This window comes from Leisingera aquaemixtae (genome assembly GCF_001458395.1).
In the GTDB taxonomy this organism is placed as follows: Bacteria; Pseudomonadota; Alphaproteobacteria; order Rhodobacterales; family Rhodobacteraceae; genus Leisingera; species Leisingera aquaemixtae.
Map to the genome: position 1 here is coordinate 334,944 of NZ_CYSR01000030.1, position 56,646 is coordinate 391,589.

General features: G+C 64.7%; 52 protein-coding genes (2 of these 52 running past the window's edge). 26 read left to right on the plus strand and 26 right to left on the minus strand.

Annotated features, from left to right (window positions below):
• The 4 genes from trpC to lexA form a co-directional block, all read left to right on the plus strand.
• On the plus strand, positions 1-508 hold the 3' portion of the coding sequence (trpC, locus tag PHA8399_RS15205; protein WP_058286960.1) for an indole-3-glycerol phosphate synthase TrpC. Its footprint begins 305 nt before the window's first position; 508 of the gene's 813 nt are visible here — the last part of the coding sequence; its start codon lies off the left edge, out of view; its stop codon occupies positions 506-508.
• Positions 509-520: 12 nt separating this feature from the next.
• The gene (gene moaC / locus PHA8399_RS15210; RefSeq protein ID WP_058286961.1) at positions 521-991 is read left to right on the plus strand and encodes a cyclic pyranopterin monophosphate synthase MoaC; all 471 of its coding nucleotides are present in this window, start codon (positions 521-523) and stop codon (positions 989-991) included.
• Positions 992-2,164, plus strand: coding sequence for a molybdopterin molybdotransferase MoeA (locus tag PHA8399_RS15215; protein ID WP_058286962.1), 1,173 nt, complete (start codon positions 992-994; stop codon positions 2,162-2,164). It abuts the gene before it with no gap.
• Positions 2,165-2,317: 153 nt separating this feature from the next.
• Positions 2,318-3,022 (plus strand): transcriptional repressor LexA, encoded by a 705-nt coding sequence (gene lexA, locus PHA8399_RS15220; RefSeq protein WP_058286963.1) that lies wholly within the window; start codon positions 2,318-2,320, stop codon positions 3,020-3,022.
• Here the strand turns inward: lexA and PHA8399_RS15225 are convergent.
• Positions 3,016-5,088, minus strand: coding sequence for a ComEC/Rec2 family competence protein (locus PHA8399_RS15225; RefSeq protein WP_058286964.1), 2,073 nt, complete (start codon positions 5,086-5,088; stop codon positions 3,016-3,018). The two genes, lexA and PHA8399_RS15225, sit on opposite strands and share 7 nt — an antisense overlap.
• Positions 5,089-5,167: 79 nt before the next feature.
• On the opposite strand from PHA8399_RS15225, the gene gltX reads away from it, so the two are divergent.
• The 3 genes from gltX to PHA8399_RS15240 all read left to right on the plus strand — a co-directional run bounded on the left by gltX (position 5,168) and on the right by PHA8399_RS15240 (position 9,106).
• A complete protein-coding gene (gene gltX / locus PHA8399_RS15230; protein ID WP_058286965.1) occupies positions 5,168-6,568 on the plus strand; it encodes a glutamate--tRNA ligase in 1,401 nt (466 codons plus the stop codon).
• Positions 6,569-6,694: 126 nt separating this feature from the next.
• A complete protein-coding gene (locus tag PHA8399_RS15235; RefSeq protein ID WP_058286966.1) occupies positions 6,695-7,990 on the plus strand; it encodes a citrate synthase in 1,296 nt (431 codons plus the stop codon).
• A gap of 309 nt (positions 7,991-8,299) precedes the next feature.
• Positions 8,300-9,106, plus strand: coding sequence for a calcium-binding protein (locus tag PHA8399_RS15240; protein ID WP_058286967.1), 807 nt, complete (start codon positions 8,300-8,302; stop codon positions 9,104-9,106).
• A 44-nt stretch (positions 9,107-9,150) separates the two neighbouring features.
• Here the strand turns inward: PHA8399_RS15240 and PHA8399_RS15245 are convergent, their stop codons facing one another.
• The 11 genes from PHA8399_RS15245 to PHA8399_RS15295 all read right to left on the minus strand — a co-directional run bounded on the left by PHA8399_RS15245 (position 9,151) and on the right by PHA8399_RS15295 (position 21,646).
• Positions 9,151-9,927: an enoyl-CoA hydratase-related protein gene (locus tag PHA8399_RS15245; protein ID WP_058286968.1), complete on the minus strand. Its 777-nt coding sequence runs from the start codon at positions 9,925-9,927 to the stop codon at positions 9,151-9,153.
• A 104-nt stretch (positions 9,928-10,031) separates the two neighbouring features.
• Entirely contained in the window at positions 10,032-10,505 is a 474-nt protein-coding gene (locus tag PHA8399_RS15250) for a cytochrome c-type biogenesis protein (protein WP_058287281.1), read from the minus strand.
• 5 nt (positions 10,506-10,510) lie between these two features.
• Positions 10,511-12,475: a heme lyase CcmF/NrfE family subunit gene (locus PHA8399_RS15255; RefSeq protein WP_058286969.1), complete on the minus strand. Its 1,965-nt coding sequence runs from the start codon at positions 12,473-12,475 to the stop codon at positions 10,511-10,513.
• A gap of 78 nt (positions 12,476-12,553) precedes the next feature.
• Positions 12,554-13,129, minus strand: a complete 576-nt coding sequence (locus PHA8399_RS15260) for a holin family protein (protein ID WP_058286970.1) — start codon at positions 13,127-13,129, stop codon at positions 12,554-12,556.
• Entirely contained in the window at positions 13,120-13,731 is a 612-nt protein-coding gene (locus tag PHA8399_RS15265; protein ID WP_058286971.1) for a holin-associated N-acetylmuramidase, read from the minus strand. Before PHA8399_RS15265 ends, PHA8399_RS15260 begins: the two co-directional genes overlap by 10 nt.
• A gap of 195 nt (positions 13,732-13,926) precedes the next feature.
• Positions 13,927-14,370: a cytochrome c maturation protein CcmE gene (gene ccmE / locus PHA8399_RS15270; RefSeq protein WP_058286972.1), complete on the minus strand. Its 444-nt coding sequence runs from the start codon at positions 14,368-14,370 to the stop codon at positions 13,927-13,929.
• Between the two features lie 40 nt (positions 14,371-14,410).
• The gene (gene argC, locus PHA8399_RS15275; protein WP_058286973.1) at positions 14,411-15,439 is read right to left on the minus strand and encodes an N-acetyl-gamma-glutamyl-phosphate reductase; all 1,029 of its coding nucleotides are present in this window, start codon (positions 15,437-15,439) and stop codon (positions 14,411-14,413) included.
• Between the two features lie 114 nt (positions 15,440-15,553).
• Positions 15,554-16,363 carry a glutamate racemase gene (gene murI, locus PHA8399_RS15280; protein ID WP_058286974.1) on the minus strand — a complete coding sequence of 270 codons (810 nt, stop codon included), beginning with the start codon at positions 16,361-16,363 and terminating at the stop codon, positions 15,554-15,556.
• 9 nt (positions 16,364-16,372) lie between these two features.
• A complete protein-coding gene (locus PHA8399_RS15285; protein WP_058286975.1) occupies positions 16,373-17,251 on the minus strand; it encodes a lysophospholipid acyltransferase family protein in 879 nt (292 codons plus the stop codon).
• A 120-nt stretch (positions 17,252-17,371) separates the two neighbouring features.
• Positions 17,372-17,965, minus strand: a complete 594-nt coding sequence (locus PHA8399_RS15290; protein ID WP_058286976.1) for a dimethylsulfonioproprionate lyase family protein — start codon at positions 17,963-17,965, stop codon at positions 17,372-17,374.
• Positions 17,966-18,226: 261 nt separating this feature from the next.
• Positions 18,227-21,646 (minus strand): indolepyruvate ferredoxin oxidoreductase family protein, encoded by a 3,420-nt coding sequence (locus PHA8399_RS15295; RefSeq protein WP_058286977.1) that lies wholly within the window; start codon positions 21,644-21,646, stop codon positions 18,227-18,229.
• Between the two features lie 168 nt (positions 21,647-21,814).
• On the opposite strand from PHA8399_RS15295, the gene PHA8399_RS15300 reads away from it, so the two are divergent.
• From PHA8399_RS15300 to grxD, 6 genes are all read left to right on the plus strand, one after another.
• The gene (locus PHA8399_RS15300; RefSeq protein ID WP_058286978.1) at positions 21,815-22,720 is read left to right on the plus strand and encodes a LysR family transcriptional regulator; all 906 of its coding nucleotides are present in this window, start codon (positions 21,815-21,817) and stop codon (positions 22,718-22,720) included.
• Positions 22,721-23,362: 642 nt separating this feature from the next.
• Positions 23,363-25,528, plus strand: a complete 2,166-nt coding sequence (gene purL / locus PHA8399_RS15305) for a phosphoribosylformylglycinamidine synthase subunit PurL (protein WP_058286979.1) — start codon at positions 23,363-23,365, stop codon at positions 25,526-25,528.
• Between the two features lie 105 nt (positions 25,529-25,633).
• Complete coding sequence (locus tag PHA8399_RS15310) at positions 25,634-26,152, plus strand: hypothetical protein (RefSeq protein ID WP_244270236.1); 519 nt, start codon at positions 25,634-25,636, stop codon at positions 26,150-26,152.
• Positions 26,153-26,217: 65 nt separating this feature from the next.
• Positions 26,218-26,454 carry a BolA/IbaG family iron-sulfur metabolism protein gene (locus PHA8399_RS15315; protein ID WP_058286980.1) on the plus strand — a complete coding sequence of 79 codons (237 nt, stop codon included), beginning with the start codon at positions 26,218-26,220 and terminating at the stop codon, positions 26,452-26,454.
• 6 nt (positions 26,455-26,460) lie between these two features.
• On the plus strand, positions 26,461-26,694 hold the full coding sequence (locus PHA8399_RS15320; RefSeq protein WP_058286981.1) for a hypothetical protein: 234 nt from the start codon (positions 26,461-26,463) through the stop codon (positions 26,692-26,694).
• A gap of 107 nt (positions 26,695-26,801) precedes the next feature.
• Positions 26,802-27,164: a Grx4 family monothiol glutaredoxin gene (gene grxD, locus PHA8399_RS15325; protein WP_058286982.1), complete on the plus strand. Its 363-nt coding sequence runs from the start codon at positions 26,802-26,804 to the stop codon at positions 27,162-27,164.
• A gap of 79 nt (positions 27,165-27,243) precedes the next feature.
• Here the strand turns inward: grxD and PHA8399_RS15330 are convergent, their stop codons facing one another.
• On the minus strand, positions 27,244-27,639 hold the full coding sequence (locus PHA8399_RS15330) for a cell division protein ZapA (RefSeq protein WP_058286983.1): 396 nt from the start codon (positions 27,637-27,639) through the stop codon (positions 27,244-27,246).
• Positions 27,639-28,475, minus strand: a complete 837-nt coding sequence (locus PHA8399_RS15335) for a coiled-coil domain-containing protein (protein WP_058286984.1) — start codon at positions 28,473-28,475, stop codon at positions 27,639-27,641. The genes PHA8399_RS15330 and PHA8399_RS15335 overlap by 1 nt, the downstream gene beginning before the upstream one ends.
• Before the next feature lie 245 nt (positions 28,476-28,720).
• On the opposite strand from PHA8399_RS15335, the gene tkt reads away from it, so the two are divergent.
• On the plus strand, positions 28,721-30,742 hold the full coding sequence (gene tkt, locus PHA8399_RS15340) for a transketolase (protein WP_058286985.1): 2,022 nt from the start codon (positions 28,721-28,723) through the stop codon (positions 30,740-30,742).
• A gap of 186 nt (positions 30,743-30,928) precedes the next feature.
• Here the strand turns inward: tkt and PHA8399_RS15345 are convergent, their stop codons facing one another.
• Complete coding sequence (locus PHA8399_RS15345; protein WP_058286986.1) at positions 30,929-31,900, minus strand: DUF808 domain-containing protein; 972 nt, start codon at positions 31,898-31,900, stop codon at positions 30,929-30,931.
• Between the two features lie 244 nt (positions 31,901-32,144).
• Between PHA8399_RS15345 and gap the strand changes: the two genes are divergently transcribed.
• Together gap and PHA8399_RS22675 are read left to right on the plus strand one after the other, a co-directional pair.
• Positions 32,145-33,146, plus strand: coding sequence for a type I glyceraldehyde-3-phosphate dehydrogenase (gene gap / locus PHA8399_RS15350; RefSeq protein WP_058286987.1), 1,002 nt, complete (start codon positions 32,145-32,147; stop codon positions 33,144-33,146).
• Positions 33,147-33,222: 76 nt separating this feature from the next.
• Complete coding sequence (locus PHA8399_RS22675; protein WP_058286988.1) at positions 33,223-33,366, plus strand: hypothetical protein; 144 nt, start codon at positions 33,223-33,225, stop codon at positions 33,364-33,366.
• A 154-nt stretch (positions 33,367-33,520) separates the two neighbouring features.
• Here PHA8399_RS22675 and coaD read toward each other — a convergent pair whose 3' ends face one another.
• From coaD to PHA8399_RS15370, 3 genes are all read right to left on the minus strand, one after another.
• Positions 33,521-34,021 carry a pantetheine-phosphate adenylyltransferase gene (gene coaD, locus PHA8399_RS15360; RefSeq protein WP_058286989.1) on the minus strand — a complete coding sequence of 167 codons (501 nt, stop codon included), beginning with the start codon at positions 34,019-34,021 and terminating at the stop codon, positions 33,521-33,523.
• A gap of 120 nt (positions 34,022-34,141) precedes the next feature.
• Positions 34,142-34,576, minus strand: a complete 435-nt coding sequence (locus tag PHA8399_RS15365) for a CBS domain-containing protein (protein WP_058286990.1) — start codon at positions 34,574-34,576, stop codon at positions 34,142-34,144.
• A gap of 55 nt (positions 34,577-34,631) precedes the next feature.
• Positions 34,632-35,528, minus strand: coding sequence for a LysR family transcriptional regulator (locus PHA8399_RS15370; RefSeq protein ID WP_058286991.1), 897 nt, complete (start codon positions 35,526-35,528; stop codon positions 34,632-34,634).
• 136 nt (positions 35,529-35,664) lie between these two features.
• Here PHA8399_RS15370 and PHA8399_RS15375 point away from each other — a divergent pair, with 136 nt between their 5' ends.
• The 3 genes from PHA8399_RS15375 to PHA8399_RS15385 all read left to right on the plus strand — a co-directional run bounded on the left by PHA8399_RS15375 (position 35,665) and on the right by PHA8399_RS15385 (position 39,152).
• The gene (locus PHA8399_RS15375) at positions 35,665-37,164 is read left to right on the plus strand and encodes a CoA-acylating methylmalonate-semialdehyde dehydrogenase (protein ID WP_058286992.1); all 1,500 of its coding nucleotides are present in this window, start codon (positions 35,665-35,667) and stop codon (positions 37,162-37,164) included.
• A 202-nt stretch (positions 37,165-37,366) separates the two neighbouring features.
• Positions 37,367-38,401, plus strand: a complete 1,035-nt coding sequence (locus PHA8399_RS15380; protein WP_058286993.1) for a fatty acid desaturase — start codon at positions 37,367-37,369, stop codon at positions 38,399-38,401.
• 148 nt (positions 38,402-38,549) lie between these two features.
• A complete protein-coding gene (locus PHA8399_RS15385) occupies positions 38,550-39,152 on the plus strand; it encodes a L,D-transpeptidase (RefSeq protein WP_058286994.1) in 603 nt (200 codons plus the stop codon).
• Positions 39,153-39,230: 78 nt separating this feature from the next.
• Here PHA8399_RS15385 and PHA8399_RS15390 read toward each other — a convergent pair whose 3' ends face one another.
• The gene (locus PHA8399_RS15390; RefSeq protein WP_058286995.1) at positions 39,231-41,060 is read right to left on the minus strand and encodes an O-linked N-acetylglucosamine transferase, SPINDLY family protein; all 1,830 of its coding nucleotides are present in this window, start codon (positions 41,058-41,060) and stop codon (positions 39,231-39,233) included.
• Between the two features lie 232 nt (positions 41,061-41,292).
• Here PHA8399_RS15390 and PHA8399_RS15395 point away from each other — a divergent pair, with 232 nt between their 5' ends.
• The 5 genes from PHA8399_RS15395 (at position 41,293) to PHA8399_RS15415 (ending at position 46,642) form a co-directional block, all read left to right on the plus strand.
• On the plus strand, positions 41,293-42,432 hold the full coding sequence (locus PHA8399_RS15395) for an acyl-CoA dehydrogenase family protein (RefSeq protein WP_058286996.1): 1,140 nt from the start codon (positions 41,293-41,295) through the stop codon (positions 42,430-42,432).
• A 51-nt stretch (positions 42,433-42,483) separates the two neighbouring features.
• Entirely contained in the window at positions 42,484-43,530 is a 1,047-nt protein-coding gene (locus PHA8399_RS15400) for an enoyl-CoA hydratase/isomerase family protein (RefSeq protein ID WP_058286997.1), read from the plus strand.
• A complete protein-coding gene (gene mmsB, locus PHA8399_RS15405; protein WP_058286998.1) occupies positions 43,527-44,402 on the plus strand; it encodes a 3-hydroxyisobutyrate dehydrogenase in 876 nt (291 codons plus the stop codon). Before PHA8399_RS15400 ends, mmsB begins: the two co-directional genes overlap by 4 nt.
• A 219-nt stretch (positions 44,403-44,621) precedes the next feature.
• Positions 44,622-46,196 (plus strand): choice-of-anchor L domain-containing protein, encoded by a 1,575-nt coding sequence (locus PHA8399_RS15410; RefSeq protein WP_058286999.1) that lies wholly within the window; start codon positions 44,622-44,624, stop codon positions 46,194-46,196.
• A 98-nt stretch (positions 46,197-46,294) separates the two neighbouring features.
• A complete protein-coding gene (locus PHA8399_RS15415; protein ID WP_082649556.1) occupies positions 46,295-46,642 on the plus strand; it encodes a hypothetical protein in 348 nt (115 codons plus the stop codon).
• Here PHA8399_RS15415 and PHA8399_RS15420 read toward each other — a convergent pair.
• Positions 46,639-47,430 carry a helix-turn-helix domain-containing protein gene (locus PHA8399_RS15420; protein WP_058287000.1) on the minus strand — a complete coding sequence of 264 codons (792 nt, stop codon included), beginning with the start codon at positions 47,428-47,430 and terminating at the stop codon, positions 46,639-46,641. The genes PHA8399_RS15415 and PHA8399_RS15420 overlap by 4 nt on opposite strands.
• Before the next feature lie 125 nt (positions 47,431-47,555).
• Here PHA8399_RS15420 and PHA8399_RS15425 point away from each other — a divergent pair, with 125 nt between their 5' ends.
• Positions 47,556-47,990 (plus strand): hypothetical protein, encoded by a 435-nt coding sequence (locus PHA8399_RS15425; protein ID WP_058287001.1) that lies wholly within the window; start codon positions 47,556-47,558, stop codon positions 47,988-47,990.
• An 89-nt stretch (positions 47,991-48,079) separates the two neighbouring features.
• Here the strand turns inward: PHA8399_RS15425 and uvrA are convergent, their stop codons facing one another.
• The 3 genes from uvrA to lpdA all read right to left on the minus strand — a co-directional run bounded on the left by uvrA (position 48,080) and on the right by lpdA (position 53,868).
• The gene (gene uvrA, locus PHA8399_RS15430) at positions 48,080-50,938 is read right to left on the minus strand and encodes an excinuclease ABC subunit UvrA (protein WP_058287002.1); all 2,859 of its coding nucleotides are present in this window, start codon (positions 50,936-50,938) and stop codon (positions 48,080-48,082) included.
• Positions 50,939-51,198: 260 nt separating this feature from the next.
• Positions 51,199-52,368: an MFS transporter gene (locus PHA8399_RS15435; protein ID WP_058287003.1), complete on the minus strand. Its 1,170-nt coding sequence runs from the start codon at positions 52,366-52,368 to the stop codon at positions 51,199-51,201.
• A gap of 105 nt (positions 52,369-52,473) precedes the next feature.
• Positions 52,474-53,868, minus strand: coding sequence for a dihydrolipoyl dehydrogenase (lpdA, locus tag PHA8399_RS15440; protein ID WP_058287004.1), 1,395 nt, complete (start codon positions 53,866-53,868; stop codon positions 52,474-52,476).
• 194 nt (positions 53,869-54,062) lie between these two features.
• Here lpdA and PHA8399_RS15445 point away from each other — a divergent pair, with 194 nt between their 5' ends.
• Positions 54,063-54,527: a hypothetical protein gene (locus PHA8399_RS15445; protein ID WP_058287005.1), complete on the plus strand. Its 465-nt coding sequence runs from the start codon at positions 54,063-54,065 to the stop codon at positions 54,525-54,527.
• Positions 54,528-54,534: 7 nt separating this feature from the next.
• Here PHA8399_RS15445 and PHA8399_RS15450 read toward each other — a convergent pair whose 3' ends face one another.
• From PHA8399_RS15450 to PHA8399_RS15460, 3 genes are all read right to left on the minus strand, one after another.
• Positions 54,535-54,990, minus strand: coding sequence for a GFA family protein (locus PHA8399_RS15450; protein WP_058287006.1), 456 nt, complete (start codon positions 54,988-54,990; stop codon positions 54,535-54,537).
• Between the two features lie 138 nt (positions 54,991-55,128).
• Positions 55,129-55,707 carry a DUF924 family protein gene (locus tag PHA8399_RS15455; protein WP_058287007.1) on the minus strand — a complete coding sequence of 193 codons (579 nt, stop codon included), beginning with the start codon at positions 55,705-55,707 and terminating at the stop codon, positions 55,129-55,131.
• A gap of 138 nt (positions 55,708-55,845) precedes the next feature.
• Positions 55,846-56,646: the 3' portion of an MFS transporter gene (locus tag PHA8399_RS15460; RefSeq protein ID WP_058287008.1), read on the minus strand. The gene runs 474 nt beyond the window's last position; 801 of the gene's 1,275 nt are visible here — the last part of the coding sequence; its start codon lies off the right edge, out of view — the gene reads right to left on this strand; the stop codon is at positions 55,846-55,848.

Genomic DNA, 56,646 nt, shown 5'->3' on the forward strand with positions numbered 1-56,646 from the left:
CGCCAAGGCGTTCCTCACCAAGGCGCGCGCGGCCTGCGCGCTGCCCGCGCTGCGCAAGGACTTCATGTATGACACCTACCAGGTGGCCGAAGCCCGCGCGCTGGGGGCCGACTGCATCCTGATCATTCTCGCCTCGGTCTCCGACGATCAGGCGCAGGAGCTGGAGGACTGCGCCTTCGGCTGGGGCATGGATGTGCTGTTGGAGGTGCATGACGCCGAAGAGCTGGAGCGCGCCTGCAACCTGAAATCGCCGCTGATGGGCATCAACAACCGCAATCTCAAGACGTTCGACACGACGCTGGACACCACCCGGCACCTGTCGCGCATGGTGCCGGCCGACCGGACCATTGTCTGCGAAAGCGGCCTGTCCACGCCTGAGGATCTGGCCGAAATGGCCCGCTACGGCGCCCGCACCTTCCTGATCGGCGAAAGCCTGATGCGGCAGGACGACGTCGCCGCGGCCACCCGTGCGCTGCTCGCCAACCCGCTGACTCCCGGCATGATGTAAAGGAGGCAGCCCATGAGCCTCACCCATTTCGACACCAAGGGCGACGCCCATATGGTCGACGTCTCGGACAAGGCAGTCACCTCGCGCATCGCCACCGCCGAGGGCCACATCACCATGGCGCCGGAAACCTTTGAAATCATTTCAGAAGGCCGCGCCAAGAAGGGGGATGTTCTGGCCGTGGCCCGCCTGGCCGGCATCATGGGCGCCAAGAAGACGCCGGATTTGATCCCGCTCTGCCATCCGCTGCCGGTGACCAAGGTCGCGGTGGAGCTGACGCTGGACCCGGATCTGCCCGGCGTCCGGATCGAGGCCACCGTCAAGACCACCGGCCAGACTGGCGTCGAGATGGAGGCGCTGACCGCCGTCGCCACCGCCGCGCTCACCGTTTATGACATGGCCAAGGCGGCGGACAAGGCGATGCAGATCGGCGGCATTCGTGTTACGCTGAAAGATGGCGGAAAATCAGGCAGGTACGAGGCATAAATGATCCCCGTCAGCCAAGCCCTCGCGCATCTTCTAACGCTGGTCTCGCCGCTGGAGAGCGAAGACGTCCCCCTGGCGGAGGCCGCAGGCCGGGTGCTGGCCCGGGACATGCACGCCCGCCGCGACCAGCCGCCCTTTTCGGCTTCTGCCATGGACGGCTATGCCGTCAACGCGGCGGAGGTCGAGAGGCACGCGATGTTCAAAGTGATCGGCGAGGCCGCTGCGGGACATGCTTTTGACGGCCGCGCCGGCGCGGGCCAGGCGGTGCGCATCTTTACCGGCGCCCCGGTCCCGGAAGGCGCAAGTTTCGTTGTTATTCAAGAAGATGTGAGCCGCACCGGCGATCTTATCACGATTACGGATGACCCCGGTGAAAACCCCAACATCCGGCCCCGCGGCGGCGATTTCACCGATGGCGAAACCGTCACTGCGCCCCGGCTGCTGAGTGCTGCGGATGTCGCCCTGCTGGCCGCGATGAATATCCCCAGCGTTCCGGTCACGCGCCGCCCCGAGGTGGCGCTGATCTCCACCGGGGATGAGCTGGTGATGCCGGGCGCAGACCCCGGCCCGGACCAGATCATCGCCTCCAACACCTTCGGGCTCAAGGCGATGCTGGAGGGCTTTGGCGCCCGCGCCCGCATCCTGCCCATCGCGCGGGACACAGAAGGCGCGCTGCGCACCGCCTTTGGACTGGCAGAGGGCGCCGATCTGGTGGTGACGATCGGCGGCGCCTCTGTCGGCGATCACGATCTGGTCGGCAAGGTGGCCCAGGATCTGGGCATGGAGCGCAGTTTCTACAAGGTTGCCATGCGCCCCGGCAAGCCGCTGATGGCGGGCCGGATGGGGTCTGCGGCGATGGTGGGCCTGCCCGGCAATCCGGTGTCCGCCATGGTCTGCGGCCACGTGTTCCTGGCGCCGATGGTCCGGGCGATGCTTGGCCTGCCGGACGCGGGCCAGCAGCTGCGGAACGCCCGGCTGGCGGAGCCGCTCGCCGCAAACGGCCCGCGGGAGCACTACATGCGGGCCCGCGCCGCCGACGGGGTCATCCGCGCCTTCCCCGACCAGGACAGCTCGCTGCTGACGGTACTGGCGGAGGCAAACGCCTTGCTGATCCGACCGCCCGGGGACAGCGCCCGCGTCGCAGGTGAGCCTGTGCAATACATGCCGATCTGAAATTGCGCCGCCTTTGCAAAAATACACTCACGGCTTGCCCGCGCCTTTGGCGTGTCCATTATCTGGCACAACCGTAAGCGGCCATGTTGACACAAAACGTGAACATGCGTAGAACAAAAGAAAACATCTACACGAGGCGCGGAGGGAGCGGCGATGCTCACGAAAAAACAGCTGGATTTGCTGGAATTCATTCACAAACGCCTGCAGCGGGACGGGGTTCCGCCCAGTTTCGATGAAATGAAGGAAGCGCTGGACCTGCGCTCCAAATCCGGCATCCACCGGCTGATCACCGCGCTGGAGGAGCGCGGCTTCATCCGCCGCCTGGCCCACCGCGCCCGCGCCATTGAAATCCTGCGCCTGCCCGACAGCCTGGGCGGCAAAGCCGAACCGCAGGGGTTTGCCCCCACCGTGATCGACGGCGGCCAGACCGGTGCCCGCGCCGCCGCCGCGGCGGCGGATCCGATGCGCCAGGCTGCGGTTGAACTGCCGGTAATGGGCCGCATCGCGGCCGGCGTGCCGATTGAGGCAATCAGCCAGGTCTCGCACCAGGTGGCGGTGCCGGGCGGCATGATTGCCCCCAACGGCCAGCACTATGCGCTGGAGGTCAAAGGCGACTCGATGATCGAGGCCGGCATCAACGACGGCGATATCGTAGTGATCCGCGAAGCCGACACCGCGGACAACGGCGACATCGTGGTGGCGCTGGTGGAAGGCCAGGAAGCCACGCTGAAATATTACCAGCGCCAGGGCGGGATGATCGCGCTGGAGGCCGCGAACCCGGTCTATGAAACCCGGCGCTACCCGGAGGATCAGGTCCAGGTCCAGGGCCGCCTGGTCGGGCTGATCCGCACTTACTGAGACGCCGCCGCCGCGCCCAGCAGGCGGCGCAGGCGCCGCACTTCCGGGCCTTCCGGCTGCCATCCGCTCCACAGGCGCATCCCGGTTGCTGCGCGGGCTGTCAGCAGACGGCCATCGGGCCGCACCGCGATACTGCCGGTCTGCCGCAGGATGTCCGGCGTCAGCACCAAACAGCCGGCCGGCGCCGCGGCGGCCACAGTGGACACGACAATATCGCTTTCTTTGCAATTGCTTGCCTGCAACAGTTTACGTTTCCCCGGCGCGTGAACCAGCCGGACGCCAGCGCCGTGCCAGACAGGCAGCGCGCCGTCCCGGACCTTCCAGCGGGCCGCGGCCTCGGGCTGGCTGGCTGCGTCGCCGTCATTCTCCAGCCAGATCTCAGCCGTGAACCCCTGCCCCTTGGCGCGGGACAAGGCGCGGCCGTCCGATTCCATCACTCCAATCAGCCCGCCGGAGCCGGCGATGATCACCGGCGGCCGCTCCGCCCCGCTCCAGATCCACAGCGCCGCAGCCGCGGGCAGCAGCCCCGCCAGCCGCAGCCGTCCCTGCCAGATCACCGCAAACACCATGCCGGAGGCAAACAGCGGCAGCACGGCGCTGTCCGGCGCTGTCACATGGGACACCGCGCCCTCGAACCCGGACACCGTCCGCGCCACCCCCAGGATCCAGTCCATGCCCCACCGCATCACCGTCAGGCCGATCCCCTCCAGGCCAGCGGGCAGCAGGCACAGCGCCAGCACGGCGGCCGGAATCACCACCGTGCCCATGACCGGCACCGCCAGCAGATTTGCAATAAGACCGTAGTGCGGCAGGGTGTTGAAATGCGCCGCTGCAAAGGGTGCCGTGGCAGCACCCGCAACAGCGGAGGAGATCACCAGCGCCGCCACCGGCCGCAGCCAGCCCGGCCCCAGCGGCACCCCGCCGTCGCGCAGCGCGGCAAACACCGCTACCAGCGCAGCAGTGGCGGCAAAGCTCATCTGGAAGCCGGGGCTCAGCAGGCTTTCAGGCCGCCGCAGCAGCACGATCAGCGCCGCCAGCGCCACCGCCCGCAGGGTGATCGCGCGCCGGTTCAGCAGCACCGCCCCCAGCATCACCGCCACCATGACAAAGGCCCGCTCCGTCGCCACATTGCCGCCTGACAGCAACAGATACCCAGCCCCCGCGGCCAGGGCGGCCAGCGCCGCCAGTTTCCGCACCGGCCAACGCAGGGCCAGCGGCGGCACTAGGCAGAACAGCACCCGCACCGCGGCAAAGACAAAGCCGGTGAGCAGCCCCATGTGCAGGCCCGAGATCGCCAGCAGATGCGCCAGGTTGCTTTGGCGCAGCGCCGTCAGCGTCTGCTCCCCGACGCCGCTGCGGTCGCCTGCGGTGAGGGCCGCGGCAAACCCGCCGGTCTCGCCGGGGATCCGCTGCTGCAGGTGCTGCGCCATGGCCCGGCGCAGGCGCTCCACCGGCACGCTGTCCCCCGGTGCTCCGGCCAGCAGCACCGGCGCTCTGGTATATCCCAGCCCGCCCAGCTGCTTGAACCAGGCATGGCGGCGGAAATCGAAACCGCCCGGCTCCGCCGGACCCTGCGGCGGCAGCAGATGCGCGGTTGTCATCACCAGCGCGCCCGGCGGCGGCACCGCGTCCTGCCCTGTCAGGGAAATCCGCACCCGTGCGGGCGTTTTTGCGGCGGGAACACGGTCCAGCCGCACCTGATCCAGTGTCATCCGCAACGCGTCCGTCGGGGGGCGGCCCACCGAGCCCACCCGCCCCTCCACCGGGCCGTAATAGCGAAACTCCAGAACCGGCGCTGCAACCCAATGGGCGCGGGCGCCCGCCAGGCACAGGCCCGCGGCCGCAAAAGCCGGCGCCCAGCACAGGAACGCCAAGGGCCGCCGCTGCACCGCAAGCAAGGCCAGCAGCAGCCCAGCCGCCGCAAGGCCGGCATAGACCGCCCAGCCGGGTTCGCTTTTCAAACTGAAATAGGCCCCGATCCCGGTGCCCAGGAAGACTGGGATCCAGGGGAACAGATGCCCCCGCTGCGCCTGCAGCAGGTCTGCGATGGCTGCGCTCAGCCGCATGCTTGCCCCCCGCCTTCTGGCCCGGTAGACAGGCGGAAACATTAGGCCTCCCATGGTTTCCAAAAGGTAAATCCCGCTCATGACCCAACCGGTTGTCACCCGTTTCGCGCCGTCTCCCACCGGCTTTCTGCACATCGGCGGCGCCCGCACCGCGCTGTTCAACTGGCTGTATGCCCGCGGCCGCGGCGGCAAATTCCTGCTGCGGATCGAGGACACCGACCGCGAACGCTCCACCCCCGAAGCCACTGCCGCCATCCTGCAGGGCATGGCGTGGCTGGGCCTGGACCACGACGGTGAGGCGGTCAGCCAGTTCGAACGCGCAGACCGCCACGCCGAGGTCGCCAATCAGCTGCTGGCCGACGGCAAGGCCTACAAATGCTTTGCCACCCAGGAGGAAATCGCCGCCTTCCGCGAGCAGGCCAAGACAGCGGGCAAATCCACTCTCTACCGCTCGCCCTGGCGCGACGCCGATGCGGCCAGCCACCCGGACGCGCCTTATGTGATCCGTATCAAGGCGCCGCGGGATGGCGTCACTGTGATCAAGGACCAGGTGCAGGGCGATGTGACCATCCGCAACGATCAGCTTGATGACATGGTCCTGCTGCGCTCCGACGGCACCCCGGTTTATATGCTGGCGGTGGTTGTCGATGACCACGATATGGGCGTCACCCACGTGATCCGCGGCGACGACCACCTGAACAACGCCGCCCGCCAGATGACGATCTACGAGGCGATGGGCTGGGACGTGCCGGTCTGGGCCCACATCCCGCTGATCCACGGCCCCGACGGCAAGAAACTTTCCAAGCGCCACGGCGCCCTGGGCGCCCAGGAATACCAGGCGATGGGCTATCCCGCAGCCGGAATGCGCAACTATCTGGCACGCCTCGGCTGGTCGCACGGCGATGACGAATTTTTTACGGACAGCCAGGCCAAAGAGTGGTTTAATTTCGACGGGATCGGCAAAAGCCCGGCCCGGTTTGACACCAAGAAGCTGGAAAACCTCTGCGGCCAGCATATTGCCGTTAGCGATGATGCTGCACTGCGGCAGGAAATCAGCGAATACCTGGCGGCTGCCGGGAAACCCGCCCTGACTGACGCGCAGTCACAAGGGCTGGAAGCTGCGATGTATTGCCTCAAGGACCGGGCCCGCACTTTCCCGGAACTGCTTGAAAAAGCGCATTTTATCCTTGCATCACGGCCTCTTGAACGGGACGAGAAGGCAGAAAAAGCGCTGGCGTCTGTATCCGATGGTATACTGGAAGAATTGACGCCGCAGCTGCAAAATGCTAGCTGGGTCCGTGACGATCTGGAGGCGCTTCTGAACGTATTTGCAGAAGCACATGATACCAAGTTCGGCAAGCTGGCCGGCCCGTTGCGGGCTGCGCTTGCGGGCCGGGCGGTAACGCCTTCGGTGTTCGATATGATGCTGATTCTGGGCCGCGATGAAACCATCGCCCGGCTCAAAGACGCGACGGGCTGATCCCGGCTTTTACGCCCGGGTAAGCTTGTTTTGATACGACAACCCCTGCGCGACTCAGCGCAGGCGCTGCCCCGCATGAAGACGCCTGACCGGCCGCTTTCGTGCCTGTAACAGGAAGGGACATCCATGACCGAGACACAGAAATCTGCCACGCTCAGCCTGAATGGCGATACTTACGAGCTGCCCATTTTCTCGCCAACGGCCGGGCCCGATGTCCTCGACATCCGCAAGCTCTACGCGCAGGCAGGTGTGTTCACCTATGACCCGGGCTTCACCTCCACCGCCAGCTGCGACAGCACCATCACCTATATCGATGGCGGCAAGGGTGAACTGCTGCACCGCGGGTACCCGATCGACCAGCTGGCGTCGAAATCGCACTACCTGGAAGTCTGCTACCTGCTGCTCTACGGCGAGCTGCCGACCGCCGCGCAGCTGGAGGATTTCGAGACCCGTGTGACCCGTCACACCATGGTGCATGAGCAGATGCACAACTTCTTCCGCGGCTTCCGCCGCGACGCGCACCCGATGGCGACCCTGGTGGGCGTGGTCGGCGCGATGTCGGCCTTCTACCACGACTCGCTGGATGTGACCGACCCCTGGCAGCGCGAAGTTGCCGCCATCCGGCTGATCGCCAAGCTGCCGACCATCGCCGCGATGGCCTACAAGTACTCGATCGGCCAGCCCTTCGTGTACCCGCGCAACGACCTGGATTATGCGGCCAACTTCCTGCACATGTGCTTCTCGGTTCCGGCCGAGGAATACCATGTGAACCCGATCCTGAGCCGCGCGATGGACCGGATCTTCATCCTGCACGCCGACCACGAGCAGAACGCCTCCACCTCGACCGTGCGCCTGGCGTCCTCTTCCGGCGCCAACCCGTTTGCCTGTATCGCGGCGGGTATCGCCTGCCTCTGGGGCCCGGCCCACGGCGGCGCCAACCAGGCCTGCCTGGAGATGCTCAAGGAAATCGGCTCGGTCGACCGCATTCCGGAATTCATCGAACGCGCCAAGGACAAGAACGATCCGTTCCGCCTGATGGGCTTTGGCCACCGTGTGTACAAGAACACCGACCCGCGCGCCAAGGTGCTGAAGCAATCCGCGGATGAGGTTCTGGAGCTGCTGGGCGTCGAGGACAACCCGCTGCTGCAGGTCGCCAAGGAGCTGGAGCGCACCGCGCTCAACGACCCCTATTTCATCGAGAAGAAGCTGTTCCCGAACGTCGACTTCTACTCCGGCATCATCCTGGAGGCGATGGGCTTCCCGACCTCGATGTTCACCCCGATTTTCGCGCTGTCGCGCACCGTCGGCTGGATCTCGCAGTGGAAAGAGATGATTGCAGATCCGCAGAACAAGATCGGCCGCCCGCGCCAGCTGTACCTGGGCGAGACCCTGCGCGACTACGTCGACATCGAAAAGCGCTAAGCGCGCCACGGACAACACCAGACAAACGCCCCGCACTGCGCGGGGCGTTTTTCGTTTGGCGGCGGCGTAAGTACCGCAGTGCGGCCGCCCCTTGTTTCAACCCGCCGGCCGCTGCACCGGCGCCACGCGGGCAACAATTTTGCCATGGGCAGCGCATAGTTTCCTCAGAAAGTTCAATGTTTACGAGTATTTGACTAAACCCGCACAACTGCATACTGAACTCATGAGTTTACTTAGGTCTGGCAGTGCGCACCCTACGCGCGCGGAATTGCAGAACGCCACCCGCCAGGCGGCAACGGGATTGATGACATGGAACTTTTGATCTTGCTTGGGATTGGCCTGACCATTAGCGGTGTGGCCTTGGCGATGGACGACGATGATGATGAAATCAAGGGCGACACCACCGCTGACGCGACCGAAGGCAACGATGACCTGGCCGGCGCGCCGGGTGACGACACCATATTTGCCAAGGACGGCGCTGACATTTTGGACGGCAACGCAGGTGATGACCGTTTGTTCGGCCAGGATGGAGAAGATCTTCTGATCGGCGGAGAAGGCAATGACTTCCTGCGCGGCGGGTCAGATCATGATTTCATTATTGACGGCCAAGGCAGCGACACGCTCATCGGCGATCTCGGCAATGATACAATCGTCTCCACTAGTGCAATTAACCCAGATGACGCCTTGAAAACGATCCGGGACTGGGTTGCCAATGACGATCCGGATGAAGAAATTAACATGGAATACGATCTGAGCCAGGATACAGACGCGGATGCCGACGTGATCCAGGCGGGCTATGGAGAAGACAACGTTGTTGCTGGCAAGGGCGATACCGTAAGCCTGGGCGAAGGATATGACGAACTGATCCTGGGCGACTGGATCGAGCCAGGCGATGATCCGGTGGTTCTGACCGATTACAACCCGGGTGAGGACATGATACTATACTACCACGACGGAGCCACCCCGGCGCCGGAAATCACTGTCCAGAATACGCTGGACGAGTTCGGTGATGAAGACGACGCCCTGCTGCTGGCCAACGGTGAGGTTTTCGCAAAGATCGAAGGGGCCGGCGGCCTGATCTCTCCGTACAGCGTCTGGGTTCTCGAACGCGAGTAGCGGCAACCGGAGCTGGCTCCGGCAACCGCACGCCTGAACGCCCCTCAGCGCCCCTCGAACTTCGCGGGGCGTTTTTCCATGAAGGCGGTCACGCCTTCCAGGAAATCCCGGGTTTTGCCGCACTGGCCTTGCAGATGCGCCTCTTCGGACAGCTGTTCCATCAGGCTGCGGCCAGAGCTTTCGCGCAGGGCAGATTTGGTGGCGGCAAAGGCCTTGCTGGGGCCTTGCGCCAGATACGCGGCACGCTCGCGCCAATGGGCGTCGAACTCCGCGTCCGGCACCGCTTCCCAGATCATGCCCCAGTCGCTGGCCTGCTTGGCACTGATGCGGTCGGCAAACAGCGCCGCGCCCATCGCCTTGGCCATGCCAACCTGGCGCGGCAGGAACCAGGTGCCGCCGGCATCGGGCATCAGGCCGATCTTGCTGAAGGCCTGCATGAAAAACGCGCTTTCGCTGGCGATCACCACATCCGCCGCCAGGGCCAGGCTGGCGCCTGCACCAGCTGCGGCGCCGTTCACCGCGGCCACAACCGGCACCGGGCAGTTATAGATCGCCTCGACCATCGGCAGGTATTCGTCGCGCAGCGTGCGCTCCAGATCCAGATCGCCGGAGCCGGAGGCGTCGCTCAGGTCCTGTCCGGAACAGAAGGCATCGCCCGCGCCGGTCAGGACCACTGCCCGCGCTTCTGCCTGCGCGGCCTGCATGGCATGGGTGATTTCCGAGCGCATCCGGCTGGTCAGCGCGTTTTTCCTGTTGGCCCGGTTCAGGGTGATGACGGCCAGCCCGTCCTCCAGCGTGAACAGGATTTCCTTGTAGTCCATAGGGTCGCCTCATGCAGCTAGTGTCCCGGGCTGGCCATGCGCCAGCGGGCCCGTTTGGCGCCATGGTGACGCAAAGCCCTGCCGCCGGAAAGGCAGACCCGGCGTCAATCCTCCAGGATTTTCCGCAGCCGGTCCTGCTCTTCCGCGCTCAGCACGGTCTCTGCCGTTTTCGGCGCCCGGGAGCGGCCGCGGACATAGAACACCGCAATCACCAGCGCCGCCAGCAGCATCAGCGGCCCCGCCGCCCACAGCAGCCAGTTGGCCCCGCTGGTGGTGGGGCGCAGAAGCACGTATTCGCCATAGCGTGCGACGATAAACTCCATCGCCTGCCGGTCGCTGTCGCCGGCCACCAGCCGCTCGCGCAGCAGCACCCGCAAATCGCGCGCCAGTTCGGCGTTGGATTCGTCGATGCTTTCATTGCGGCAGACCAGGCAGCGCAGATCCTTGGACAGCTCCCGCGCGCGCGCTTCCAGCGCCGGGTCCGCCAGGATCTCGTCCGGCTCCACCGCCAGCGCAGGCGCCGGGGTGAACAGCGCCGCGGCCATCAGGGCCGCCAGGGCCACGATCAGAAAACGCATCCGTTTCATTCCGCAGGCACTCCCGCTGCCGGTGTCTTGCGCGCGCCCGCGGCCACGCGGAACCGCCTGTCGCTCAGGCTCAGAAGGCCGCCAAGCGCCATCAGGATGGAGCCGGCCCAGATCCAGTTCGCAAAGGGTTTGATATAGGTGCGCATGGTCCAGCTGCCATCGGCCTGCTGGTCGCCCAGCACCACATACAGATCCCGCGTCACCCGGTAGTCAATCGCCGCCTCGGTGGTCGGCATCTTCGCCACCGGATAGTCGCGTTTCTCCGGGAACATCACCGCCTCGGGCCGTCCGTTGCGGGTCACTTCGACCCGGCCCTTGGTGGTGAAGTAGTTCGGCCCCTGCTCGCGGGTCACGTCCTGCAGCACCAGGGAGAAGGCGCCAACCTCAAACGGCTCGCCGATCCGGGCCACGCGGATATCCTCCTGTTCCCAGGCGGTCAGGCCCGCGATGGCAAAGATGGTGACGCCGAGGCCCGCATGGGCCGTGGCCTTGCCCCAATCCGCCCGCGGCAGCCGCAGCATCCGCTGCAACCGGCCGGATTTGCCGCTGCGCATCCACAGATCCGCCAGCGCACCGAACACCACCCAGGACCCAAGGAACAGGCCCACCGGCCCCAGCGCCGAGCGTCCGGTCTGCATCGCCCAGGCCAGCACGCCCAGCGACACCGCCAGCACAAACACATAGCGCAGCTGCCAGGCGGTACGCCCGATCCGCCCGCGTTTCCACGGCAGCATCGCGCCGACGGGCAGCAGCAGGCCCAGCACCACCATGAAGGGGGTGAAGGCCGAATTGAAGAACGGCGGGCCGACGCTCAGCTTCCGGTCCAGCAGCATCTCCGCCACGATCGGCCAGATGGTGCCGAAGAACACCACAAAGCAGCTGACCGCCAGCAGGATATTGTTGGCCAACAGCGCGCTTTCGCGGCTGATCACGCCAAAGACGCCCTTGGCTTCCATCGCCTGTGCGCGCGCCGCAAACAGGGTCAGCGCGCCGCCGGTGAAGAAGGCCAGGATGAACAGAATGAACACGCCGCGCTCCGGGTCGTTGGCAAAGGCATGCACGCTGGTGATCACGCCGGAGCGCACGATGAAGGTGCCGATCAGCGAGAAGCCGAAGGCCAGGATCGCCAGCAGGATGGTCCAGCTTTTCAGGCTTTCGCGCTTTTCCACCACGATAGCGGAATGCAGCAGCGCGGCGGCCAGCAGCCAGGGCATGAAGGAGGCGTTCTCTACCGGGTCCCAGAACCAGAAGCCGCCCCAGCCCAGCTCGTAATAGGCCCACCAGGACCCCAGCGCGATGCCGATGGTCAGGAAAATCCAGGCCGCCAGTGTCCAGGGCCGCACCCAGCGGCCCCAGGCGGCGTCGATGCGGCCTTCGATCAGGGCGGCCACCGCAAAGGAAAACGCCATGCTGAGCCCCACGTAGCCGAGGTAGAGGAACGGCGGGTGGAACGCCAGCCCGGGGTCCTGCAGCAGCGGGTTCAGGTCCTGCCCGTCAAACGGCGGCACCGTCAGGCGCAGGAACGGGTTGGAGGTGAACAGGATGAAGGCGAAAAACGCCACCCCGATCGCCGCCTGCACGGACAGCACACGGGCCTTCAAGGTCGGCGGCAGCCCGCCGCCAAAGACCGAGGCCAGCGCCCCGAACAGGCTGACGATCAGCACCCACAGGAGCATCGAGCCCTCGTGGTTCCCCCAGGTGCCGGAGATCTTGTACAGCATCGGCTTGGCCGAATGGCTGTTCAGCGTCACCAGCTTCAGCGAGAAGTCGGAAGTGATGAAGGCCCACATCAGCGCGCCAAAGGAGAACGCGGTGAACAGGAACTGCGCCTGCGCCGCAGGCTCTGCCACGGCCATCCAGCCGGGCCAGCGTTTATGGGCGCCGATCAAAGGGATCACAGCCTGCACGATAGCGATCATGAAGGCGAGGATAAGGGCAAAGTGGCCAAGCTCTGTAATCATGGGATTTCCTATACGCCTGTCTGCCGGCAGGGCCAATGGCAATTGCCGCGCCATGCCGCCGCAGAGGGCAAAATGTGATCAGCCGCGGCGCGCTTTCCAGGCGTCCAGCGCCGGGTTGTCCTCTGCCGCGGCGGCGTCCAGAGGGGCTGTTGCCTCTATCCGGGCGGCGGCCGCGTCAGGCGGCTCGGCCCTGAGCCGCTCCAGCGCGGCGATGTTTTCCGCCACCTGCGGCGCCCGCGCCATGCTGGCGGCCAGCGCGTGCTGAAATTCCTGGCTTTTCACCTGATGGCGGGCGCCGAAATAGAATGAGACGATGACCCCCAGCAGCCACCATAAGGGTTCCGGCACCAGCGCCAGCCCTTGCATTCTTGCAGCAAACCAAACCGGATCGCTGAGAGATGCCCCCATCAGTGCAAGGGTTCCCAGCGCCAGCAACGGGCGCGGCAGCCGGTTTACCCCGTCCATGAAGCGGTCAAAGCGGCTTTTGCCGCCATACTGAAACTCCGCCGCCAGCTGGCTCAGTGCAGCGCTTTGCATCTCGTGCGCGCGGGCGGCGCCGGCCTCCGCGTTTTCGCGAAACACTTCAAGCGTTTCCCTCAAGGCATTGCGGCGGCTTCCAAAAACAAGGCTGAATACATCCGCGATCACCCCCATGCCGCTGTCCTCCGCTGGAACGCCTGCTGGCTCAGATGGTATTGGGCAGAGATGAACTCCTCGGCCCGTGTGATCCAGCCGCCCTTGCCGCCTGCACGGGTGCGCGCGTATTTGCGGCTGGCCGGACGCCGGTCCGCCAGGCGGAAGTAATAATTGCGGCGCGCCACGCCGTAGGCATCGCGCAAGGCCTCTGCGCCGATCTCTGCCGCCTGCGCTGCCGCGCCGGCGGTCTGCGGGCCGATGGCGCCATCAACCGCCACCGCATAGCCCATGTCGCGCAGCAGCCGCTGCAGAATGCGCACCGCGTTGCTGCCCGCGTTCACATACATGTCGAAGACCGATGCCTGCAGGCAGGGCGGCAGGCTGGCGATCCGCGGCGCCTCGAAATAATGGCGGATGAAGATGTCTGCCGCCTGGGCCCGGCTGAGCGCCTGCACATCCTCCACCCCGACAGCACCGTCGCCGGTCAGATCCAGCCCCAGCCGCCGCAGGGTGCCGATGGTCACGCCGTATTTGGTGGCCCCGCCGGGATCATCCGGATCATTTGCAAACCCGCCTTCGCGCGCCACGATCTGTTCTGCAATTTCCTGAACGCTCTGCATGTCACCTCACCACTTGCAACCGGAACAGGATGCCGCAGAGGCGCTAAAACCTGGTGACACGACCGTGCGCAGGCTGCGCAACCCCCCCCTCGAAACGCTGCCGCGCCGCGCGCAGCGCGGCGCCCGGCCCAACGCAAAACGCCTCCCCGGAGGGAGGCGTTTTTGGGGCGGGAGCGGTCCGGCTGCGGAACCGGATCAGGTCTCGGGCTCTTGGTAAACGCCCTGCTCTTTCAGCGCATCCATGACTTCCTTGGGCATATAGGTCTCATCATGTTTCGCCAGGATTTCAGTGGCTTCAAAGACACCGTTCACGTAACGCCCGGTGCCGACCATGCCCTGATTCTCCTCGAACAGGTCAGGCAGCACGCCGGTATAGGCGACGTTTACGGTCGCCCCGCCATCGGTCACGGCAAAGCGCACGGTTTCGCCCTGGCCGCGCTGCAAGGACCCTTCCGCCACCAGGCCGCCGATGCGGAACACTTCGGACGGCTTTGGCGGCTCCTCCACCACTTGGCTGGGCGAGCGGAAGTAGTTGATCCCGTCCCGCATGGCATAGCCGATCAGGGCGGTTGCCACGATCAGGGCCACCGCGGCAACCGCGATGACCTGGATACGGCGCTGTTTCTTCAGGTTCTTCATGGTGTCCTCTATTCAGGCCCAAGCCAGCGCCGCCCCCGGATCAGGGGAACAGCGGCGCCATCATCAGGCCTTCGGTCTCGTTCTCACCTAACATCAGGTTGGCATTCTGCAAGGCCTGGCCGCTGCTTCCTTTTGTCAGGTTATCCAGTGCCGCAAAGACAATGGCGCGGCCTGCGATGCGGTCCTGCGCGACGCCGATATGGCAGAAGTTGGAGCCGCGCACGTGATGGGTCGAGGGCGCCTCGCCAAAGGGCAGCAATTCGATAAAGGGTTCATCGGCGTAGGCCTTGGCAAAAGCCGCGTGGATCGCCTGCGCGTCGCCCTTCACATAAACGGTCGCCAGGATGCCGCGGTTCACTGGCAGCAGATGCGGGGTGAACTGCACCTTGACCGGGCGGCCTGCGAGTTTGCTGAATTCCTGGTCAAACTCGCCCAGGTGCCGGTGGGTGCCGCCGATGGCATAAGCGTTGTAGCCCTCGCTCAGCTCCGCGTGCAGCAGGTTTTCCTTGAGCGACCGGCCGGCGCCGGAGACGGCGCATTTCAGGTCCAGGATGATCTCGTCCAGGTCGATGACGCCTGCCTCAATCAGCGGCCGCAGGGCAAACTGGCCGGTGGCGGCATTGCAGCCGGTGCCGGCCACCAGGCGCGCGGACTTGATTTCTTCCCGGTAGAACTCGGTCAGGCCATAAACCGCCTCTTCCTGCTGCTCCAGCGCGGCATGCGGGTTGCCGTACCACTTCTCGTACTCCGCCGGGTCGCGCAGCCGGAAGTCCGCCGACAAATCGACGATCTTCAAGTCCTTGGGCAGGGCTTTGATCACGTCCTGGCTGGTCTTATGCGGCAGCGCGCAGAAGCAGAGGTTGATATTTGCAAAGTCGATCTCATCGATCTTGCACAGCACCGGCAGTTCCATATGGCGCAGATGCGGGAACACCTCGGCCATGGTCATGCCGGCCTTGCGGTCGGCGGACAGCGCCGCGATGTCGATATTCGGATGCTGGGCGATCAGCCGCACCAGTTCGGCGCCGGTGTATCCGGAGGCGCCAAGGATAGCCACTTTATGGGTCATGTCAGACCTCGTCTTTCAATGTGATATGCCGGTTCCGCAGCCATCTGCGGAGAGAAATAGGAAAAACTGCGCCTCAGCACTTTGACCTGGAACAAGGTTCCGGGCGGTCGCAGTTCAGGCTGCCTGAAAGGTGATTTCCCGTCGGAGAAACTGCGTCGCGCGGTCGCTGACACGGCCCGGATTTCCGGTGGTATAGAACCCGCCCGCGCCATTGCCCTGCATCCCGGGATGGCGCTGCAGGTAGTCCGCAAGGCTGTCTGCCACCAGGCTGCCCTGGCTGAACACCTTCACCTCCGGCCCAAGTGCGGCCTGAAAGGTCTGCTCCATCAGCGGGTAATGGGTGCAGCCGAGGATCGCGGCCTCAGGGTGCGGCATCTTGCGCTTCAGCGCATCAACGTGAGAGCGCACCAGCGCCTCCGCCAGGATCATGTCGCCGTCCTCGATCGCGTCGACAACGCCGCCGCAGGCCTGTGCCTCGACATCGACGCCGATGGCGCGGAAGGCCAGTTCCCGCTGGAAGGCGCGGCTGGCGACGGTGGCCGGGGTGGCGAACAGCGCCACATGCTTCACTTCCACCTCGCGCGGCGGCGAATTGTCGCCCCACTGCCGTTCGGTCAGCGCTTCAATCAGCGGCACAAAGACGCCCAGCACCCGCTTGCCCTGGGGCAAGCCGCCCTCCTGCATCCGGCGCAGCGCGGCGGCGGAGGCGGTGTTGCAGGCGAGGATCACCAGATCGCAGCCCTTGTCCCACATGTTCTCCATCGCGGCCTTGGTCAGCTGATAGATGTTTTCGGCATCGCGCACACCATAGGGCGCATGGGCGTTGTCGCCGTAATAGAGGAAATCCACGTCCGGCAGGCGCTTTTGCGCCGCGTTCAGGACGGTCAGCCCGCCCAGGCCTGAATCAAAGATGCCTACAGCCATTTCGCCTTCTCACGCGCGGTGTTTCTCTTCGAACTCAAACCCGTAACCCAGGGATTTGAGCGGTACTGGAGAAAGCTCATACGTCGCTTTGCGCAAGAAATCCATAAGTGCTTTTGTATCACCCGCCAGGGGCGCCAGAACGCCGCGGCCGATGGGGTCTCCGATCACCACCCGGACCGGCGTGTCGACCCGCTTGCGGAATTCCTGGATCAGCAGCCCCATGCGCAGGGTGGCATGCAGGTGGCTGGCGATCTGGAACAGGCGCGAGGTGTGGCCGTCAAAGAACACCGGCACCACCACCGCCTCGGACTTGGCGATCATCCGGGCGGTAAAGCCGCGCCAGCCGGGGTCCATCGGATGGCCCAGCGGACGCGCCGCGGTGGACACGGAGCCGCCGGGAAAGATGCCGATGGCACCGTCCTCAGCCAGATAGCTGAGCGCGTCCTTGCGGGTCTGCAGGTTGGTCTGCACGGCCTCGCGCGTTTCGGCAAAATCCACCGGCAGGATCACCTTGTTCAGGTCCTCGGCCTTGCGGAAGACATGGTTGGCCAGGATGCGGAAGTCGCCGCGGGTTTGTTCCAGGATATGCCCCATCATCAGCCCGTCGAGAATGCCATAGGGATGGTTCGCTATGAGGATCACCGGCCTGTCCTGCGGAATATTGCTCAGCGCGCCGCCGGCCACGTCCAGCGTCAGCCCGTAACGCTCTGCCATCACCGGCCAGAAGCTGCGCCCCGCCGCCACCTCCTTCTCATAGCCTGCTGCGCGGCGGATCAGCTGCAGCCGCCCGGTGGAGTTCTCCATCAGCCGGATCACCGCGCGGCCTGCGCGGGTGGAGGCGGAATGGGCATAGGAAATGTCACGGGCGGTATGGCGTTGCGCCTGCATCGGGGCGGGTCTCCGTCTGGTGGCTGCGGCCAGATAAGGCCGGAGGCGCATTGTGGAACAGGGGCGTAACAGGGGTGTGACGCTGTGCAGCAAGCCGCTGCGCCGCATCCCCCGCCCCGGTCAGGCTGCGGCAGTCCGCTTGCCGCCCATCAGCGGCAGGCCCGCCAGCCCGGCGCCGCGCCACAGCACATAGGTCAGGACCGGCTCTGCGCCCGTGTTCATCGCATGGGGCTGCCAGCCGCCGTGCAGCCGGGTGCCGCCGGCCTGCAGCCAGCATTCGCTCTCCTCGGTCAGGAACTCAGCGCCGCCGCCCAGTACCACATACAGCTCCTCGGCCTCGTGGCTGTGCCAGTCATACCGCAGCCCGGCGCCCCAATAGGCGATATATCCGCGCAGCTGGGTGCTTCGGAAATGGCCGGCCGGGCCGAACAGCTCGAAATAGCCGTAGTTCTGCAGGAAATGCGCGCCCACCTCGGCCTCGGTGTAGGTCTGCGTCCAATGCGCCTGCCCCGCCGCGGTGCGCAGTGTGCCGATCAGGGGCTGGGTCTCGGGCGTGCCTGGCAAGGCGAACTCTGCCACTTGCTGCTGCGCGGGGATGGCTGCCGGGGCCAGCGCGGCGGGCTCCAGATCGCTGGGCCAAGGCGCGAACGCCCGCAGGGCGGGCAGCCGGGAATGCAGGTCGCAAGCAGCCTGCAAGGCCTGTGAGAGGGACATCGGGCGGCTCCTTTCCGGTGCGGCTAGGGAATGCAATCCGGGCAGAGCCTAGCGGCGGCGCGCCAAACCGCGCGCTGCATTTGCTGAAAAAATGCGCTGAAAGCGACCGCTGCGGCAGAATTCTGCATGCGGGCCGGCCCGAGGGGCGCGGAACGGCAAACGCCGCGCGTCAGCGCGGCGCCCGGCCCAACGGCTTTGGGCCTTTCTGTGAAAGGGTCAAAGCGGGCGGGAGTGCCCCGCCCTGCCCTCAATCCCCCGGCGTTATTCTGCCGCCTGCTTGACCGGCATGCCGCCCCGGCGCAGGGCTGCCAGCAGCTCCTCGCGCCGTTTGGCGGCCTTTTGCTCGTTCGCCATCTTCACCGGACCGAACCCGCGGATCTGCAGCGGCAGTTCGGCCAGGGCCACCAGCGGCTCCATGATTTCAGGCGATGCTTTCGGCAGCCATTCCTGCATGTCACCCTCATACTGCTTGATCAGCGCCCGCTCCATCCTGCGCTCCTCGGTGTAGCCGAAGATGTCGAGCGGGGTGCCGCGCAAGGATTTCAGCTTGGCCAGCAGGCGGAACCCGCGCTCCATACCTGCGCCGAACTTGCGCTTTTGCGGGCGGCCGTTCGGGTCGGTGCCGCCCAGCATCGGCGGCGCCAGGTGGTAGGAGAGCTTGAGGTCGCCCTCAAACTCCGCTTCTGCCTTGGCGCGGCTGTCCAGCAGCAGGCGGGCGACCTCGTATTCGTCCTTGTAGGACAAAACCTTGTGATAGCCCTTTGCCACCGCCTCTTTCAGCGCCGGATCGCTGATCCCGTCCAGCAGCTTGCCATACCGCTTGGCCAGCCCCTTTCCTTGATAGGCCACCAGATGACCGGCGCGGAAGGCGATTTTCTCGTCCAGCGTCTTGGGTTTCTCCACCACCTTGGGCTGGATCAGTCGTGCGGCCTCTTCCGGGTGCAGCACCGCCCAGCGGCCGATGTCGAAGGCGCGCTTGTTGCGCTCCACCGCGGCGCCGTTCATCTCGATCGCCTGTTCAATCGCCTCAAAGCTGACGGGCACCAGCCCCTTCTGCCAGGCGCCGCCGAACACCATCATGTTGGAAAAGATCGAGTCGCCCATGGTGACGCGCGCCAGCTCGGAGGCGTCAAACAGGTCCAGCCGGTCGCGCAGGCGCGCCTGCAGAGCGACCTCCAGCCGGTCGGTGGGGACGGCGAACTCTGTGTTGCGGGTGAATTCGCCGGTGATGATCTCGTGGCTGTTCACCACCGCGCCGGTCTGGCCGGTTGTGGTCAGGCCCAGGGTCTTGGCACCGGCGCTGACCACCAGGTCGCCGCCGATCAGCGCATGCGCCTCGCCGGTGGCGACGCGGATGGCAGAGATATCCTCCGGCTTGTTGGCGATCCGGCAGTGGATATGCACCGCGCCGCCCTTCTGGGCGAGGCCGGCCATCTCCATCAGCCCGGCACCCTTGCCGTCGATCTGTGCCGCCTGCGCCAGCACCGCGCCGATGGTCACCACGCCGGTGCCGCCGACGCCGGTGATCACCACGTTATGGGTGCCGTCGATCTCCGGCAGCACCGGCTTGGGCAGATGCGGCAGGTCGATGGCTGCTGTCGCCTCCTTGCGGATCTTGGCGCCTTCGACGGTCACGAAGGACGGGCAGAAACCGTTCAGGCAGGAGAAGTCCTTGTTGCAGGACGATTGATCAATGGCGCGCTTGCGCCCCAGTTCGGTGTTTTTCGGCACGATGGAGACGCAGTTCGACTGCACCCCGCAATCGCCGCAGCCCTCGCAGACGTCGGAGTTGATGAACACCCGCTGGTCGGGATCGGGGAACTGGCCGCGCTTGCGGCGGCGGCGTTTCTCGGCGGCGCAGGTCTGGATGTAGATGATGGCAGAGACGCCCTCGACCTGCTCGAACTCGCGCTGGATCTTCATCATCTCAGCGCGTTCATGCATGCGCATCCCGGCCGGGAATAGCTTGGCGTCGACGTCTTCCTTCTCATCATAGACCACCGCGATGGTCTTCACGCCCATCGCGGTCAGCTCGTGCGCGATCTGCTGCGCCGTCAGCCCGCCCTCAGCCTGCTGGCCGCCGGTCATCGCCACCGCGTCGTTATAGAGGATCTTGTAGGTGATGTTGGTGCCCTCGGCGAGCGCCGCCCGGATCGCCTGCACGCCGGAGTGGTTGTAGGTGCCGTCGCCCAGGTTCTGGAACACGTGCTTGCGCGTGGAGAACGGCGCCTCGCCGACCCAGTTGACGCCCTCGCCGCCCATATGGGTGAAGCCGGTGGTCTCGCGGTCCATCCACTGCACCATGAAATGGCAGCCGATCCCCGCATAGGCGCGGGAGCCGTCCGGCAGCTTGGTGGAGGAGTTGTGCGGGCAGCCGGAGCAGAAATAAGGCAGACGGGTGGCGATTTCCTCGGCGTTGTCGGCGCGGCGCGCGTCGGCAAGGCTTGCCAGCCCGGCGCGGAGCGCCTCGGTGTCACGGCCTTCCTCAATCAGGATGCTGCCCAGTTTCTCGGCGATCATGATCGGGTCCAGCGCGTAGCGGGTCGGGAACAGCTCATCCCGGTGCATGGAGCCGGCACCGCCCTTGTACCAGCCATAGACGCGGCGGCCCTGGCGGGTGTCAAAAATCGCTTCCTTGATCTGGATCTCGATCAGCTTGCGCTTTTCCTCGACCACCACGATCAGGTCCAGGTCTTCGGCCCAGTCGTTGAAGCCTTTCATGTCCATCGGCCAGGTCTGCCCCACCTTGTAGGTGGTAATGCCCAGCCGCTCGGCCATGTTTTCGTCGATGTTCAACAGCTTAAGCGCATGCACCAGGTCGAGCCAGTTCTTGCCCGCGGCGACAAAGCCGATTTTGGCGCCGGGCTTGCCCCACATGCGCTTGTCCATCTTGTTGGCATGGCTGAACGCCTCTGCCGCAAAGCGCTTGTAGTCGATGATGCGGTTTTCCTGGCGGAAGCGGTCGTCGTCCAGGCGGATGTTGAGGCCATCGGCGGGCATGTCGAACTCCGGCGTGACCAGCTGCACCCGGTCCGGGCGCGCGTCGACGACCGAGGTCACCTCGATGGTGTCCTTCATGGTCTTAAGGCCAACCCAAAGGCCGGAGAAGCGGCTGAGCGCATAGCCGTAGATGCCGTAGTCCAGGATTTCCTGCACGCCGGCCGGGCTGACGATCGGCAGGTAGCAGTCCAGCAGTGACCATTCCGACTGGTGCAGCACGGTGGAGCTTTCGCCGGTGTGGTCGTCGCCCATCGCCAGCAGGACGCCGCCGTGCTTGGAGGTGCCGGCCATATTGGCATGACGCAGCGCGTCGCCAGAGCGGTCGACGCCCGGACCCTTGCCGTACCACAGGCCAAAGACGCCGTCGTATTTGCCCTCGCCGCGCACCTCGGCCTGCTGCGCGCCCCAGAGCGCGGTGACCGCCAGATCCTCGTTCAGCCCGTACTGAAAGGTGACATCCGCCGCCTTCAGGTGCTTTTCCGCGCGGCTCATCTGCAGGTCCACCGCACCCAGCGGCGAGCCGCGGTAGCCGGTGACCAGACCGGCCGTGTTCAGGCCTGCCGCATTGTCGCGGTGCTTCTGCATCAGCATCAGCCGCACCAGCGCCTGGGTGCCGTTCAGCAGAACCGGCGATTTGGTCAGATCGTATTTATCATTGAGTGAGATCTTTTGCGTGCTCATCGTGGCCTCCTCAACCGGGACTAGCTTGCACTTCCTGGCCCGAAGAATAGGTCATAATTGCTGACCTGAATAGCCGCTTTTTTTTGTTTTCGCTCGCTTGCGTCACGAAAACTGATACATAACTAAGATTTCATATAGTCGGCCCCGAACGCACAGAAAGTAACGGATATGGATTGGGACAAGCTCAGAATATTTCACGCGGTGGCGGACGCGGGCAGCCTGACCCATGCCGGCGACAAGCTGAACCTGTCGCAATCGGCGGTCAGCCGCCAGATCCGGGCGCTGGAAGAGAGCCTGAACGCCACTCTGTTTCACCGGCATGCGCGCGGGCTGATTCTCACCGAACAGGGTGAGCTGCTGTTTGACGCCACCCAGTCCATGACTGCGCGGCTGGAGGCGGCCTCTGCCCGCATCCGCGACAGCGAAGAAGAAGTGTTCGGCGAATTGCGGGTGACCACCACCGTGGGCTTCGGCACCCTGTGGCTGGCACCGCGGCTGACCAAACTGTATGAGCAGTACCCCAACCTCAAAATCGACCTGATGCTGGAGGAACGGGTGCTGGACCTGCCGATGCGCGAGGCCGATGTGGCGATCCGCATGAAGGAGCCCAGCCAGGCCGATCTGGTGCGCAAGCGGCTGATGACCGTGCGCATGGGGCTCTATGCAACGCCGGCCTACCTGGAGAAGCACGGCAATCTGGAAACATCCGCCGACATTTCGCAGCACCGGCTGATCTGCCAGAACCAGCGGTCTGCCCAGGTGGGCTCTGCCGCGGTTCTGGGCAAGAAGCTGATGGCGCAGGATCCGGCATCCCTGCTGACCGTCAACAACTATTTCGGCGTGCTGCAGGGGGTTCTGCACAATCTGGGCATCGGCATTCTGCCCGACTATGTGACAGAAGAATTCCCGCAGCTGGTCGAGGTGCTGCCGGACGAGGACCAGAACGAGGTTCCGGTCTACCTCGCCTATCCGGAAGAGCTGCGCCATTCGCAGCGGGTCGGCGCCTTCCGCGATTTTGTGCAATCCGAGATCATGGAACACCGCAAGCACATGAAGGCGCTGGGCAAGCTGTAAGCCCGGCTGACGCCGCCACGGAGCGTTCCAGCCGCAGTGCGGCGGCCGGCCGGCGTGCGTCCGGCCTGTCCCGGGACCGCCGCCCCAGCCATGCAAAAACCGCATAGCAGCATTGACACCCATTTATTGTTAATCCCCTTGAAGGGGCAGGCCCGGAGCCCTAAATGAAGCTCATGAAGGCGGCGGCAACGCCTCCCTTCATACCTCCCTGTTGGACTTCGGCCGAGCTTAGTGCTCGGCCTTTTTTTTGCGCGCAACCGGCTGGCATATAAGCACTGTTTCGGCGCTGCAAACACCTGCCCCCCCGGCCATTGGCCTTTGCAGCGCCGGTCCGGCGCGGATCGCCGGCTGCCTGGGCTGTTTAGCACCGGTGCGGGAAAGGACGCCCGCACATTCTTACTCTTTCCGGCGGCCTGCATTCGCAATGCTTGTATTTTCAGCGCTTTGCCTGCCCGCTGCCGCAGTTTCCGCCGCTTTCAGAACTCCGCGGTGCCATCTGCGGCCGCGGGGCACGGCGGCGGGCGCGCTGCGGCGCAAAGACGCCGCCTGCGGCATCTGCCGGGGATTCGACTAATTCCACTTCCCCCGCGCCCCTCCTTGCCCTAAAAGGCGCGCAATCGCAGCCATTGGGGACGTTTACGGATGCAGGAACCCGCCATCACGCCTGAATTGATTGCCAATCACGGGCTGAAGCCCGAGGAATACGATCTGATCCTGGAAATCATCGGGCGGGAGCCGACCTTCACCGAGCTGGGGATTTTCTCGGCGATGTGGAACGAGCACTGCTCCTATAAGTCCTCCAAGAAATGGCTGCGCACCCTTCCGACCGAAGGCCCGCAGGTGATCTGCGGCCCCGGCGAGAACGCAGGCATCGTGGACATCGGCGACGGCGATGCCGTTGTTTTCAAGATGGAAAGCCACAACCACCCCTCTTACATCGAACCCTACCAGGGCGCGGCAACCGGGGTTGGCGGCATTCTGCGTGACGTCTTCACCATGGGCGCGCGGCCCATCGCCTCGATGAACTCGCTGTCGTTCGGCGAAACGTCGCACCCCAAGACCCGCCGGCTGGTCAACGGAGTGGTTGAGGGCATCGGCGGCTATGGCAACTGCTTTGGCGTGCCCTGCGTCGGCGGCGAAGTGCGCTTCCCCCCCGCCTATAACGGCAACTGCCTGGTCAACGCCTTTGCGGCGGGCCTCGCGCGCACCGATGCAATCTTCTACTCCGCCGCGTCGGGCGTGGGCATGCCGGTTGTGTACCTGGGCGCCAAGACGGGCCGTGACGGCGTTGGCGGCGCCACCATGGCGTCGGCGGAATTCGACGACACCATCGAGGAAAAGCGCCCCACCGTTCAGGTCGGCGACCCCTTCACTGAAAAACGCCTGATGGAAGCCACGCTGGAGCTGATGCAGACTGGCGCGGTGATCTCGATCCAGGACATGGGCGCGGCAGGCCTCACCTGCTCTGCCGTGGAAATGGGCGACAAGGGCAAGCTGGGCGTGCGCCTGGACCTGGAAAAGGTGCCGCAGCGCGAAGAAAACATGACCGCCTACGAGATGATGCTGTCGGAATCCCAGGAGCGGATGCTGATGGTGCTGAAGCCAGAGCTGGAAGCCGAGGCGCGCGCGGTGTTCGAAAAGTGGGATCTGGACTTTGCCATCGTCGGCGAGACCATTGCCGAAGACCGCTTCCTGATCATGCACAACGGCGAAGTGAAAGCCGACCTGGTGCTGTCCAAACTGTCCTCCACCGCGCCGGAATACGACCGCCCGTGGGTGGAAACCCCGGCAGCCGAGCCGCTGAGTGACGCGGATGTGCCGACCATCGACCCGATCGACGGCCTCAAGGCGCTGCTGTCCTCCCCCAACTATGCCGGCAAACAGTGGGTTTACGAGCAGTACGACACCACCGTAATGGGCGACACCCAGCGCCGTCCGGGCGCGGGCTCCGGCATCATTCGGGTGCATGGCACCGACAAGAAGCTGGCGTTCACCTCCGACGTGACGCCGCGCTACGTCAAGGCAAACCCGTTTGAGGGCGGCAAGCAGGCGGTGGCAGAGGCCTACCGCAACCTGACCGCGGTCGGGGCCAAGCCGCTGGCAACCACCGACAACCTGAACTTCGGCAACCCTGAAAAGCCGGAGATCATGGGCCAGTTCGTCGGCGCCATCAAGGGCATCGGCGAGGCGGTTGCCGCGCTGGACATGCCGATCGTCTCCGGCAACGTGTCGCTGTACAATGAAACCGATGGCAAGGGCATCCTGCCGACCCCGACCATCGGCGCCGTGGGCCTGATTGCCGCCGGAGAAGAGCCGATCATCGGCGAGGCACGCGACGGCCATGTCGCCCTGCTGGTGGGTGAAACCATCGGCCACCTCGGCCAGTCGGCGCTGCTGGCAGAGGTTTTCAACCGCGAGGACGGCGACGCCCCGGCGGTGGACCTGGAGGCTGAGAAGCGCAATGGCGAATTCATCCGCGCCAACCGCGATTTCATCAAGGCCTGCACTGACCTCGGCGACGGCGGTCTGGCGCTGGCGGCGTTTGAGATGGCCGAAGAGGCCGGCGTCGGCGTGCAGATCGATGCGGGCGACACCCCGACCGTGTTCGGCGAAGACCAGGCGCGCTACCTGATCGCCTGCAACTTTGACCAGGCTGAGGCGCTGATGCTGGCCGCAGGCCAGGCGGGCGTGCCGCTCACCTCCGTCGGCAAGTTTGGCGGCGACATGGTGAAGATCGGTGCTTCCGAGGCGCCGCTGGCTGAGCTGAAGGACATCTTCCGCTCCAGCTTTGCCGCAGCCGTGGCCTGAGGCGCGGCGCTGCCCCTTGGGGCGGCAGATACATGATCAAGGGCGGGATGGCACAGCCGTTCCGCCTTTTCCTTTTGACACGTCCTATGACACAGGGACCGGCCCATGACCCTTCCTGACCTGACAGAGGATTGCAGCCGCTGCGCGGGCCTTTGCTGTGTGGCCTATCCGTTTGAGGCGCATGAGGATTTCGGCCTGCTGAAGGACGCGGACACGCCCTGCCCCAACCTCGCCCCGGATTTCCGCTGCACCATTCACGAGGATCTGGCCAAATGCGGCTTTGGCGGCTGCGCCGCCTACTCCTGCGCCGGCGCCGGCCAGCGGGTGACGCAAGAGCTGTTTGACGGCGAAACCTGGCGCGATGATCCCGACCTGCTCACCCATATGACCCATGCCTTGCGGGTGGTGCGCCCGATCCACGAGGCGCTGCTGGTGCTGCAGGAGGCTGCCGCACTGCCGCTGCCCAAGCCCCTGCAGGACCGCTGCGCAGAGCTGACCCGGGCGCTCTGCCCTCAAAACCCGGCTTCGGTCTGGGACTTTGAGGAGGACAGCGTACAGGAGGCGCTGGCCAGCCTGCCGGACTTTGTCGAAAGCCTGGCCCCCTTTGCCCGGGACGGCTGCTAATCCTGCTTGCACAGCCCCCGGCGCCCCCCTACATTTTTGGCAAACAAGACAAAGGACTTCCCCGGATGCCCATGCAAGCCCACGAAATCGAAGAACTGCTGCGCGCAGCTTTCCCGGATGCCGAAATCCAGGTTGGCGGCACCGATGGCGTTCACATGTCGGCGATGGTCGTCGACGAAAGCTTCCGCGGCAAGAACCGCGTCCAGCAGCAGCGCGCCGTCTATGCCGCGCTCAAAGGCAAGATGGACGGCCCCGAAGGCGAACTGCACGCGCTGGCGCTGACAACCAAAGCGCCGGAATAACGTTCCATGTCATTGTTCGCCTCCATTCTGGTGCTCGGCATTGTGGTCATGACCGCCGTTGTTGCGGTCGTCTCCCAGCGCCGCCGCCCGCTGGAGGATGATGATACGGACCCGGGCTACCACACCCTGCGTTCCGACTATCAGTCGGGCATGGGCGGCGGATCCGTTCGCACTTGGAAGGTTCCCAAAGACCCGCAGGAATACGCGCGCTTCTTCGTGCCCAAGAGCAACCGGAAATAGCGCAGAACCGGTCCCGGCATGCCCGACGGGGCGGATTGGCAAAACCCGCGAAACTGCCTATATGACGGCCAACGCAAACGGCGCAGCAGCCGAAAGGAAATGTACATATGACCGACGCAAAGAACCGCATCGACGAAACCGTCAAAGCCAATGACGTGGTGCTCTACATGAAAGGCACCAAGGAAATGCCGCAGTGCGGCTTCTCCTCGCGTGTGGCGGCGGTGCTGAACTATATCGGCGTGGACTACACCGATGTGAACGTGCTGGCCGACGAAGAGATCCGGTCCGGCATCAAGGAGTATTCCGACTGGCCGACCATTCCGCAGCTCTATGTGAAGGGCGAGTTTGTCGGCGGCTGCGACATCATCACCGAGATGGCCCTGTCGTCGGAGCTGGACACCCTGTTCGAGGACAACGGCATTTCCTTCAACAAGGAAGCCGCCGACAAGATCCGCGAAGCCAACGCCTGATTTCCGTCAGCGGCGGCAAGAAAAAAGGCGCCCCAGCGGCGCCTTTTCCTTTTTCGGGCAACGGCTTGGGACAAAATCCTCAGCTTGCCGCCTGTTCCTCGACCTGCTGGGCCAGCGCCTCGGTGCGGGCGGCCAGTTCGGCCAGGCTTTCGGTCACCTGCGGCGGCACCACCGCCACCTCGACCCGCTCAGGCTCCGGCGGGGGCGCAGATTTCAGCGCTTCCAGCTCCTGTACGCGCTCGGCGAGTTCGGCCTCCACTTCCTTGATCCGGTCCTCGACGGCAGCGGTCTTGTCGGCCAGCATCAGCCCGGCCATCAAGAGCATCCGCGCCTCGGGCATCCGGCCGATCTGGTCAGACAGCACCTGCGCCTCGTCGTCCAGCATCTTGGCGGCAGAGTGCAGATAGCTTTCCTCGCCCTCCTGGCAGGACACTTCAAAGCCGCGGCCGCCGATATGAATGGTCACTTCGGGCATCAGACTTCCTCTCCTTCCGGCAGATTGCGGGCGGTGGCCAGCAGCGGTTCCAGCTTTGCCAGCACCGCGTTGACCTGGGCCTGGTCGCTGGCCTGGGCTGCGCGCAGGCCTTCGATTTCCGCCTCCATTGAGGCATTGATCAGCCCGGCATCGCCAAGGCTCTGGGCGTTGGCCTCGCGCAGCGCCGCGTTGGAGGCGCGCAGTTCCTCATTGGCTTGGCGCAGCTGCTGCAATTCGCTGTCCAGCCGCAGAAGGGCCTCGTTCTGGCGCGCGATCTCCGCGCTCATGTCCGGTGCCGCGGACGGCTCTGCAGCGGGCTGCGCGGCGGAGGCGCCGGGCTCCTCCAACTGGGCCTTCAGGCTGTCATTTGCGGCCTGCGCTTCGGCAAGCTGGTCTTCCAGCCTTTCCCTGTCGCTGGCGGCAGTGTTGGCCGCGGCCTCAATCTGGCTTTTCAAACGCGCAACTTCGACCCGCAGCGCTTCTTTTTCGGCCGGGTCGCCGGCCTCGTTGCGCAGCAGCTGCAGCTCCGCCTGCATTGCCGCAACGTCATCAGCGTCGGCAGGCGCCTTGCTTTCGGCCTCCTGCAGGCGGGCGTGCAGCACCTTCACCCGCTCTTCCAGCTGGGCGTTGGCGGTTTTCTCTTCATCCAGAGCCTGCTCCAGCGCCTCGTTGGCGGCATTCGCAGCCGCCTCCTCGGCAGCCCTGGCGGCTGCGGCAGCGGCTTCCGCCGCCTTCACCTGGTCCGCCGCGCGGGCCTCCTGCAGAGCTGCCGTGCCTGCGCTGATGCGCTCCAGCGCGGCCTGGATGCGGCCTTGCAATTCTTCGATCTGGTTCATGCCTGTCCCTCACCCGTCCACATCAGTTCACTCTTCTTTTGCCGGTGCCTGCGCGAATCGCGCACGCGGCTCTGACATGGGCCAGTTATTCCCTATCAGGGATAAAACACCCCCCCTTGTCTTTCAACCACTTGCCGCGCCAACTTCGCGCAGGGCAGCAGACATGCGCGCAACCGTGCTTGATCTTTGGCTCATCGCTGCTATTGAGCGCACCAATTGCCTGTAACGCCAAAGGAACAATCCCAGTGGACCTGACAGCCCTGCGCACCGCCAATCCCGAGCATTGGAACAAGGCCGCCGCCATCCGAGCGCTGGCCCTGGACGCCGTCGCCGCCGCCAACTCCGGCCACACCGGTATGCCGATCGGCATGGCCGATGTGGCGACCGTTCTGTTTGAAAAACACCTCAAATTCGATGCATCCAACCCGTCCTGGCCGGACCGCGACCGGTTCATCCTGTCGGCGGGCCACGGCTCGATGCTGATCTATGCGCTGCTGTATCTTGCCGGCGACAGCCAAGTCACCCTGGATCAGATCAAGAACTTCCGCCAGATGGGCGCGATCACCGCGGGCCACCCGGAGAACTTCCTGGTCGACGCTGTCGAAGTGACCACCGGCCCGCTGGGCCAGGGCATCTCCAACGCCGTCGGCTTTGCCATGGCAGAGGAAATGCAGCGCGCCCATTACGGGCGTAAGGTAGTCGATCACCACACCTATGTGATCGCCGGCGACGGCTGCCTGATGGAAGGCATCAGCCAGGAGGCCATCGGCCTTGCAGGCCGCCACCAGCTGGGCAAGCTGATTGTCTTCTGGGACAACAACAACATCACCATCGACGGCACCGTCGAACTGTCCGACCGCACCAACCAGGTGCAGCGCTTCAAGGCGTCGGGCTGGCAGGTGCTGGAAATCGACGGCCACGACCCCAAGGCCATCGACGAGGCCATCGAGGCGGCGAAGAAATCGAAAAAACCGTCGATGATCGCCTGCAAGACCCATATCGCCCTGGGCCACGCCGCGCAGGACACCTCCAAGGGCCACGGCGCGCTGACCGATCCCGAGCAGCTGCAGGCGGCCAAGGACGCCTATGGCTGGACCGGCGGTGCGTTCGAGGTGCCGGCAGAGATCAAATCCCAGTGGGAAGAAATCGGCGCCCGCGGCAAATCCGAGCGCGAAGCCTGGGAAGCCCGCTTTGCGGAGCTGTCGCAGCAGAAACAGGACCGTTTCAACCGCGCCTATGCGCTGGAGGCGCCGAAAAAGCTGTCGGCCACCATCAAGGCGCTGAAAAAGCAGGTCTCCGAGACCCAGCCATCGGTTGCCACCCGCAAATCGTCGGAAATGGTGCTGGAAGTGATCAACCCGATCATGCCGGAAACCGTGGGCGGCTCCGCCGACCTCACCGGCTCCAACAACACCAAGACCGGCGACCTGGGCGTCTTTGACACCGACAACCGCAAGGGCCGCTATGTCTACTGGGGCATCCGCGAGCACGGCATGGCCGCAGCGATGAACGGCATGGCGCTGCACGGCGGCATGCGCCCCTACGGCGGCACCTTCTTCTGCTTCACCGACTATGCCCGCCCGGCGATGCGCCTGGCCGCCCTGTCCAAGATCCCGACCGTGTTTGTGATGACCCACGACTCGATCGGCGTCGGCGAAGACGGCCCGACCCACCAGCCGGTCGAGCATCTGGCGATCTGCCGCGCGACCCCGAACACCTATGTGTTCCGCCCCGCCGACACCGTGGAAACCGCCGAGGCCTGGGAAATTGCCCTGACCTCCAAGGAAACCCCGTCGGTGCTGGCCCTGACCCGGCAGAACCTGCCGACCGTCCGGACTGAGCACAAGCTCAGCAACATGGTCGAAAAAGGCGCCTATGTTCTGGCCGAGGCCGAGAACAAGCGCCAGGTGATCCTGATCGCCACCGGCTCCGAGGTCTCCGTTGCGATGGACGCCAAGGCCAAGCTGGAGGCTGAAGGCATCGGCACCCGCGTCGTCTCCATGCCTTGCATGGAGCTGTTTGCGCAGCAGGACGAAGCCTACCGTCGCAAGGTCCTGCCCGCAGGCCCGGTCCGCGTCGGCATCGAAGCGGCTGTCCGCGCCGGCGGCTGGGACCGCTGGCTGCTGGGCGAGCGCGGCCAGGAGAAGAAAGCCGGTTTCGTCGGCATGGACCGCTTCGGCGCCTCTGCGCCTGCAGGCGAGCTGTTCGAGAAGTTCGGCATCACCGCCGAGGGTACCGTGGCGAAGGTGAAAGAGCTGCTGGGGTAATTGCTCCGAAAGCCAAAAAAGAAGGGCACCCAATCGGGTGCCCTTTTTCATTGCGGCCAGAAAAGGGCGTCACAGTCCAGATGAACCGGCGCCCGGGCCGAGGGGTGGGCGTGAAGCGCCCTCGCCATGCTGAAAGCATGATGGGGTCGGTCCGGGCGCTGCCCGTGCTTTGCACGGGCATTTCGCTCAATGGCTTGCAGTCTTCCCAGATACCGCCGCAATCGCAGGCCCAATCACCTTGGTCGCCAGCGGGATCAGCACCAGCCCCCACGCCAGGCCGAACACTCCATCCATCGCCGCCTTGGCCGCCCATTCCGCAGCGCCGGTCCAGTCCGCTGGCACCGCGTGGCCCACGGCATAGGCCCAGTCGTGAATGTGATGGCCGAGCCAGCCAAAGCCCAGCACCTCCAGCCCGTGGATGATGATGGAGCCGCCGACCCACAGCATCGCCGCGGTGCCGACCACCGACAGGATCTTCATCAGCACCGGCATGAACTTGACCAGCCCGCGTCCCAGGCCGCGGCCCGGGGACGTCAGCGCGTTCTGCGCCAGGTACAGCCCCACGTCGTCCATCTTCACGATCAGCGCGACAGAGCCGTAGACCGCCAGCGTCACACCGATGGCAACCACCGCCAGCGTCGCTGCCTGCATCCACACCGTCGGCGCCTCGATGGCGGCCAGCGCGATGGTCATGATCTCCGCCGACAGGATGAAATCGGTCTTGATCGCGCCCTTGATCTTCTGCTCCTCCAGATGGCCGGGGTCCTTGATGCTCATGTCCTCGTCAATGGCATGGCTGGCGTGCGGGAACAGCACGTGAAAGATCTTCTCCGCCCCCTCGAAGCACAGGTAGGACCCGCCCAGCATCAGCAAGGGCGTGATGGCCCAAGGCGCAAAGTTCGCCAGCAGCATCGCCACCGGCAGCAGCAGGATCAGCTTGTTGAACAGCGACCCGCGGGTGATGCGCCAGATGATCGGCAGCTCGCGCGCAGGCGCAAACCCCTGCAGGTACTTCGGTGTCACCGCCGCGTCGTCGATGATCACCCCCGCCGTCTTGGCGCCGGCCTTGCCCGCCGCCGCCGCCACATCATCAACGGAGGCCGCCGCCACCTTGGCGATCCCCGCCACGTCATCCAGAAGCGCCAGCAATCCGCTCATGCCAATATCCTCAAAACCTATCCGCTTTAACAGGCAATCTGCCCGCTTCCGCGAGGCAGCACAAGCGTTAGCGCCACCGCGCCGGAGCCGCGGATTTCCGTTAACGCCACCGCCGCAGAGCGTTACCGCCAACATCATGATTTTGCGCTAACAGTTTCATTTAATGACGCTTTTACCCCTTTAGACCACATGGCCGCCGGTCTATATGGCGGCCAAAGGTTTTTGCTCGCTTGGAGACGTACTCATGACCATCAAAGTCGGGATCAACGGTTTTGGCCGCATCGGCCGCTGCACCCTGTCGCATATCACCGCCTCGGGCCGCGACGACATCGAAGTGATCAAGGTGAACGCCACCGGGCCGCTTGAAACCGCAGCGCATCTGATCAAATACGACTCTGTGCATGGCCGTTTCCCGGGCGAAGTGACCATCGGCGACGGCACCATGAACCTGGGCCGCGGCGACATGCAGATGTTCTCCACCTACGACATGAACGAGCTGGACTGGTCGGGCTGCGACGTGGTTCTGGAATGCACCGGCAAGTTCAACGACGGCGAAAAGGCCAAGGCGCACCTGGAGCGCGGCGCGAAGAAAGTGCTGCTGTCCGCCCCCGGCAAGAACGTCGACAAGACCATCGTCTATGGCGTCAACCATGACCAGCTGGCATCCGGCGACACCATGATCTCCAACGGCTCCTGCACCACCAACTGCCTGGCGCCTCTGGCCAAGGTGCTGGACGAGGCGTTCGGCATCGAGCACGGCATCATGACCACCATCCACGCCTACACCGGCGACCAGCCGACGCTGGACCGCCGCCACAAGGACCTGTACCGCGCCCGTGCCGCCGCCATGTCGATGATCCCGACCTCGACCGGCGCCGCCAAGGCCCTGGGTGAAGTGCTGCCGAACCTGAAAGGCCGCCTGGACGGCTCCGCCATCCGCGTGCCGACTCCGAATGTCTCCGCCGTCGACCTGACCTTCCGCGCCGGCCGCGACGTGACCGCTGAGCAGGTCAACGCCGCCGTCAAGGAAGCGGCTGAAGGCCCGATGAAGGGCGTGCTGGGCTATGAGCCGGCGCCGCTGGTCTCCGTCGACTTCAACCACTCCCCGGAAAGCTCGATCTTCGCGCCGGACCAAACCCGTGTGGTCGAGGACCGCATGGTGCGCGTGCTGGCATGGTACGACAACGAATGGGGCTTCTCGGTGCGCATGGCCGACGTGGCCGTTGCCATGGGCAAACTGGGCTGATCCCAGCCTAACCCCTTGAGACTTCACGCCCGCTCAGGTTATCTGGGCGGGCGTTTTCCTTTGCGGCGGAGCTGTCATGACCAACCGGATTGCCCTTGCCCTGGGCCTGTTCCTGATTGCCGCCGCCGTCATTGACATTGCCCTGTTCGGCGACCGGCACATGATCTTTCTCGGCAAGAAGCTGTTTTCGCTGATCGACTGGGTCGCTTTCTGGCGCTGATCCGCCCGCCGCTGCCGCTGCCTCGGCGTGCTCCGAGCCCCTCTTTTTCAGCTTGGCAGGGGCTGGCGCCCCTGCCCGCGCGCGCAGCGCGCCGCCGAAAGCACAAAGCCGGGAGTCAGCCCGGCTTTGCCTGTGTCCGATACTGTGAACGCGGTCAGGCGGTCTTGCCCAAACGCTCCAGCAGCTTTTCCTTGACCAGCGGGCTGACGAACTTCGAAACGTCCCCGTCCAGCCGGGCGATTTCCTTGACCAGCTTGGAGGCAACCGCTTGATGCCGGGCCTCCGCCATCAGGAACACCGTCTCGATCGAGCTGTCGAGCACCCGGTTCATACCGACCATCTGGAACTCATACTCGAAATCGGCCACCGCCCGCAGGCCGCGCACGATGATCTGGGCACCGACGTCGCGGGCGCAGTTGATCAGCAGGTTCTCGAACGGATGCGCGACAATCTCGGTGCCGGTCTCCTCGCTCAGCTTGGCGCATTCCGCCTCGATCATCCCCACCCGCTCCTCCAGCGGAAACAGCGGCCCCTTGTCGCGGTTGATCGCGACGCCGATCACCAGCTTGTCTACCAGCGCGCTGGCGCGGCGGATGATGTCGATATGCCCGATGGTGATCGGGTCGAAGGTGCCGGGATACAGACCCACACGCATGGGCGGCCTCCTGCCTTGTCAGAATTTCTGCGCACGCAAACACATTTGCGGCTGGCAATGCAAGGGGGCAGAAATACGGACGCCCCGCCTGCGGCAAGGTCCCGAATGCCCGCCTGCGGCTCAGTGCCCCATGATCATGTCCTGCAGCGCGTCCTTCTCCATCGCGACCTGCGCCAGCTGCGCCTTGACCGCATCGCCAAGGGTCACGATTCCCACAAGTTTTCCGTCCTCGACCACCGGCATGTGGCGGAACCGCCCTTCGGTCATCTGCTTCAGCAGTTCGCCCACATTGGACTGGGTGGTGCAGGTCACCAGTTCGCGCGTCATATAGCCGCTGACCGGCTTGTCCAGGCAGGCGGCGCCTTCCTTCGACAATTCCCGGACGATGTCCCGCTCCGACAGGATGCCATCAGGCGTTACCCCGTCCGCGGACACGACAACAGAGCCGAACTTGTTTTCTGCCAGAAGCCGGGCGGCATCCGACACGCTGGCATCCGGTTTGACAGTGACCACACCGCTGGTGGCTTTGGACTTCAAAATGACCTGAACGAGCACGCTGCAGACCTCCTAAAATATGGCGCGTTATAAATAACTGTGCCGCAACGCAGCTTTAAGTCAAGGATTCCAGCCGGGCCACCTCGTCGCGGATGCCCTTGGACAGCGCCTGGGCAAACCGGTTCAGCCGCTCGCTGCGCTGGTCGCCCTGGTGGCGCACCAGGTGGAAACTGCGCGTCAGGCTCACCTTGTCGGTCAGGATCTTGCGCAGCATCCGGTGGGCCGGCAGGCTGAAATCATGCGCCACGCAGACGGCCGTGCCCTGCGCCGCCATCTTGATCTGGACCGAGACCGAGTTGGAGGCCAGAGCCACCCGCTCGACCCCGATGTCGTTCAGATAGTCGAGCTCCTTGTCGAAGATCATGTCCGGAATATAGCCGATCATCTTGTGGCCCTTCAGATCCTCCAGCCTGGTGATCGGCGGGTGGTCCTTCAGATAGTAGCGCGAGGCCACCAGATGCAGCTGGTAGTCGCAGATTTTCTGCACCAGCAGCTTGCCCGCCGTCGGCGCGCTGACCGTGACCGCCATATCCGCCTCGCGGCGGCTGAGGTTGATCACCCGCGGCAGCGCCACGATCTGAATGTCCAGATCCGGGTTGTCCTCGGAAATCTGCGCGCAGACCTGCGGCAGGATGTAGTTGGCGGCACCATCCGGCGCGCCGATGCGGATCTGGCCGGACAGGGTATCATTGGGGCCGGTCAGCGCCTCTGTGCCCGCCCGCATCGCCTGTTCCGCCGCTTCAGCATGGACCAGCAGCCGGTCTCCGGCCGCGCTCAGCGCATAGCCTTGCGGCGATTTCACGAACAGCGGAGTCTCCAGCGCCGCCTCGAACCGGGCCACCCTGCGGCCGACTGTCGCCGGGTCCATCTTCAGAATGCGGCCGGCGCCGGACAGGCTCGCCTCCCGTGCCACCGCCAAAAACACTTTCATATCATCCCACTGGGGATCCATCGGCCCGGTTCCTCCGTGTTCCTGCTAACGCCCTGTTAACCTTTTGCGTTACTGCAAAGCCTCTTTGAAATCTTTCCTCTTTTCCGATGTTTTTTGCAAGCCTACGATGAAGGCAACATGAACAGAGGAGGAACCGATGCAAGAACTCGGCCACTTTATCAACGGCAAGATCGTCTCCGGCACCTCGGGCCGCTTTGACGATGTCTTCAACCCGGCAACCGGCGAAGTGCAGTACAAATGCCCGATGGCCAGCGCGTCTGAGACCACCGACGCCATCGAAAAAGCCGCGGCGGCACAGCCCGCCTGGGGCGCCACCAACCCGCAGAAGCGCGCCCGCGTGATGATGGCGATGGTTGGCCTGATGAACCGCGACATGGACAAGCTGGCCGAGGCGCTGAGCCGCGAGCACGGCAAGACCATCCCGGACGCCAAGGGCGACCTGCAGCGCGGCCTGGAAGTGATCGAATACTGCGTCGGCGCGCCGCAGATGCTGAAGGGTGAATTCACCGACAGCGCAGGCCCCGGTATCGACATGTACTCCATGCGCCAGCCGCTGGGTGTTGTCGGCTCGATCATGCCGTTCAACTTCCCCGCCATGATGCCGCTGTGGCACGTCGGACCGGCCCTGGCCTGCGGCAACGCCGTGGTGCTGAAGCCGTCCGAGCGCGACCCCTCCGTGCCGCTGATGCTGGCGGAGCTGTTCGTCGAGGCAGGCCTGCCCGAAGGCGTGTTCCAGGTGGTGAACGGCGACCGCGAGGCGGTTGACACCATTCTGGACAGCGAAATCATCCAGGGCGTGTCCTTCGTGGGCTCCACCCCGATCGCGCAGTACATCTATTCCCGCGCCACCGCCAACGGCAAGCGCGCCCAGTGCTTCGGCGGCGCCAAGAACCACATGATCGTGATGCCCGACGCCGATCTGGACCAGGCCGCTGACGCGCTTGTCGGCGCAGGCTTCGGCGCGGCCGGCGAACGCTGCATGGCGATCTCGGTTGCGGTGCCGGTCGGTGAGGAAACCGCCGACAAGCTGATCGAAAAGCTGATCCCGCGGATCGAGAAACTGAAAGTCGGCCCCTACACCGCAGGCGACGACGTCGACCTGGGCCCGGTTGTGACCGCGGCCGCCAAGGACCGCATCCTGGGCCTGATCCAGTCCGGCGTTGACCAGGGCGCCACGCTGGTGGTCGACAACCGCGACTTCAAACTGCAGGGCTATGAGGACGGCTTCTTTGTCGGCGCCCACCTGTTCGACCACGTCACCCCCGACATGGACATCTACAAGCAGGAGATCTTCGGCCCGGTGCTTTCGACTGTGCGCGCAGGCACTTACGAGGAAGCGTTGAAGCTGGCGATGGATCACGAGTACGGCAACGGCACCGCGATCTTCACCCGCGACGGCGACACCGCGCGCGACTTCGCGTCCCGTGTGAACATCGGCATGGTGGGCATCAACGTGCCGATCCCGGTGCCGCTGGCCTACCACACCTTCGGCGGCTGGAAGAAGTCGATGTTCGGCGACCTGAACCAGCATGGCCCGGACAGCTTCAAGTTCTACACCCGCACCAAAACCGTGACCTCCCGCTGGCCCTCGGGCATCAAGGAAGGCGGCGAGTTCAACTTCAAGGCAATGGACTAAGCCCTTGCTTGGAAATCAGAAAAGGCCCCGAATTTTCCGGGGCCTTTTTCTGTGCCGCATGATTTTTGAGGATTCGCCGCCACGACGGCCGGCGCCTTTGGCGGCACGGTCCGGTTTAAAATATGGTTTTCAGCCAAATTCCCCTTGTTCCGCGGCGTAACTCGTCTATCCGGTCACCAACGGACAAACAGACGGCAGGCGCATGAGCAAGACACCCGACCCGAACCAGCCGCAGGCAGCTGCAAGAACCGCCCGCGACTGGGTCAAAATCCTGGCCCAATACCGAGAACCCAACCCGGCGCGCAGCGCATTCGAGCTGGCGGTGACGGTGGTCCCCTTCCTGCTGCTCTGGGCTGCGGCCTGGTGGTCGCTGTCGGTCAGCTACTGGCTCACCCTTGCGCTTTCCGTCTGCATCGCCGCCTTCCTCTTGCGCCTGTTCACCATTCAGCACGACTGCGGCCATGGCTCCTTCTTCACCAACCGCCATGTCAGCGACTGGGTGGGCCGCATCATCGGCGTTCTAACGCTGACGCCCTATGACGTCTGGCGCCGCACCCATTCGATCCACCACAGCACCCACGGCAACCTGGGCAAGCGCGGCATGGGCGACATCCACACCATGACGGTGGCCGAATACCGCGCCGCAAGCCGCTGGGAGCGGCTGGTCTACCGGCTTTACCGCCACCCGGTGACCCTGTTCGGCATCGGCCCCGGATACCTGTTCTTCCTGCAGAACCGCATACCCTACGGGCTGACCGGCCAGGCCCGCTACTGGATCAGCGCCATGGGCACCAACGCGGCAATCCTCGCGGCGCTGGGGCTGATCTGGTATTTCGGCGGCCTGATGCCGCTGTTGCTGATCTTCCTGCCTGCCACCCTGATCGCCGCCACCGCCGGCCTGTGGCTGTTCTATGTGCAGCACCAGTTCGAAACCACCCAGTGGACCCAGGAGGAGGACTGGCAGCTGCACGACGCCGCCCTGCACGGCAGCTCGCATTACGTGCTGCCGCCGGTGCTGCAGTGGCTCAGCGCCAATATCGGCATTCACCACGTGCATCACCTCTACAGCCGCATCCCGTTCTACCGCCTGACCGAAGTGCTGCGCGACCACGCGGAGCTGGCCGAGGGCAACCGCATGACCATCCGCGAAAGCCTCGCCAACGCCCGGCTGCACCTGTGGGACGAAGACAGCTGCCGGCTGCTGTCCTTTGCCCAGGCCCGCCGGCTTTACGCCTGACACCCTGATCCGGTCCGGGCGGCAGAAAATTGCCGTCCGGGCCTACACAAACCCGTGAGGCGCTGCCGCAGCGCTTTGACGCCTCTGGAAATTCCTGAGCCGGTGCTTATCTTGCCCAGAGTTTTTGAGCAGCACGGTAGAGGAAACAATGACAGAACTCCGTATCACCCGCCGCGCCACCCTGATGGGCCTGGGCGCGACCCTGGCTACCCCCGCCATCCTGCGCGCGGAATCGACAGACGCCTTCCCGCAGAACGAGCCGGCCATCCGTGACGAGGTTCCGGTGCAGCGCAATCTCTCCGCCTTCTCACAGCAGGACTGGCAGGATCATTTCGATCAGCTGGGCAAGGGCTGCCTGCTGGCCGACATCAGCTCCCGGGCGCTGCATTACTGGGGCCCGGACGGTGAAACCTACCGGCTGTTCCCCTCCTCCGTGCCAATGACCGAGGAGCTGACAAGGCGCGGCTATTCCCAAATTGTGCGCAAAGCGGAAAATCCCAGCTGGACTCCGACCCAGTCGATGCGCGAGCGCGATCCGACGCTGCCGGTCCGCATCGAAGGCGGCGCCCCGGGTAATCCGCTGGGCACCCGGGCGATGTATCTGGACTGGCCTGCCTATCTGGTCCACGGCACCCACGACACCCGCAAGATCGGCCGCCAAAGCTCCTCCGGCTGCATCGGCCTCTATAACCAGCACGTGGAAGAGCTGTACGAGCTGGTGCAGGTCGGCACCCAGGTCCGGCTGCTGTGATCCTTCGGCGCTGACCAACTGGCTGCAAATGAAACGGGCGCGGGATCACCCGCGCCCTTCTTTCATCTGCGGACTGTCTCACTTCAGACTGATGTGATCCGGCTTCAGCCCGGCATTGAAACGCTCCAGCGTCTTTTCCAGAAGCGCCTCAAAATTGCGGGTGAACTTCTCTGTGTCATAGAGCGGGCCGGTCTTGATCCCCTCTTTCACCCGCGCCTTAACTTCCGCCAGATAGTCCTTATCCCGCGCCAGTTTCAAAGCCAGCGCCTGGTACAGCTGCGGTGTGGCAACCGCGAGCTCGGGGACCCCGGCGCAATGCACCAGGCTGGTGGCCACCCGCGCGGCAAACTGCTTGCCGGTCTTGGTGACAACCGGCACCCCAGCCCACAGCGCGTCGCTAGCCGTGGTATGGGCATTCACGGCAAAGGCATCCAGAAACACGTCCGCCAGCTGCAAGCGGGCCAGATGCTCTTTTTGCCCGGCAAAGCCCGCGAACACGATGCGGTCCGGCCCGTTGCCGCGTTTCTTGGCCTCCTTCAGGATGTTTTCCTGGACCTTGTCATTTGGCGCATAAAACCACAGAACGCTGTCCGGCACCCGCTGCAGCAGTTTCATCCAGATGTCGAATTCATCCGGCGACACCTTGTAGGGGCTGTTGAAGGAACAGAACACAAATGCCTCCTCCGGCAGCCCGGCCTCAGCCCTGGAGGGAACATTATCCGCGGCCGCGCGCTGATCATCATTCGGCTGATAGCAGTCCGGCATGTAGAGGATCTTTTCAGTGTAGTATTTGCGCAGCTTTTCGGGGATCGTGACCGCATCGGCGATCATATAGTCCATTTGATCCACCCCGGTCGTTCCTGGATACCCCAGATAGGTCACATGCACCGGCGCCAGCCGGTTGTTGAAAATGTTCACCCGGTTGCCCTTGGTGTACCCCTTGAGGTCAACAGCAATATCCAGGCCATCCTCACACGCGACGGCAGCGATCTCGTCGTTTTCCAGGCTCGACACCTGCTTGTAAACATCTGCGGCGTTCTCGGCCCGCAGGCGGCCTTCATGGTCGTTCACCTCGCCATAGTCGTAGATGTAGATTTCAAACCGGTCGCGGTCATGCAGTTCCAGCTGCCGCCCGATCAAATACATGGTGGCGTGGTTGAAGAAGTCGTTTGAGAAATATCCCAGCCGGATCTTGCGCCCTTCCGCCCGCGGGCGTTCAAATTTGGTTGCGGAGGTATCGGCCTTGGCCAGTTCCGCGGCCTTCACCGAGAACTTCATTTGCAAGCCCGGGTCATCGACCATCGACAGAAGGGCAAACGGGTCGATTCCGACATCCGTCTTGCGGAACACCTGAACCCGCTTTTCCCGGTTGTTCAGATCGGTCCAGTCGCAGATCCGGCGGCGCAGATAGACCAGCCGGGCCAGCGCCGTCGCATTATTCGGGTCGAATTTCACCGCCGCGTCAAAATAGTTGGCCGCCTCCTCATCCTGGTTCAGCCGCATCAGGTAACTGCCGATGTAGGACAGGCATTTTGAGTTCGAGGGATCCAGCCGCAGCGCGTCGATATGGGCCAGGATCGCCTTGTCGTGCTGGTTCATCATTTCCAGAACTTCGCCGAGCGCGGCATAGATCAGCCGGTTTGTGTCATCCAGCTTCAGCGCCTCGCGCAGTAGGTATTCAGCGTCGCTGAACTGACGTTTCAGCGCCAGTTTACGGGCTTTTGCGTACAACGCGACAGCCTGGGCCTGCGGGGTGCCGCTGGTTTGCTTGACCATCCCGTGCCGCATCGACAGCGCGAAATCGGCGCGGGCGTTGCTGCTGACCGCGCCGGCAAATTCCTGTTTTGTGCGGTCCGGGTTTTCGGGTCCCGAGGGGGCCAGGAAATGCTGCGCCTGAGAGTTCGCCACTGCGTGTGCTCCTTTTGGAATGCCTCCGCAGGATTCACCTGCGAGTGATCTGTTTGGGACAGAGTTTCCGCGAAGTTTGTTAATTTTCTCCTGACCGGACCACCATCGCGCCCGCGCCGCCCTGCGGCATTGCTGCACGGCGGCTTTGCATTTGCGCAGCTTGCCTCAGCGTCCGCCGGGCGCTATTAAATAAACAACTGTTCAATTCATTGCGCCACGGGAGGAGCTGAATATGGATTTCGCACTCACAGAGGAACAGCAGGCCATCTTCGACATGGCCCAAGCCTTCGGCCAGGAAAACATCGCGCCGCACTCCCGCCAGTGGGAGAAAGACGGCACCATCCCCAAATCCCTGTGGCCGCAGCTGGCGGAACTGGGCTTTGGCGGGCTCTATGTCTCCGAGGAATACGGCGGCTCCGGCCTGTCCCGCCTCGACGCCACCCTTGTGTTCGAAGCGCTGGCGATGGCCGACCCTGCTGTCGGCTCCTTCCTGTCGATCCACAACATGTGCGGCGGCATGATCGACAAGTTCGGCTCGGAAGAGACCAAGCAGAAATGGCTGCCCAGCCTGTGCTCGATGGAGAAAATCTTCTCCTACTGCCTGACCGAACCCGGCTCCGGCTCCGACGCGGCGGCGCTGAAAACCCGCGCCGAACGCAGCAATGACGGCTACACGCTGAACGGCACCAAGGCGTTCATCTCCGGCGGCTCCTACTCCGACGCCTATGTCGTGATGTGCCGAACCGGCGAGGACGGGCCCAAGGGGATCTCCACCGTGGTGGTCGAGAACGGCAATCCCGGCCTCTCCTTCGGCGCGCTGGAGGACAAGATGGGCTGGAAGGCGCAGCCCACATCGCAGGTGCAGTTCGACGACTGCGCGATCCCGGCGGACAACCTTATCGGCGAGGAAGGCAAAGGGTTCTCCTACGCCATGGCAGGCCTCGACGGCGGCCGCCTCAACATCTCGGCAGGTGCCTTGGGCGGCGCCCAGGCGGCGCTGGACCAGACCGTGCAATACATGTCCGAGCGCAAGGCCTTCGGCAAATCCATCAACCAGTTCCAGGCGCTGCAGTTCCGGCTGGCGGAATACGAAACCCGCCTGCAGGCCGCCCGCACCTTCCTGCGCCAGGCCGCGTGGAAGCTGGACAACGGCGCCCACGACGCCACCAAGTTCTGCGCCATGGCCAAGCTGATGGTCACCGACACCGCCTTTGACGTGGCCAACGGCTGCCTGCAGCTGCACGGCGGCTACGGCTATCTGGCCGATTACGGCGTCGAGAAGATCGTGCGTGACCTGCGGGTCCACCAGATCCTGGAAGGCACCAACGAGATCATGCGCCTGATCGTCGCGCGCCAGCTGATTGCAGAGTAACCTGCAATCAGCACACTGCCCGCGGCAAGACATACTGACGGAGCACGCCCGATGAGTGATATCCATATCCGCAAGTCCGGCCAGGCCGGCCGCATCACCTTCACCCGCCCCAAGGCGCTGAACGCGATGAGCTACGAGATGTGCATGGCGATCGACGCCGCCATGCGCGATTGGGCTGAGGATGATGCCGTCAAGCTGGTGGTGATCGACGCCGAAGGCGAAAAGGCCTTCTGTGCGGGCGGCGACATTGCCGAACTCTATGACACTGGCACCAAGGGCAACTACTCCTATGGCCGCACCTTCTGGCGGGATGAATACCGGCTGAACGCGCGCATTTTCGAGTACAAGAAGCCGGTGATCAGCTTCATGCAGGGCTTCACCATGGGCGGCGGCGTCGGCATCGGCTGCCACGGCACCCACCGGGTGGTCGGAGAAAGCAGCCAGATCGCCATGCCGGAGGTCGGCATCGGCCTGGTGCCGGATGTGGGCGGCTCCCTGATGCTGGCCCTGGCACCGGATCACCTGGGCGAATACCTCGGCATGACGGCGGCGCGGATGGGCGCGGAGGACGCCATCCTCGCAGGCTTTGCCGACTACTTCATTCCGCAGGACGGCTGGCCGGCACTGATTGCCGCGCTGGAGGAAACCGGCACCGCCAAACGGGTCGAGGACGCCGCCAAGCCCGCCCCCGAAGGCAAGCTGCGCGGCATCCGCGCGGACGCGGCCAGGCATTTCGGCAAGGACAGCCTCGAAGCCATCCGCCAAAGCCTTGAGGCGGACGGCAGCGGCTTCGCGGCTGCTGCGCTGAAGTCCCTGAACCGCAATTCGCCGCTGTCGATGGCCTGCACGCTGGAAATGCTGCGCCGCCTGCGCGCCGATGGCCCCGCCATCCGCCGCGCGCTGGACCTGGAATACCGCTATACCTACCGGGCGATGGAAAAGGGCGATTTCCTGGAAGGCATCCGGGCCCAGATCATTGACAAGGACCGCAATCCGCAGTGGCAATACGCCGGCCAGCCGGTTCCCGCCTCCGCGGTTGAGGAGATGCTGGCGCCGCTCGGCGCGCAGGCGCTGACATTTGAGGAGGAAAACGCATGAAGATCGGATTTATCGGACTTGGCAACATGGGCGGCCCGATGGCCGCCAACCTGGCCAAGGCCGGCCACGAGGTGACCGGTTTTGACATGGCCGATGTCAGCATCGAGGGCGTGCAGATGGCCGCCTCCGGCCCCGAGGCCGCGGCAGGCGCCGATGCCGTGATCACCATGCTGCCCAACGGCGCCATCCTGCGCCTTGTCGCGGCTGAGGTGATCCCGGCAATGGCCAAGGGCGCGACCCTCATCGACTGCTCCACCGTCGACGTGGACTCCGCCCGCGCCGTCGCGGAACAGGCCGCGGACGCGGGCCTGATGTTCGTGGACGCGCCGGTCTCCGGCGGCATCGGCGGTGCCGCGGGCGGCACGCTCACCTTTATGGCCGGCGGCTCGGCAGAGGCGTTTGCGGCAGCAGAGCCGCTGTTCGGCATCATGGGCCAGAAGGCCGTGCATTGCGGCGAAGCCGGCGCCGGCCAGGCCGCCAAGATCTGCAACAACATGATCCTCGGCGTCACCATGATCGCCACCTGCGAGGCCTTTGCCCTGGCCGACAAGCTGGGTCTGGACCGGCAGAAGATGTTCGACGTGGTCTCCACCTCCTCCGGCTACAGCTGGAGCATGAACGCCTATTGCCCGGCCCCCGGTGTCGGCCCTCAATCGCCTGCCGACAACAGCTACCAGCCCGGTTTCGCGGCGGAACTGATGCTCAAGGATCTGGGCCTCAGCCAGCAGGCCGCCGCCAGCGCCGATGCCGACACCCCGATGGGCGAACTGGCGATGGCGCTCTACAAGAAATTCGTCGAGGAAGAAGGCGGCAAGGGCATGGACTTCTCTGCCATGCTGCCCCGGTTCGAAAAGCGCGGCCGCGAAGGCTGAGGCCCGCGCGCATTCCGGCGCATCCGGCACAACCACAGCACCGCTTCAGGCCGGCCCCGCACAGGGCCGGCCTGATGCTTTTCCGCGCCCCGCGAAGATCCGTAGAGTTTTATTAAACATCCGGATTTAGACGCCGCCGCGCCACAGTTCTGTCCAACTTCTCCACCATTCCGGTAAGCGACCGTAAAACCCCGCGCACCCGGAGGCAGACTGGACGCCATGGCAACCGCAACGGAACTGAGCATCGACACCACTGCCAGCGCTTTGCAGATGGCAGAGGAAATCTTCGGCGACGGCGTCACCGTGACCAGCGCCGCCTACAGCGGCGATGCGCTGTCCTCGGGCATCTACTCCGGCGCGGACACCACTACCCCGGGAGTGGCGCCTGCGGATTCCGGGGTGATCCTGTCAACCGGCCACGCCCGCGACTTCACCAACAGCGACGGCAGCACCAACACCAACCAGCGGACCGATACAACCACCAACACCAGCGGTGTGGACGGGGATGCGGATTTCAACACGCTGGCGGGCACCCAGACCTTTGATGCCTCCATTCTCGAGGTCGAATTCATCCCCGACGGCGACACGCTGACCATCGATTTCGTGCTGTCTTCCGAGGAATACCCGGAGTTCGTGAATTCGCAGTACAACGACGTGATCGGCGTCTGGGTGAACGGGGTCGAGGCGAAGGTCTCCATCGGCGACGGCACCGCCTCGATCGGCAATATCAACGATGGCACCGAAAACATCTATGTCGACAATACCGGCGACAGCTTCAACACGGAGATGGACGGCTTCACCATCACCCTGACGTTTGTCGCACCGGTGACGGCGGGTGAAGTCAACACCCTGAAAATCGGCGTCGCGGATACCTCCGACATTGCCTATGACACCAACTTGCTGATTGCCGGCGGTTCGGTGCAGACCGCAATTGTTGCCGAAGACGATCAGGAAGACATCGCCATCGGCAAAACCAGGGTCATTGATGTCCTGGAAAACGACAGCACCGCCGCCGGCGGCACGCTGAGCATCACCCATATCAACGACTACGAGGTCTCTGCCGGCGACACCGTCACGCTGACCACTGGCCAGCAGATCACCCTGAACGCCGATGGCACCCTCACCGTGGTCACCGACGGCGACCTGGAAACGGTTTACTTCAACTACACCGCGGACAACGGCCAGGGCAATTCCGACACCGGCCTTGTGGAGATCAACCAGACCGTCCCCTGCTTTCTGCGCGGCACCCTGATCCGGGTGCCCGGCGGCGAGGTTCCGGTCGAGGATCTGCGCCCCGGCATGGAGGTCCTGACCCTGGACAACGGCCCGCAGGTGCTGCAATGGACCGGCAGCCGCCGCACCGCCTGCACCGCCGCGACCGCCCCGATCCGCTTTGCCGCAGGCAGCTTCGGCAACAGCTGCGACCTCTATGTCTCGCCCCAGCACCGGATGGTTGTCGCCGGCCCACTGGCCGAGCTGCTGTTCGGCGAAGCCGAAGTGCTGGTCAAGGCCAAGGACCTGGTCAACGGCACCACCATCCGCCCGGCGCTGGAGCTGGCGCAGGCGGACTACTTCCACCTCTTGTTCGGCAGCCACCAGATTCTCTGGGCCAACGGCGCCCTCAGCGAAAGCTATCAGCCCGGTCCGGAAACCGCGGCCGGCTTTGACGCGGACACGCAGGCGGAAATCCGCGAGTTGTTCCCGGAACTGTGCGCAAAAAGCGGCCGCGGCTGCGGCGCCGCCGCGCGGCTGTCGCTGCGCGGCTTCGAAGCGCGGGTTATTGCCGCCGCGTAAGCGGCAACCGGCAGCCTGCCGCCACCCCTTTCCGTGCGCTCTTGGAATTGCCGCAGGGGCGGTTATGTGGAGGGCAGCGAAATGAGGATCCGCTTTAAATGGTACGCCGTCACATTGTTCCCTTCACCGTTCTTGCCGCGGCCTGCGCGCTGGCGATTCCGCTGGCGGCCGGCAATGGCCACGACAAGCCTGAGCAGGCCAGCTTCCAATGTCCGGCCGGTCTGACCAGACAGGCCGCGCAATGCGTGCCCCCGTCTCAGGCGAAAAAGTTCTACCGCCGCGGCGATCACATTCTGGATGATTACGTCTGGATCGGCGAGCCAGGCGGCTGGGCACCGGATCCCTACGGCAGCTATGTCGAGGCTGGCGGCTATGTCTATCAGGTCAACCGCGAAACCCATAAGGTGCTGCGCCTGATCGGCGCCGGGGCGGTGCTCGACAATTAACCGCCAGCGCCGGTTTCCCCGCCCGGCCCGGCCATCGCCTCCAGCCTGCCGCGGGTGGCCTCATCGGCGGGGAACAGCATCTCGATACGCAGGTCCGACATCGCCAGATCGCCGGTGCCGCCGAACTGGGTGATGGTAGAAAAGAACGACAGCACCTGCCCGCCCATCCGGTATCGCGCCGGGATCACCGCGGGCAGGACCCCGTCGTCCGCGCCCCCAGGCTCTGCCGCGCGGCGCTGCAGCCGCGCGATCGCCTGCTCCAGAACCGGGTCGGCACCGAAACTGGCCAGCTCGGTCCGCAGCCGCGCCAGGCTGTGCCGCTCGACCTCCTCCAGATTGTCCAGCGCCGCCCTAAGCGCCGCATTGGCCAGCAGCGCCTCGATCAGGCTGCTGCCGCGGGTGATGCCCGCGCTGCCCAGCATCAGCGCCGCGGCGCGGTTCATGTCCACAAGCTGCCAGTGGCGGTCAATCAGCATGGCGGGATAGGGCTCATGCCGCTCCAGCATCCGCTCTGCCGCCTGACGCAGCGGCGCCAGCTCCGCATCGTTCAGATCCCGCCGCACATGGGCAGGCGCCAGCCCCGCCGCCGTCAGCAGCTGGTTGCGGGCCGCCGCCGGCACCTGCAGTTCCTCGCTCAGCCGCAGTACCATGCCACGGCTGGGCTGCGCGCGCCCGGTCTCCAGAAACGACAGATGCCGCGGCGACACCCCGGCGCTCAGCGCCAGCTCCATCTGGCTCAGCCGCCGGATCTGCCGCCATTTCTTCAAAACCCCGCCAAAGCCTGCCATCGCCGCTGCCTCCTGCCTGCGCCTACTTTACCGCAGCCGCGCACAAAAACACTTCCCTCCAAGGTAATTGTTTTCCCTCCCTGCCTGCCCGCAGTCTAGGGCCGGTTCACAACAGGGAGATTCCGATGACCCATTCCGCTTCCGTCCGCTGGCTCAAAACCGCCGCGGTACTGTCCGCCGCCTTCGGTCTGGCCATGGTGCTGGCGCTGGTAACGCCGCTTGCACACAGCCTCGGCTTCTTTCTGGATCTGGCCTTTCTGCCGCTGGACGGCGGGCAGCGGCCGCAGCCCGGTCCGGCCGCCCTGATGACCGCTATCAGCGGCGGCCTGATGTGCGGTTTCAGCGTGCTGATCTATCTGGTGACACAGCATATCTACAGCACCGGCCCCGCCCTCGGCCGCCGGCTGCTGATTCCGGCGCTGCTGGCCTGGTATATCCCCGACAGCCTCGGCTCCCTCGCCGCGGGCGCCTGGTTCAACGTAGTGATGAACTCGGCCTTCCTGGCCTTGTTCCTGGTGCCGCTGCTGCTGGCCCGCCCCGCCTCCGCCCAAACGGCATAAGAAAAGGGGCGGATCCGCCCCCTTTCATCTTTCCCAAAACACTCCGGGGTGAATTGGCCGCAAGGCCAAGAGGGGCAGCGCCCCTCTCCCTACTCCGCCGCCACCTTCCGCGCTGCCAGAATTTCCTTCAGATAGTGCCCGGTGTGGCTGCGCGGCTCATCGGCCACCGCTTCCGGCGTGCCCGCCGCGACAATCTCACCGCCGCCGTCGCCGCCTTCCGGGCCGATGTCGATGATCCAGTCCGCGGTCTTGATCACATCCAGATTGTGCTCAATCACCACCACCGAATTGCCCTGCTCCACCAGCTCGTGCAGTACTTCCAGGAGCTTCTTCACATCCTCGAAATGCAGGCCGGTTGTGGGCTCGTCCAGAATATACAGCGTCCGCCCCGTCGAGCGTTTCGACAGCTCCTTCGACAGTTTCACCCGCTGCGCCTCGCCGCCCGACAGCGTTGTCGCCTGCTGGCCCACCTTGATATAGCCAAGGCCCACCCGCATCAGCGCGTCCATCTTGTCACGGATCGCCGGCACCGCCTGGAAGAAACCCTGCGCGTCCTCCACCGTCATATCCAGCACATCGGCAATGCTCTTGCCCTTGAACTTGATCTCCAGCGTCTCGCGGTTGTAGCGCGCGCCCTTGCAGGTCTCGCAGGTCACATAGACGTCGGGCAGGAAGTGCATCTCGATCTTGATGACGCCGTCACCCTGACATGCCTCGCAGCGCCCGCCCTTGACGTTGAAGGAGAACCGCCCCGGTTTATACCCCCGCGCCTTGGCCTCCGGCAGGCCGGCAAACCAGTCGCGGATCGGGGTGAAGGCACCGGTATAGGTCGCCGGGTTCGACCGCGGCGTGCGGCCGATCGGGCGCTGGTCGATGTCGATCACCTTGTCCAGATGCTCCAGCCCCTTGATGCTCTCGCAGGGCGCCGGCGTTTGGCGCGCGCCGTTCAGGCGCATGGAGGCGGTCTTGAACAGCGTCTCGATGGTCAGCGTCGACTTGCCGCCGCCCGACACCCCGGTCACGCAGACGAACTTGCCCAGCGGGAACTCCGCCGTCACCTCTTTCAGGTTGTTGCCGGTGGCCTTCACCACCTTGATCTTCTTTTTGTTGCCCTTGCGCCGCTTGCCCGGCACCGGGATCTCCCGCGTGCCCGCCAGGTACTGGCCGGTAATCGAGCCCGCGTCGGAGGCAATCTGCTGCGGCGTGCCGTGGCTCACCACCTCGCCGCCATGCACCCCGGCGCCGGGGCCGATGTCGAACACGTAATCCGCCTGCCGGATCATGTCCTCATCATGCTCCACCACGATCACCGTGTTGCCCTGGTCGCGCAGGTTTTTCAGCGTCCCGATCAGCCGGTCGTTGTCACGCTGATGCAGCCCGATGGACGGCTCATCCAGCACATAGAGAACGCCCGTCAGGCCAGAGCCGATCTGCGACGCCAGCCTGATCCGCTGGCTCTCGCCGCCGGACAACGTGCCGGAGGACCGCGACAGCGTCAGATACTCCAGCCCCACGTTGTTCAGGAACCCCAGCCGCTCGCGGATCTCCTTGACGATGGCGCGGGCGATCTCCTGCTTCTGCTGGCTCAGGTGGTTGGGCACATCCTCGATCCAGGCCAGCGCCTCGCGGATCGACAGCTGCACCACCTGCCCCACATGCACACCGGCGATCTTGACCGCCAGCGCTTCATCCCGCAGCCGGTAGCCCTCGCAATGGTGGCAGTGGCGGTTGTTCTGGTAGCGCTCGAACTCCTCGCGGATCCAGTTGGAATCGGTCTCGCGGTAGCGCCGCTCCATGTTCGGAATGACACCCTCAAACGTGCGCTCCACCTGGTAGACCCGCCCGCCCTCGTCATAGCGGAACTGGATCTCCTCCTCGCCGGAGCCATAGAGGAACACTTTCTGCACCTTCTCGGGCAGATCTTTCCAGACGGTGTTCTTGTCAAACTGGTAGTGCTTGGCGATCGCCTCGATGGTTTGCAGGAAATAGGGCGACTTGCCCTTGCGCCAGGGCGCCAGCGCGCCGTCATAGACCTTCAGGCTCTGATCCGGCACCACCAGCCGCTCGTCAAAGAACAGCTCCACCCCCAGGCCGTCGCAATGCGGGCAGGCCCCGAAGGGCGCGTTAAAGGAGAACAGCCGCGGCTCGATCTCCGGGATGGTGAAACCGCTGACCGGACACGCGAAATTCTCGCTGAAGGTGATCCGCTCCGGATCGCCCTCCTTGGGCGCGGTTTCCAGAATGGCGATGCCATCAGCCAGGTCCAGCGCGGTGCGCAAGCTGTCCGCCAGCCGCGTCTCCATGCCCTCGCGCACCACCAGACGGTCGACCACCACGTCGATGTCATGGCGGAACTTCTTGTCCAGCACCGGCGGCTCGTCGAGCTCATAGAACTCCCCGTTGACCTTCACCCGCTGGAAGCCCTGCTTGCGCAGCTCCAGGAATTCCTTCTTGTACTCGCCCTTGCGGTCGCGGACGATCGGCGCCAGCAGAAAGCCGCGGGTGCCTTCCTCCATCTCCATGATCCGGTCGACCATGTCCTGCACCTGCTGCGCCTCAATCGGCTTGCCGGTGGCCGGCGAATAGGGCGTGCCCGCGCGGGCAAACAGCAGACGCAGATAGTCATAGATTTCCGTCACCGTGCCGACGGTGGAGCGGGGGTTCTTCGAGGTTGTCTTTTGCTCAATCGAGATCGCGGGCGACAGGCCGCTGATGTGGTCCACATCCGGCTTTTCCATCATGTCGAGGAACTGGCGCGCATAGGCGCTCAAGCTTTCCACATAGCGGCGCTGGCCCTCGGCATAGATGGTGTCGAACGCCAGCGAGGACTTGCCGGAGCCGGACAGGCCGGTGATCACCACCAGCTCATCACGCGGAATGTCCACGTCGATGCTTTTCAGATTGTGCTCGCGCGCACCGCGCACTTCGATGGATTTCAGCTCAGCCATAATGCCCCCGTACACGCGCCCGCCGACCCCTTGGCGGACGCCAGCCCTACAGATAGGGAATGCGATTGGAAACGCCAAGCCCCCATAAAGAACATATCACGAACAAGAGGAAGTTTGCTGACAGCAGCTGGCAGCAGCCGCACCGCCTGCGTTTGCCGGTCCCGATTTCCCCGAAATCCGGCGCGCCGCGCCCCGCGCGGCGCAAGGCCCAACGGGCGGCGGTCCCCCTTGGGGACCGGCGGCGGGCGGGAGCGCTTGCGTCAGGCCATCCCGCGGCGCCGGGCGGCCAGCAGCAGATGCACCGCCGCGCCGCTCAGGAACAGCACCAGCAGCGCCGCCATCATGCCGCCGAACCCCGCCGCCGACAGCGACAGCACCATCAGCGGCGTGCCGATGGTGTTGCCCAAATTGCCCATCTGCGCCATCGCGCCGCTGGCCTGCGCCCGCGCCACGGCGGTTTCATTCAGCTGCGGCACCGCGGCAAAGGAACCGCCCTGCACCAGCCCCATCGCGCCCGCCATCGCGATACAGGCCAGCGGCGCGCCGGGCATGGCCCACAGCCACAGCGCCGCCGCCGCGCAGGCCAGGAACCCCAGCTGCGCCAGCCGCACCCCGGGCAGGTACCGCAGCAGAAAGACGCCGAGCGTCATCGACACCGCGATGCTGGCCAGCGGCATCATCCCCAGCACCAGCCCGCGCGCGGTGTCCGCGATATAGGGCGGGATCACCGTCAGCACCGCCACAAAGCAGCAAGTGTAAAACAGCCAGCCCGCGGCCGGCGCCGCAATCCAGGGCGAGCGGTAGATCGGCAGATGCAGGCCCGGCAGCTCCGCCAGCCGCGGCAGCGGCGCCCGCGGCGGCACCGGCACCGCGCGCAGGGCAAGGCCCAGCAGCACCGCCAGCCCCGCCATCACCGCCGCATGGGCGGCAAACAGCGCCAGCAGGCCCCAGGCCCGCACCAGCGGCAGGCCGAACCACGCCAGCACGGTAAAGGCCACGGCGAAAAACGTGCTCCACAGGGTCATCGCCAGCCCCCGGCCGCGGTCGGAACTCAGCTGCGCAATCAGCACCGGCCCCGCCACCACAATGCCCAGATGCGACAGACCCTCAGCCACCCTCGTGGCCAGGAACAGGCTGAACGGCAAATGCAGCGCCTGCAAGGCCGACACCGCCGCCCCGGCCCCCAAGGCCCAGACCAGCGTGCGCCGGTAGCCGAAGGCCGCCGCATAGGGGCCCGCCACCGCGCCCAGCAGGATGCCCAGCATCCCGACCAGCGACACCGAGAAGCTGAGCGCCGTTCCCGCCTGCGGGTACAGCTCGCCCATGCGTCCGAAGATCACCGAAATCTTGCCGTATTGCGCGGCGGCCCCCAGCCCCGCCGCCCAAACCGCCAGGATCAGCCCCCAGCGGGAGGTTCCGCCATCCGTCAAACTGTCTGCCCTCAAATAGAAAAAGCAGGCACGCGCTGTGCCTGCTTTTCCTGTCCTGCCCGCTAAACCCGGCCGCGGCAAGAGCTGCGGCGCGGGAATGCTGCGTCACATGTGGATGACGCGGCCATAGGAATCGAGCACCGATTCATGCATCATCTCGCTCAGCGTCGGATGCGGGAAGACGGTGTTCATCAGATCTTCCTCGGTGGTCTCCAGTTGGCGGCCCACCACGTAGCCCTGGATCAGCTCGGTTACCTCGGCACCAACCATATGCGCGCCCAAGAGCTCGCCGGTCTTGGCGTCAAAGATGGTCTTCACCATGCCCTCGGCCTCTCCCAGCGCAATCGCCTTGCCGTTGCCGATGAAGGGGAAGCGGCCGACCTTGATGTCATAGCCCAGCTCCTTGGCCTTGGCCTCGGTATAGCCGACGGAGGCGACCTGCGGCTGGCAGTAGGTGCAGCCGGCAATGCTCTCGGGCTTGACCGGATGCGCGTGTTTGCCCGCGATCAGCTCGGCCACCATAACGCCCTCGTGGGACGCCTTATGCGCCAGCCAGGGCGCGCCGGCGATATCGCCGATGGCATAAAGCCCGTCCACGCCAGTGCGGCAGTACTCATCAGTCACCACATGGGTGCGGTCGACCTTGACGCCCAGTTCTTCCAGCCCCAGGCCCTCGACGTTGCCGACGATGCCCACGGCGGAGATCACGGTGTCAAACTCCTGCTTCTCCACCTTGCCGCCCACCTCGATATGGGCGGTCACCTTGCCCTTGCCGCGGTCCAGCTGCTTGACCATGGCTTTCTCCATGATCTTCATGCCCTGTTTGACAAAGGCCTTCTTGGCAAAGGCGGAGATTTCGGCGTCTTCCACCGGCAGCACCCGGTCCATCACCTCAACCACCGTCGTCTCTGCGCCGAGCGTGTTGTAGAAGCTGGCGAATTCAATGCCGATCGCGCCAGAGCCGATTACCAGCAGCTTCTTCGGCATCCGGACCGGCTGCAGCGCATGCTTGTAGGTCCAGACCAGATCGCCGTCCGCTTCCAGCCCCGGCAGTTCGCGGGCGCGGGCGCCGGTGGCCAGCACGATATTCTTCGCGGTCAGATCCTGCGTGCCCTTGTCGGTCTTGACCGAAACCTTGCCTTTGGCCGGAATGGACGCTTCGCCCATCACCACGTCGATCTTGTTCTTCTTCATCAGGTGGCCGATGCCGGAAGACAGCTGCTTGGCCACCCCGCGCGAGCGTTTCACCACCGCATCCAGGTCATAGCCGATGTTTTCCGCCTTCAGGCCGAAATCCTTGGCGCGCTCCATCAGGTGGAACACTTCCGAGGAGCGCAGCAGCGCCTTGGTCGGGATGCAGCCCCAGTTCAGGCAGATGCCGCCCAGATGCTCGCGCTCGACCACACAGGTCTTCAGCCCCAGCTGCGCTGCGCGGATGGCGGCAACATAGCCCCCCGGCCCGGCGCCGATTACGATCACGTCATAGGATTGTGCGGCCATGCTGTCCCCTCGCCTTGAACAGGATCCATAAAACTAGTTTACCGTTAAACTATTTCTTTCTGCACTGCAATCATCCTCTTCTGCGGCATTGCGGCCCTGCGCGCTCCGGCAGGTTTCCGCTTGGCAGCGAGGCTGGTTCCGGGCCAGCATAAGCTGAAACATGCACAGCAATCCACAGCCGGGAGCGGAAGAATATGAAACGGACGGTTGCCGATCTTGCCAAGGCCCTTCTCAACGCCACCCTGATCCTGCTGGCGCTGTGCCTGTTTCTGGGGTGGAAGCTGATGGCCGCCGCCGCCGCCGTCACCGCCCATGCGGAGCAGATCGCCAGCCAGGTTGCCCCGCTGCACACCGCCGCAACCGGGCTGCGGGAGGATCTGGCCAGCCTGCGCGCCGCCCTTCAGGAAAGACCGGGGCAATACGGACAGGGGCAGGACGGAGCAGGCCTGGACGGAGCAGACACCGCCTCAGCGGCCCGCCTCGACCGTATCGAGGACCGCCTGGACCAGCTGCAGACCAATCTGGCCGGGATCCGGCAGCTGCCGCTGCAATCGGCGGAACAGGCCGGCCGCGCCGGCGCGGCGGAACTCGCCGGCCGCATCATCCGCGCCGTCCCGCTGCTGCAGGACGGCAGCGCCTTCCGCCCGCCCCCAGGCTGACCCGGCATCAGCCCGCCGCGGCAAAGGCCTCCAGCAGCGCGCCGAATTCCTCCATCGAGGGGAACTGCGAAAAACTGTGCTCAACCGCGACCCCGGCAAAGGGAAGCCGGGCAGCGGTCCAGGTTTCAACGAACGGCCGGAACCAGCTGATATCGTCGAACATCACCGGACGCACGTTCACAAACGCCTCGACGCCGGTGATGCGGGTGAACATCCAGGTCATGCATTCCGGGCAGCAGTAATGCGCCAGCTCCGGCCCCTTGGCGCCGCCAACGGCCGGCGCGCCCTGCACCACCCGGAAGGCCTCCGCCGGAAACATCGCGGTCAGGGAGAACGCGCTGGCGCTCATCTTCTGGCAGCCGCGGCAGTGGCAGGCCGCGGTCAGCACCGGCGCGGCGGAAACCTCAATAACGGTCGCGCCGCAGCGGCAGCTGCCGGTCATCGGAAATTCTGCTGTGGTCATGCGGCGGTCCTCAATGGCGTGTTCGAAAAACAGAGCCCCTCCCTGCCGCAGGCCGCCCCTTGGCACAAGGGACCACGCAACAGAAAACGCCGCGCCCGTTTCCAGGCGCGGCGTTGAAATATTCCAGCAGCGCCGGCGTCAGCCAGCCGCTTGCATCTGCCGCACGGTCTCGCCGTAGCCGCCCGACATGACATAGTCGCGCTCGGGCGCGGTGCTGGCGCGGTGCAGCGCCTCGTTGCGGTAGGGGAAGCGGCCGAACTGGCGGATCACCTCGCGATGGGCGCGGGCGTGCAGCAGGTTGGCGCGGCCGGTCTGCGGCATCCGCTCCATCATCAGCCGGATGCAGCGCTCCTGGTCGCACAGGTTCTCCGAATGCATCAGCGGCAGATAGAAGAACTGCCGCGCCGGCTCGTCGATTTTCATGTCCCACTTCTTGTTGATGGCCACCTTGGCCGCCGACAGCGCCGCCGGGTCAGAGGCAAACGCCTTGCCCTTGCCGCGGAACATGTTGCGCGGAAACTGGTCCATCAGGATGACATAGGCCAGCGTCCCGCTCGGGTAGGTCAGCCAGAAGGAGAACTTGCCCTCGCAAGCCTCCTGCCAGGTTTTCTGAAACTTTGTGCGGATCTCCTGATCCAGCGCCTCATCCTGCAGATACCATCCCTTCTCCCCGACCTCGTCGAGCCAGAATGCAAGTATCTCTTTGGGACCAGCCATCGGTCTTAACTCCAAGTTTTTCCTGACCCTGATTTCAGGCCATTTTACGTTGCCATTACAAGTAACCTTGGGTCACAAATTGCGACAGGCAAGACCTGCGAGTGAAATAATCCTCACGAAAACGGCTGGTTAGCGCAATCACTTCTCCGCAGCGGCGGATTCCTGCTCCTCCAGCTCGGTGTCGATTGCGTATTCCTGGGCAAACTCGACCGCCACCGGCGTTGCCGTCGGCGACATAGCGGCATAGCTGCCGGTCTCCTCAACCGGGATCGAAGCACGCTGGGTCGCACGGTACAGCGCATAGCCGGCCATCACGAACATCAGCGCGGCGATGAAGGTGAAAAAGCCCGGAGGCCCGAACACCGCATCCCCCATCAGCCAGCCGGTGATCAGCGGCCCGGCGATGGCGCCCAGCCCGTTGATGAAGATCAGCCCGCCCGAGGCCGCCGCCATGTCGTCATGCTCCAGGTAGTCGTTGGTATAGGCGATCAGCAGCGAATACAGCGGGTTCGACAGGCCGCCGATAAAGAAGGCCGCGACCAGCAGCATCTTGAAATCCGTACCGAACAGGAAGCCCGCCACAGCGCCGCCACCGCCCGCCAGGGCCGCGATCAGGATCAGGAAGCGGCGGTCCATGCGGTCCGACAGCCAGCCCAGCGGATACTGCAGCAGCAGCGCCCCGACATAAAAGGCGGAGACAAAGATCGACAGCTGCGTCAGCGTCAGCCCGGCGGCAGACCCGTACACCGCGCTCATCCCGAACTGGGCCGAGAACACGCCGCCCAGAAGGAACATGCCGACACAGCCCAGGGGCGAGGTCTCAAACAGCTTGCGCAGGGTCATCGGCTTGGTGGTGTCAAAGGCCGGGGTCGGCGAGATTGACAGCAAAATCGGCGCGAAAGAGATCGAAACCAGGATCGACGCGATGATGAAGGCCTC

Coding starts and splice junctions, on each gene's coding strand:
- moaC (WP_058286961.1), top strand. CDS start 521: ATGAGCCTCACCCATTTCGACACCAAGGGCGACGCCCATATGGTCGAC.
- PHA8399_RS15215 (WP_058286962.1), top strand. CDS start 992: ATGATCCCCGTCAGCCAAGCCCTCGCGCATCTTCTAACGCTGGTCTCG.
- lexA (WP_058286963.1), top strand. CDS start 2,318: ATGCTCACGAAAAAACAGCTGGATTTGCTGGAATTCATTCACAAACGC.
- PHA8399_RS15225 (WP_058286964.1), bottom strand. CDS start 5,088: ATGCGGCTGAGCGCAGCCATCGCAGACCTGCTGCAGGCGCAGCGGGGG.
- gltX (WP_058286965.1), top strand. CDS start 5,168: ATGACCCAACCGGTTGTCACCCGTTTCGCGCCGTCTCCCACCGGCTTT.
- PHA8399_RS15235 (WP_058286966.1), top strand. CDS start 6,695: ATGACCGAGACACAGAAATCTGCCACGCTCAGCCTGAATGGCGATACT.
- PHA8399_RS15240 (WP_058286967.1), top strand. CDS start 8,300: ATGGAACTTTTGATCTTGCTTGGGATTGGCCTGACCATTAGCGGTGTG.
- PHA8399_RS15245 (WP_058286968.1), bottom strand. CDS start 9,927: ATGGACTACAAGGAAATCCTGTTCACGCTGGAGGACGGGCTGGCCGTC.
- PHA8399_RS15250 (WP_058287281.1), bottom strand. CDS start 10,505: ATGCGTTTTCTGATCGTGGCCCTGGCGGCCCTGATGGCCGCGGCGCTG.
- PHA8399_RS15255 (WP_058286969.1), bottom strand. CDS start 12,475: ATGATTACAGAGCTTGGCCACTTTGCCCTTATCCTCGCCTTCATGATC.
- PHA8399_RS15260 (WP_058286970.1), bottom strand. CDS start 13,129: ATGGGGGTGATCGCGGATGTATTCAGCCTTGTTTTTGGAAGCCGCCGC.
- PHA8399_RS15265 (WP_058286971.1), bottom strand. CDS start 13,731: ATGCAGAGCGTTCAGGAAATTGCAGAACAGATCGTGGCGCGCGAAGGC.
- ccmE (WP_058286972.1), bottom strand. CDS start 14,370: ATGAAGAACCTGAAGAAACAGCGCCGTATCCAGGTCATCGCGGTTGCC.
- argC (WP_058286973.1), bottom strand. CDS start 15,439: ATGACCCATAAAGTGGCTATCCTTGGCGCCTCCGGATACACCGGCGCC.
- murI (WP_058286974.1), bottom strand. CDS start 16,363: ATGGCTGTAGGCATCTTTGATTCAGGCCTGGGCGGGCTGACCGTCCTG.
- PHA8399_RS15285 (WP_058286975.1), bottom strand. CDS start 17,251: ATGCAGGCGCAACGCCATACCGCCCGTGACATTTCCTATGCCCATTCC.
- PHA8399_RS15290 (WP_058286976.1), bottom strand. CDS start 17,965: ATGTCCCTCTCACAGGCCTTGCAGGCTGCTTGCGACCTGCATTCCCGG.
- PHA8399_RS15295 (WP_058286977.1), bottom strand. CDS start 21,646: ATGAGCACGCAAAAGATCTCACTCAATGATAAATACGATCTGACCAAA.
- PHA8399_RS15300 (WP_058286978.1), top strand. CDS start 21,815: ATGGATTGGGACAAGCTCAGAATATTTCACGCGGTGGCGGACGCGGGC.
- purL (WP_058286979.1), top strand. CDS start 23,363: ATGCAGGAACCCGCCATCACGCCTGAATTGATTGCCAATCACGGGCTG.
- PHA8399_RS15310 (WP_244270236.1), top strand. CDS start 25,634: ATGACCCTTCCTGACCTGACAGAGGATTGCAGCCGCTGCGCGGGCCTT.
- PHA8399_RS15315 (WP_058286980.1), top strand. CDS start 26,218: ATGCCCATGCAAGCCCACGAAATCGAAGAACTGCTGCGCGCAGCTTTC.
- PHA8399_RS15320 (WP_058286981.1), top strand. CDS start 26,461: ATGTCATTGTTCGCCTCCATTCTGGTGCTCGGCATTGTGGTCATGACC.
- grxD (WP_058286982.1), top strand. CDS start 26,802: ATGACCGACGCAAAGAACCGCATCGACGAAACCGTCAAAGCCAATGAC.
- PHA8399_RS15330 (WP_058286983.1), bottom strand. CDS start 27,639: ATGCCCGAAGTGACCATTCATATCGGCGGCCGCGGCTTTGAAGTGTCC.
- PHA8399_RS15335 (WP_058286984.1), bottom strand. CDS start 28,475: ATGAACCAGATCGAAGAATTGCAAGGCCGCATCCAGGCCGCGCTGGAG.
- PHA8399_RS15345 (WP_058286986.1), bottom strand. CDS start 31,900: ATGAGCGGATTGCTGGCGCTTCTGGATGACGTGGCGGGGATCGCCAAG.
- gap (WP_058286987.1), top strand. CDS start 32,145: ATGACCATCAAAGTCGGGATCAACGGTTTTGGCCGCATCGGCCGCTGC.
- PHA8399_RS22675 (WP_058286988.1), top strand. CDS start 33,223: ATGACCAACCGGATTGCCCTTGCCCTGGGCCTGTTCCTGATTGCCGCC.
- coaD (WP_058286989.1), bottom strand. CDS start 34,021: ATGCGTGTGGGTCTGTATCCCGGCACCTTCGACCCGATCACCATCGGG.
- PHA8399_RS15370 (WP_058286991.1), bottom strand. CDS start 35,528: ATGGATCCCCAGTGGGATGATATGAAAGTGTTTTTGGCGGTGGCACGG.
- PHA8399_RS15375 (WP_058286992.1), top strand. CDS start 35,665: ATGCAAGAACTCGGCCACTTTATCAACGGCAAGATCGTCTCCGGCACC.
- PHA8399_RS15380 (WP_058286993.1), top strand. CDS start 37,367: ATGAGCAAGACACCCGACCCGAACCAGCCGCAGGCAGCTGCAAGAACC.
- PHA8399_RS15385 (WP_058286994.1), top strand. CDS start 38,550: ATGACAGAACTCCGTATCACCCGCCGCGCCACCCTGATGGGCCTGGGC.
- PHA8399_RS15395 (WP_058286996.1), top strand. CDS start 41,293: ATGGATTTCGCACTCACAGAGGAACAGCAGGCCATCTTCGACATGGCC.
- PHA8399_RS15400 (WP_058286997.1), top strand. CDS start 42,484: ATGAGTGATATCCATATCCGCAAGTCCGGCCAGGCCGGCCGCATCACC.
- mmsB (WP_058286998.1), top strand. CDS start 43,527: ATGAAGATCGGATTTATCGGACTTGGCAACATGGGCGGCCCGATGGCC.
- PHA8399_RS15410 (WP_058286999.1), top strand. CDS start 44,622: ATGGCAACCGCAACGGAACTGAGCATCGACACCACTGCCAGCGCTTTG.
- PHA8399_RS15415 (WP_082649556.1), top strand. CDS start 46,295: ATGGTACGCCGTCACATTGTTCCCTTCACCGTTCTTGCCGCGGCCTGC.
- PHA8399_RS15420 (WP_058287000.1), bottom strand. CDS start 47,430: ATGGCAGGCTTTGGCGGGGTTTTGAAGAAATGGCGGCAGATCCGGCGG.
- PHA8399_RS15425 (WP_058287001.1), top strand. CDS start 47,556: ATGACCCATTCCGCTTCCGTCCGCTGGCTCAAAACCGCCGCGGTACTG.
- uvrA (WP_058287002.1), bottom strand. CDS start 50,938: ATGGCTGAGCTGAAATCCATCGAAGTGCGCGGTGCGCGCGAGCACAAT.
- lpdA (WP_058287004.1), bottom strand. CDS start 53,868: ATGGCCGCACAATCCTATGACGTGATCGTAATCGGCGCCGGGCCGGGG.
- PHA8399_RS15445 (WP_058287005.1), top strand. CDS start 54,063: ATGAAACGGACGGTTGCCGATCTTGCCAAGGCCCTTCTCAACGCCACC.
- PHA8399_RS15450 (WP_058287006.1), bottom strand. CDS start 54,990: ATGACCACAGCAGAATTTCCGATGACCGGCAGCTGCCGCTGCGGCGCG.
- PHA8399_RS15455 (WP_058287007.1), bottom strand. CDS start 55,707: ATGGCTGGTCCCAAAGAGATACTTGCATTCTGGCTCGACGAGGTCGGG.